Annotated in this window: 51 protein-coding genes and 3 pseudogenes (1 of these 54 running past the window's edge); 15 read left to right on the top strand and 39 right to left on the bottom strand. The window is 28.4% G+C overall.

Annotation, left to right across the window (positions count from 1 at the left end; genetic code table 11):
* From fdhD to QM495_RS07415, 21 genes and pseudogenes are all read right to left on the bottom strand, one after another.
* On the bottom strand, positions 1-184 hold the start of the coding sequence (gene fdhD / locus QM495_RS07515; protein WP_408671495.1) for a formate dehydrogenase accessory sulfurtransferase FdhD. The gene continues 596 nt to the left of window position 1, outside the view; only the first 184 of its 780 coding nucleotides appear in the window; the start codon lies at positions 182-184; the stop codon falls past the left edge of the window.
* 3 nt (positions 185-187) lie between these two features.
* A complete protein-coding gene (fdhF, locus tag QM495_RS07510) occupies positions 188-2,902 on the bottom strand; it encodes a formate dehydrogenase subunit alpha (RefSeq protein WP_408671494.1) in 2,715 nt (904 codons plus the stop codon).
* A 6-nt stretch (positions 2,903-2,908) separates the two neighbouring features.
* Complete coding sequence (locus tag QM495_RS07505) at positions 2,909-4,552, bottom strand: NADH-ubiquinone oxidoreductase-F iron-sulfur binding region domain-containing protein (RefSeq protein ID WP_408671493.1); 1,644 nt, start codon at positions 4,550-4,552, stop codon at positions 2,909-2,911.
* Positions 4,553-4,611: 59 nt separating this feature from the next.
* Positions 4,612-5,787, bottom strand: coding sequence for a THUMP-like domain-containing protein (locus QM495_RS07500; protein ID WP_408671492.1), 1,176 nt, complete (start codon positions 5,785-5,787; stop codon positions 4,612-4,614).
* Complete coding sequence (locus QM495_RS07495; RefSeq protein ID WP_408671491.1) at positions 5,777-6,334, bottom strand: DUF1697 domain-containing protein; 558 nt, start codon at positions 6,332-6,334, stop codon at positions 5,777-5,779. The genes QM495_RS07500 and QM495_RS07495 overlap by 11 nt, the downstream gene beginning before the upstream one ends.
* 12 nt (positions 6,335-6,346) lie before the next feature.
* Positions 6,347-6,862, bottom strand: a complete 516-nt coding sequence (locus tag QM495_RS07490; RefSeq protein WP_408671490.1) for an ORF6N domain-containing protein — start codon at positions 6,860-6,862, stop codon at positions 6,347-6,349.
* Positions 6,863-6,874: 12 nt separating this feature from the next.
* Positions 6,875-7,957, bottom strand: a complete 1,083-nt coding sequence (locus tag QM495_RS07485) for an AI-2E family transporter (RefSeq protein ID WP_408671489.1) — start codon at positions 7,955-7,957, stop codon at positions 6,875-6,877.
* Positions 7,958-7,990: 33 nt separating this feature from the next.
* Entirely contained in the window at positions 7,991-9,694 is a 1,704-nt protein-coding gene (gene ggt / locus QM495_RS07480) for a gamma-glutamyltransferase (protein WP_408671488.1), read from the bottom strand.
* On the bottom strand, positions 9,691-10,284 hold the full coding sequence (locus tag QM495_RS07475) for an ACP phosphodiesterase (RefSeq protein WP_408671487.1): 594 nt from the start codon (positions 10,282-10,284) through the stop codon (positions 9,691-9,693). The genes ggt and QM495_RS07475 overlap by 4 nt, the downstream gene beginning before the upstream one ends.
* A gap of 71 nt (positions 10,285-10,355) precedes the next feature.
* Positions 10,356-10,520 (bottom strand): annotated as a pseudogene (locus tag QM495_RS07470) (DNA polymerase III subunit beta); the annotation flags it as partial.
* A 64-nt stretch (positions 10,521-10,584) separates the two neighbouring features.
* Entirely contained in the window at positions 10,585-10,983 is a 399-nt protein-coding gene (locus QM495_RS07465; protein ID WP_408671486.1) for a nucleoside 2-deoxyribosyltransferase, read from the bottom strand.
* A gap of 36 nt (positions 10,984-11,019) precedes the next feature.
* Complete coding sequence (locus QM495_RS07460) at positions 11,020-12,873, bottom strand: hypothetical protein (RefSeq protein WP_408671485.1); 1,854 nt, start codon at positions 12,871-12,873, stop codon at positions 11,020-11,022.
* 238 nt (positions 12,874-13,111) lie between these two features.
* Positions 13,112-13,480: a hypothetical protein gene (locus QM495_RS07455; protein ID WP_408671484.1), complete on the bottom strand. Its 369-nt coding sequence runs from the start codon at positions 13,478-13,480 to the stop codon at positions 13,112-13,114.
* 449 nt (positions 13,481-13,929) lie between these two features.
* A pseudogene (locus QM495_RS07450) lies at positions 13,930-14,094 on the bottom strand (DNA polymerase III subunit beta); the annotation flags it as partial.
* Between the two features lie 101 nt (positions 14,095-14,195).
* Positions 14,196-14,531 (bottom strand): hypothetical protein, encoded by a 336-nt coding sequence (locus tag QM495_RS07445; protein ID WP_408671483.1) that lies wholly within the window; start codon positions 14,529-14,531, stop codon positions 14,196-14,198.
* A 224-nt stretch (positions 14,532-14,755) separates the two neighbouring features.
* A complete protein-coding gene (gene dnaN / locus QM495_RS07440; protein WP_408671482.1) occupies positions 14,756-15,871 on the bottom strand; it encodes a DNA polymerase III subunit beta in 1,116 nt (371 codons plus the stop codon).
* 264 nt (positions 15,872-16,135) lie between these two features.
* Positions 16,136-16,978 (bottom strand): DUF2911 domain-containing protein, encoded by an 843-nt coding sequence (locus QM495_RS07435; protein WP_408671481.1) that lies wholly within the window; start codon positions 16,976-16,978, stop codon positions 16,136-16,138.
* A 102-nt stretch (positions 16,979-17,080) separates the two neighbouring features.
* Positions 17,081-18,721 carry a gliding motility-associated ABC transporter substrate-binding protein GldG gene (gene gldG, locus QM495_RS07430; RefSeq protein WP_408671480.1) on the bottom strand — a complete coding sequence of 547 codons (1,641 nt, stop codon included), beginning with the start codon at positions 18,719-18,721 and terminating at the stop codon, positions 17,081-17,083.
* Complete coding sequence (gene gldF / locus QM495_RS07425) at positions 18,711-19,439, bottom strand: gliding motility-associated ABC transporter permease subunit GldF (RefSeq protein ID WP_408671479.1); 729 nt, start codon at positions 19,437-19,439, stop codon at positions 18,711-18,713. Before gldF ends, gldG begins: the two co-directional genes overlap by 11 nt.
* 9 nt (positions 19,440-19,448) lie before the next feature.
* Positions 19,449-19,742, bottom strand: coding sequence for a putative quinol monooxygenase (locus QM495_RS07420; RefSeq protein ID WP_408671478.1), 294 nt, complete (start codon positions 19,740-19,742; stop codon positions 19,449-19,451).
* Between the two features lie 21 nt (positions 19,743-19,763).
* Positions 19,764-20,594, bottom strand: a complete 831-nt coding sequence (locus QM495_RS07415; RefSeq protein WP_408671477.1) for an S-adenosyl-l-methionine hydroxide adenosyltransferase family protein — start codon at positions 20,592-20,594, stop codon at positions 19,764-19,766.
* 181 nt (positions 20,595-20,775) lie between these two features.
* On the opposite strand from QM495_RS07415, the gene QM495_RS07410 reads away from it, so the two are divergent.
* Together QM495_RS07410 and QM495_RS07405 are read left to right on the top strand one after the other, a co-directional pair.
* Complete coding sequence (locus tag QM495_RS07410; RefSeq protein WP_408671476.1) at positions 20,776-21,729, top strand: PhoH family protein; 954 nt, start codon at positions 20,776-20,778, stop codon at positions 21,727-21,729.
* Positions 21,722-22,672 (top strand): phosphoribosylaminoimidazolesuccinocarboxamide synthase, encoded by a 951-nt coding sequence (locus QM495_RS07405; protein ID WP_408671475.1) that lies wholly within the window; start codon positions 21,722-21,724, stop codon positions 22,670-22,672. The genes QM495_RS07410 and QM495_RS07405 overlap by 8 nt, the downstream gene beginning before the upstream one ends.
* A 1-nt stretch (position 22,673) precedes the next feature.
* On the opposite strand, the gene QM495_RS07400 is transcribed toward QM495_RS07405, so the two are convergent.
* From QM495_RS07400 to QM495_RS07365, 8 genes are all read right to left on the bottom strand, one after another.
* A complete protein-coding gene (locus tag QM495_RS07400; RefSeq protein ID WP_408671474.1) occupies positions 22,674-24,104 on the bottom strand; it encodes a bifunctional metallophosphatase/5'-nucleotidase in 1,431 nt (476 codons plus the stop codon).
* Positions 24,105-24,137: 33 nt separating this feature from the next.
* Positions 24,138-24,587 (bottom strand): hypothetical protein, encoded by a 450-nt coding sequence (locus QM495_RS07395; protein ID WP_408671473.1) that lies wholly within the window; start codon positions 24,585-24,587, stop codon positions 24,138-24,140.
* Between the two features lie 137 nt (positions 24,588-24,724).
* The gene (locus QM495_RS07390) at positions 24,725-25,132 is read right to left on the bottom strand and encodes a hypothetical protein (protein WP_408671472.1); all 408 of its coding nucleotides are present in this window, start codon (positions 25,130-25,132) and stop codon (positions 24,725-24,727) included.
* 139 nt (positions 25,133-25,271) lie between these two features.
* On the bottom strand, positions 25,272-27,149 hold the full coding sequence (yidC, locus tag QM495_RS07385) for a membrane protein insertase YidC (protein WP_408671471.1): 1,878 nt from the start codon (positions 27,147-27,149) through the stop codon (positions 25,272-25,274).
* Positions 27,150-27,259: 110 nt separating this feature from the next.
* Positions 27,260-28,873: a CTP synthase gene (locus QM495_RS07380; RefSeq protein WP_408671470.1), complete on the bottom strand. Its 1,614-nt coding sequence runs from the start codon at positions 28,871-28,873 to the stop codon at positions 27,260-27,262.
* Positions 28,874-29,107: 234 nt separating this feature from the next.
* On the bottom strand, positions 29,108-31,276 hold the full coding sequence (locus QM495_RS07375) for a DUF5916 domain-containing protein (RefSeq protein WP_408671469.1): 2,169 nt from the start codon (positions 31,274-31,276) through the stop codon (positions 29,108-29,110).
* A gap of 22 nt (positions 31,277-31,298) precedes the next feature.
* The gene (locus QM495_RS07370) at positions 31,299-31,808 is read right to left on the bottom strand and encodes a hypothetical protein (protein WP_408671468.1); all 510 of its coding nucleotides are present in this window, start codon (positions 31,806-31,808) and stop codon (positions 31,299-31,301) included.
* Between the two features lie 109 nt (positions 31,809-31,917).
* Positions 31,918-32,796, bottom strand: a complete 879-nt coding sequence (locus QM495_RS07365; protein WP_408671467.1) for an SDR family oxidoreductase — start codon at positions 32,794-32,796, stop codon at positions 31,918-31,920.
* 182 nt (positions 32,797-32,978) lie between these two features.
* Here QM495_RS07365 and rpmH point away from each other — a divergent pair, with 182 nt between their 5' ends.
* Together rpmH and carB are read left to right on the top strand one after the other, a co-directional pair.
* Positions 32,979-33,140, top strand: coding sequence for a 50S ribosomal protein L34 (rpmH, locus tag QM495_RS07360; RefSeq protein WP_408671466.1), 162 nt, complete (start codon positions 32,979-32,981; stop codon positions 33,138-33,140).
* 143 nt (positions 33,141-33,283) lie between these two features.
* A complete protein-coding gene (gene carB / locus QM495_RS07355) occupies positions 33,284-36,133 on the top strand; it encodes a carbamoyl-phosphate synthase large subunit (RefSeq protein WP_408671465.1) in 2,850 nt (949 codons plus the stop codon).
* A 1-nt stretch (position 36,134) separates the two neighbouring features.
* On the opposite strand, the gene QM495_RS07350 is transcribed toward carB, so the two are convergent.
* Positions 36,135-36,674, bottom strand: a complete 540-nt coding sequence (locus QM495_RS07350) for a YceI family protein (RefSeq protein WP_408671464.1) — start codon at positions 36,672-36,674, stop codon at positions 36,135-36,137.
* A 10-nt stretch (positions 36,675-36,684) separates the two neighbouring features.
* The gene (locus QM495_RS07345) at positions 36,685-37,038 is read right to left on the bottom strand and encodes a c-type cytochrome (RefSeq protein ID WP_408671463.1); all 354 of its coding nucleotides are present in this window, start codon (positions 37,036-37,038) and stop codon (positions 36,685-36,687) included.
* A gap of 143 nt (positions 37,039-37,181) precedes the next feature.
* On the opposite strand from QM495_RS07345, the gene QM495_RS07340 reads away from it, so the two are divergent.
* The 6 genes from QM495_RS07340 to QM495_RS07315 all read left to right on the top strand — a co-directional run bounded on the left by QM495_RS07340 (position 37,182) and on the right by QM495_RS07315 (position 44,387).
* Entirely contained in the window at positions 37,182-37,574 is a 393-nt protein-coding gene (locus tag QM495_RS07340; protein WP_408671462.1) for an OB-fold protein, read from the top strand.
* 119 nt (positions 37,575-37,693) lie between these two features.
* A complete protein-coding gene (locus QM495_RS07335; protein WP_408671461.1) occupies positions 37,694-37,978 on the top strand; it encodes a T9SS type A sorting domain-containing protein in 285 nt (94 codons plus the stop codon).
* 48 nt (positions 37,979-38,026) lie between these two features.
* Complete coding sequence (locus tag QM495_RS07330; RefSeq protein WP_408671460.1) at positions 38,027-38,881, top strand: DUF5777 family beta-barrel protein; 855 nt, start codon at positions 38,027-38,029, stop codon at positions 38,879-38,881.
* Positions 38,882-39,106: 225 nt separating this feature from the next.
* Entirely contained in the window at positions 39,107-42,637 is a 3,531-nt protein-coding gene (gene nifJ / locus QM495_RS07325; RefSeq protein ID WP_408671459.1) for a pyruvate:ferredoxin (flavodoxin) oxidoreductase, read from the top strand.
* A gap of 135 nt (positions 42,638-42,772) precedes the next feature.
* Positions 42,773-43,147: a hypothetical protein gene (locus QM495_RS07320; RefSeq protein WP_408671458.1), complete on the top strand. Its 375-nt coding sequence runs from the start codon at positions 42,773-42,775 to the stop codon at positions 43,145-43,147.
* 64 nt (positions 43,148-43,211) lie between these two features.
* On the top strand, positions 43,212-44,387 hold the full coding sequence (locus tag QM495_RS07315; protein ID WP_408671457.1) for a GlmU family protein: 1,176 nt from the start codon (positions 43,212-43,214) through the stop codon (positions 44,385-44,387).
* A gap of 52 nt (positions 44,388-44,439) precedes the next feature.
* On the opposite strand, the gene QM495_RS07310 is transcribed toward QM495_RS07315, so the two are convergent.
* Genes QM495_RS07310 through QM495_RS07295 form a run of 4 tightly spaced genes read right to left on the bottom strand, consistent with a single transcriptional unit; the run spans position 44,440 to position 47,307 of the window.
* Positions 44,440-45,162 (bottom strand): head GIN domain-containing protein, encoded by a 723-nt coding sequence (locus tag QM495_RS07310; RefSeq protein ID WP_408671456.1) that lies wholly within the window; start codon positions 45,160-45,162, stop codon positions 44,440-44,442.
* Between the two features lie 10 nt (positions 45,163-45,172).
* Positions 45,173-46,249, bottom strand: a complete 1,077-nt coding sequence (locus QM495_RS07305) for a hypothetical protein (RefSeq protein WP_408671455.1) — start codon at positions 46,247-46,249, stop codon at positions 45,173-45,175.
* Positions 46,233-46,769: a hypothetical protein gene (locus QM495_RS07300; RefSeq protein ID WP_408671454.1), complete on the bottom strand. Its 537-nt coding sequence runs from the start codon at positions 46,767-46,769 to the stop codon at positions 46,233-46,235. Before QM495_RS07300 ends, QM495_RS07305 begins: the two co-directional genes overlap by 17 nt.
* Before the next feature lies 1 nt (position 46,770).
* Positions 46,771-47,307, bottom strand: coding sequence for an RNA polymerase sigma factor (locus QM495_RS07295; RefSeq protein WP_408671453.1), 537 nt, complete (start codon positions 47,305-47,307; stop codon positions 46,771-46,773).
* Positions 47,308-47,575: 268 nt separating this feature from the next.
* On the opposite strand from QM495_RS07295, the gene lon reads away from it, so the two are divergent.
* A complete protein-coding gene (lon, locus tag QM495_RS07290) occupies positions 47,576-49,996 on the top strand; it encodes an endopeptidase La (protein ID WP_408671452.1) in 2,421 nt (806 codons plus the stop codon).
* Between the two features lie 92 nt (positions 49,997-50,088).
* Positions 50,089-50,448, top strand: a complete 360-nt coding sequence (locus QM495_RS07285) for a cupin domain-containing protein (protein WP_408671451.1) — start codon at positions 50,089-50,091, stop codon at positions 50,446-50,448.
* Positions 50,449-50,723: 275 nt separating this feature from the next.
* On the opposite strand, the gene QM495_RS07280 is transcribed toward QM495_RS07285, so the two are convergent.
* The 3 genes from QM495_RS07280 to ffh all read right to left on the bottom strand — a co-directional run bounded on the left by QM495_RS07280 (position 50,724) and on the right by ffh (position 53,864).
* On the bottom strand, positions 50,724-51,392 hold the full coding sequence (locus tag QM495_RS07280; protein ID WP_408671450.1) for a TIGR02206 family membrane protein: 669 nt from the start codon (positions 51,390-51,392) through the stop codon (positions 50,724-50,726).
* Between the two features lie 82 nt (positions 51,393-51,474).
* Entirely contained in the window at positions 51,475-52,347 is an 873-nt protein-coding gene (locus QM495_RS07275) for a bifunctional 5,10-methylenetetrahydrofolate dehydrogenase/5,10-methenyltetrahydrofolate cyclohydrolase (RefSeq protein ID WP_408671449.1), read from the bottom strand.
* Positions 52,348-52,532: 185 nt separating this feature from the next.
* The gene (gene ffh, locus QM495_RS07270) at positions 52,533-53,864 is read right to left on the bottom strand and encodes a signal recognition particle protein (RefSeq protein ID WP_408671448.1); all 1,332 of its coding nucleotides are present in this window, start codon (positions 53,862-53,864) and stop codon (positions 52,533-52,535) included.
* A 213-nt stretch (positions 53,865-54,077) separates the two neighbouring features.
* Between ffh and QM495_RS07265 the strand changes: the two genes are divergently transcribed.
* Positions 54,078-55,772 (top strand): FAD-dependent oxidoreductase, encoded by a 1,695-nt coding sequence (locus QM495_RS07265; protein ID WP_408671447.1) that lies wholly within the window; start codon positions 54,078-54,080, stop codon positions 55,770-55,772.
* Between the two features lie 299 nt (positions 55,773-56,071).
* Positions 56,072-56,818, top strand: coding sequence for a hypothetical protein (locus QM495_RS07260; RefSeq protein WP_408671446.1), 747 nt, complete (start codon positions 56,072-56,074; stop codon positions 56,816-56,818).
* Positions 56,819-56,875: 57 nt separating this feature from the next.
* On the opposite strand, the gene QM495_RS07255 is transcribed toward QM495_RS07260, so the two are convergent.
* Positions 56,876-57,067: a YdeI/OmpD-associated family protein gene (locus QM495_RS07255; RefSeq protein WP_408671498.1), complete on the bottom strand. Its 192-nt coding sequence runs from the start codon at positions 57,065-57,067 to the stop codon at positions 56,876-56,878.
* Positions 57,068-57,171: 104 nt separating this feature from the next.
* Between QM495_RS07255 and QM495_RS07250 the strand changes: the two are divergent.
* A pseudogene (locus tag QM495_RS07250) lies at positions 57,172-57,671 on the top strand (AraC family transcriptional regulator); the annotation flags it as partial.

Here is a 57,671-nt window from a genome sequence, read left to right as displayed (position 1 = left end):
AAATATCTTCAGCAAATAGCAAGCCTCTAATTAATTCATAATCATCACCAGGAGTTCTCATAACTACTGTATAAGGTTCTGAATTAATATTTATTTGTAAAGCAGCTTCAACAACTAATGCATCATTTACTTTTTGTGGATTGCCATTTGTTATTTGTAAACCTTCGTAGTTTATAGTTTGCATTAGTTATATTTTTTCAAAATCAACGGCTACAACTTTGTATTCTGGAGTTAAAGTTTCCTTATCTCCAACACTTCCTGTGATTATATTGATAAATACTTCAGGTTGATGAAAAGTAGTTCTTAAAACGCCTCTTTTTACGTTTTTAGAGTATTTTATTGGGATATGAACACTTCCTCTATCGGAAAATATACGTACTATTTCATTGTCTTCAATTCCTTTGGATTTTGCATCTCTTGGATGAACTTCTAATATATCTTTTGATAAAATAATTTGATTATCAGTTCTGCGTGTCATAGTTCCAGAATTATAGTGTTCTAATTCCCTTCCAGTAGTTAAAATAAATGGATATTTTTTTCCGTGTGAAATAATTTCAGGTGTTTCCTCAAAATTAAAATGATGAAAAGTACCAATGCCTTTCTTAAATTCACCATCAATATGAAGCATTTTTGTATCTGAGCCATCTTTTTTAATAGGCCATTGTAATCCATTTTTACCCAATCGTTCCCAGCTTAACCCTTTCATAAATGGGATTACATCTGCAATTTCTTCAATTACTTTTGCGGCATCATAAGTTACACCTGTAGGTTGATTGTATCCTAATTTACGCATTACATCTATAATAATTTGTCCATCAGGTTTTGTATTTCCAATAGGCTCAATTACTTTATTTACGCGCTGAACTCTTCGTTCTCCATTTGTGAATGTTCCATTTTTTTCAAAATATGAAGAAGCAGGCAAAATTACATCGGCCATTTTAGTAGTAGCCGTCATAAATAATTCCTGAACCACTATTAATTCTAATTGTTCAAAAGCTTTTATACTGTGATTTGTATTTGGATCAGTCATTATAGTATCTTCTCCCATGATGTACAATGCCTTCAATTTTCCTTTAATTGCTGCATTTAACATTTCAGGAATTTTCAAACCTTCTTGTTCTGGCATTTTTTCAACACCATATTTTTCAGCATAATATTTTTGAACTTTTGAATCATTTATGTCTAAATAACCAGCTCCCTGATGTGGTTGTACGCCCATATCTGCTGCTCCTTGCACATTATTTTGCCCACGTAAAGGATTCAATCCAACACCATTTCTACCTATATTTCCCGTCATCATTGCCAAATTTGAAAGTAACATTACAGTTTTACTTCCTTGAAAATGCTCTGTAACTCCTAATCCGTGAAATTCCATAGCATTGTTTGATGAAGCATAAGCTATAGCTGCTTTTCTAACTAAATTTTTAGAAACTCCCGTAAGTGTTTCTAATTCATTCATATCAAGATCAATCACATGATTTTTAAATTCCTCATATTTTTCGGTATAAGATTCAATAAAAGATTTATTTATTAAACCTTCTTTAATGATGTAATGTGCCATCATATTTAAAATAGCCACATTTGTTCCTGGTCTAATTTGTAAATGATATTGCGCAATTTCAGCAAGTTTAGTTTTTATTGGGTCTACAACAATTGATGTAACTCCTTTCATAAATGCTTGCTTAATTTTAGCTCCAGTAACTGGATGCCCTTTTACAGGGTTTGCACCAAATAGGAAAATAGCATCGGTTTGTTTTAAATCTTCTATTGAATTTGTTGCAGCACCAGTACCAAAAGATTGTTGCATTCCATAAGCAGTAGGAGCGTGGCAAACACGTGCACAACCATCGATATTATTAGTCCCAACGGCAACGCGAATCATTTTTTGCATTAAATAATTCTCTTCATTGGTTGCTCTTGAAGATGAAATTCCACCAATAGAATTTGCTCCATATTTATTTTTTATATCAATTAATTTAGTTGCAATAAAATCATAAGCTTCATTCCAAGTAACTTCTTCAAATTTTCCATTCTTTTTAATCATTGGTTCACGTAACCTGTCTGGATGGTTGTAAAATTGGAAGGCAAATCTTCCTTTTAAACACGTGTGACCTTCGTTTACTTCAGCATCTTCAGGAGCTTGAATTCCTTTAATTTTACCATCAATTACTGAAACATCTAATTGACAACCAACACCACAATACGTACAAGTTGTTCTTACAGTTTTATCTGCAATTAAGGTTTTTGTTTCAAATTTATCGGTTAAAGCTTCAGTAGGGCATGTTTGTACACAAGCACCACAAGAAACACAAGCAGATTCGTTAAAAGTAGTATCAAAACCTTTAATAATATTGGTTGCAAAACCACGGCCGCTCATTCCTAAAATCATTTCGCCTTGAATTTCTTCACAAGCTCTAACACATCGAAAACAATTAATACATTGTGATAAATCGGATTTTATATATGGATGTGATCTGTCTGGTTGAATATTTAAATGAGTAGAACCTTCGGGGTAACGAACGTTTGGGATTCCAATTTGCGCAATTGTTTCTTGAAAAGGTGTTGCTTTTTTTCCTTCAGAAGGAAATATTTTATCAGCAGGGTAATCGCTTAAAACTAATTCAACTATATTTTTCCGAAGCCTTTTTATGCTTTCGGTATTATGATAAATATACAAACCTTCTGAAATTGGAGTATGACACGAAGCCATTGTTTTTGTAGGTCCATCTTTTTCACGAGCAACTTCAACTGAACAAACTCTACATGAACCAAAATTCTCCAATCTATCATCTTGGCACATTGTTGGAATGGCGTTTTTATCCTTTTCAATTCTTCTAACAAAATCTAAGATGGTTTCACCTTCATTAAATTCGTACCCAATATTATTTATAGATGCTTTCATAGTGTTCTAGTTTGAAGTAAAATATTGTTTCAATTCATCATCAAAATACTGTAAGGCATTTTTTATAGGAAGTGGAACACCACCACCTAATGCACATAATGAACCTATTTCTAAGGTTTCCAATAAATCATCAAATAGTTGACGATCAATTTTATAGTTGTTGTTTTGAGCTTTTTTAAGTAGTTCCATTCCTCTAAATGAGCCAATTCTACAAGGATAACATTTTCCGCAAGATTCATCAGCTGTGAATTCCATTAAATGCTCTAGGAATTTTATCATTGGAAAATTTATGGGAATTGAAACAAAACTAGCGTGACCTAATAAAAAACCATTATTATTTAGCGATTCAAAATCTAAAGTTAAATCGGGAATTTTGTGCATTGGAACAATTCCACCAAGCGGACCACCAATTTGGAATGCTTTAATTTCTTCTTTAAAACCGTTTCCGTATTCATAAAAAATAGTATGTAAATCAGTTCCCATTTCTATTTCATACATTCCAGGTTTATTAAAAAAGCTGTCTAATGAAACTAATTTTGTGCCAGTTGATTGTTTTGTTCCTAAATTAGCATAAGCATTTCCGCCATTTTCTAAAATCCAATGAATATTTGCAAAAGTTTCAACATTACTTAATACCGTTGGCTTTCCAAATAAACCGTATTGTGTAGGGTATGGTGGACGAACACGTACTTCGGGTCTTAAACCTTCAATAGAGTTTAATAATGCGGTTTCCTCACCACAAACGTACGAACCTTGCCCACGAATTATTTTAAATCTAAAATCACCAATTAAATTTTTGGTTTTAAGTTCTTCTATAGCTTTTTTAACTTCTCTAATTGAATCTGGGTATTCGCCTCTAATATAAAGTACTCCAGTATTTGCCCCAACAGTTAAGCCAGTCATGTACATTCCGAAAAGCACTTTATGTGCTTGATTTTCCATTAAATACATATCTGAATATGCTCCAGGATCACCTTCATCAGCATTGCAAACTACATATTTTTGTATGTTATCCTGAGCGGAGTCGAAGGGTTCTTTTATTACAGCATCTAACTTAAACCAAAATGGAAATCCTGCACCACCACGACCTCGTAAATTTGAAGTTTTTATTTCTTGAATTACGTGTTGTGATTTGTTACTAAATTTTTCAGATAGTTTAAAAAATGTTGAGATATTTTTAATTTTTGAAGTTAAAATTGGTGTAGTGTTACAAGCAATATCATAACTATTTTCTTGTTGTTTTTTTTCTGAAATTATTGCAGTTAATTCTTTTTCGTTCGAAGCGGAATACGTTTTTCCATCAAGCATAAAAGCATTATTTGTGTGGCAACGGCCAACACAAGCAGCATGGCCAATTTCTTCTTTAGAAAAATGTTTTACTATATTTTTATGAAGGTTGCTTTGAGTTTTGGCCGTCATACAGGCTGTTCCACTGCAAATATGAATTTTTTTAGTTCTGTTTTCTTCTCTTGTGAAATCGTAAAATGAAGCTGATCCAGCAATTACGGAATCATCGATTAAAAATCGTTTTGCTAATTTTTGAAAATCATCTTTTGAAGCATTTTTTTTAGATAAATCTGCTATATTTTCAAATAAATTATCATCTAATTCTTTTCTTGATGAAAGTGTGCGTATATTTTTATTTGCCATTTTACATTGAATATAATTCGGTTAAAAATACTAAAATTATTTGTTATGAAGTTCTTATTTTAAACCTTTTCACAAATCAAAACAATGTGTCTATTGTTTAAATTAGTTGTGAAAAACAGGTATAGATTACCTCCATCTTTAAAATTAATTTTTTTGCGAATTTGAGCTACAGTTTCCGGGAAATTACGTGTTGTAATATTTGCTTTTTTTAAAGGAATAAATTTTGTTAATTCCTTTTTATTATATGAGGAAATCTGTTTAATTTTAAAGGTTCTTCCAGGGAAGTCTATTAAATTATTGGAAGTATATAAATGTGAATGTTGATGCAATTTATCAAGTTTATAATGCGTTGAAATTTGTTGAAAAGCACCTGATTTTAAGATTGCTACATTTGGTTCATAAATATATTTTTTAGGCTTGGAATAATTAGCTAAAGCAATTGAGTTAAAATTAAAATTAAAAGTTTGTATACTTTTTTTAGTAATATTAATTGTTTTATAATCAATCTGTTGAATGTAATTTTTTTCTAGTACTAGTAATAATTCTTTTACTTCATTTTCAACAGCAACTACATGAACTTCTTTTACAAATTTTAATTCATGAATAGCACTTTTAATATCTAAAATTGGTGAAATTTTCAGTAAAATATTACCTGTGTATTTAAATAAAAACTCTAAATTTTTAGGAATGTTAGGAAGACAATCTTCTAGCAAAAAAACTTTTCCTTTTGCGTCATTTCTTCTTGATGGATCTGCATAAATCCAATCAAATTTTGTATTGTTTTTTTCTAAGTATTCAAAACCATCTCCAACATAAGTTGAAATATTTTTTGAATTTAAAATCCCTAAATTGTATGTCACAATACCTGACAATTCTTTATCTATTTCACAATGTGTTATATTTTTAACCTTTTTTGAGAAATAATACGAATCTACTCCAAATCCACCTGTTAAATCAATTAAAGTATTTCCAAATACTAAATTTGCCTTATATTTTGCTGTAATTTCAGAGGAAGTTTGCTCAATATTTAACTTTTTAGGAAAGTAAATATTTTTTAAAGAAAACCAAGTTGGTAATTTTTTTTCGCATTTATTTTTGGCTTCAATTTGTGCTGCAATTTCTTGAATTGAAACAGCTTCAAACGAACTTCCTTTTAAAATAAGTTTTGTAATATCAGATTTTAAATTGGAGTTTATAAAATCTTGAATTTCTATATGTAATATTTTAGTATTCAATAGTTTGAGAGCTTAATTCAACAAGTTTTGTAACTGTTTTCCAGTTTCTTGTGGTAGCATCTATTTTTAATTTTCGTTCAAATAAATTGTTAGTCAATTTAGTTTTGGCAGCGCCAGTTGGCAAGTACAAATAAATGGATTTTTCTATTAGTTTGAAGTCGTCTTTAGTATTTAAAACAAGCTCTTCAATTTGAGGAATATTTTCTAAATTTGGAATTTTTTTTAGAAAAGTTACACTTAATTTAGTTATTTCAATAGTACTTGTTTCTAGAAAAGGGTTTGACTTGAAAATTATTCCTAATTCATTTTTTGTGATTACTATTACTTTTACATCGTAACCAAATTTTATTTTAACTGCTTCAATAATACTATTTTCAATTTTCGAAATATTATTTTTTGTTGATGTAAAGATTACATTTCCACTTTGAATATAGGTACTTACGTTTTTAAAGTTTAAACCATTAAAAAGCTGTCTCAATTCAATCATTTTAATTTTATGATGGCCTGAAACATTGATACCTCTTAAAAGCGCGATATAGGTTTTCATTTGAGTTCTTAATTAATCTTTCTTATCTCCTATTTTTGTTCTCTTTGTTTCTTTAGGATTTTCTAATAATTTTTGGAGTACTTCATAAATTTCACCAAATTGATTGTTGTATTGTAATTCAATTTGTTGAATTTTAGTTAGAAGTTCTTCATAATTAGTAGCCAATTTTCTTAGTTGCACAAAAGTATCTATTATTTGCAAACTCATTTTAATAGCATTATCACTATTTAAAATACTAGAAAGCATCAGTATTCCGTGCTCAGTAAATACAAAAGGAGGGTATTTTGAATGTCTTCCTTGTTTTAAGGACGCATATTGCGACCTTAAAGAAGCATATTCTTCAGTCGTAAGTTCAAACATGAAAGAGTTTGGGAAACGATTTATATTCCGTCTGACTTGTTCTTTTAACCTTTTCGTTTCTACTCCATAAAGTAGTGCTAAATCTCTATCTAGTATTACTTTTTGATTTCTAATAAAATAAATTTTATTTGTAATTACTTCATTTGTGATTGCAATTTCTTTTTTCATAGCTTATTATTTTCATAAATCTTTAGTCAATGATTTTACAATTTTATTATCTGATAAAAATGCTTTTAAAATTACTTTTATTGCTGTGTAGGTTGGTACAGCTACAATCATTCCAGTAACGCCAAATAATATACCACCAATCATAATTACTAAAAATATTTCTAATGGATGCGATTTTACACTGTTTGAAAAAATTAATGGCTGACTTAAAAAATTATCTATTAGTTGTGCAATAACATACCCAATCATAACATAAATAGTTGTTGGTAAAATTTCTGTTTGAAAATCTTGCCCTAAATTACTGCTCATACTTAAAAATAACATAATAAAACCGCCAATTAAAGGGCCTACATAAGGAATTAAATTTAACAGCGCACATAAAAATGCAATAACAATAGCATTTTCAATTCCAAAAATAACAAGGGTTAAAGTATAAATTACAAACAATATAGTGATTTGAAAAACGAGTCCAATAAAATACCTCGACAATAAATTATTGATGGTTGATAAGGATTTTTTTAGTTTATTTTCACTTTTATCACTTACCATTACATAAATGGAATTTTCCATAATATGGGTATCTTTCATAAAAAAGAAGGTGATAAAAATAACCGAAAATAAGCCAATACTGATATTACCAACTGTACCAATAACCGAGTTTAGTAGGTTAGGAATTGCAGTAATATTTTTAAATAAATCGGCGTGTTTTAATTCGTTTAAAATATCAATATCACGTGCTAAAAAGTAATCATTTATTTGATTTAATAAATTTTGAATATTAGATTGAAGTTGATCAATATTTAGTAGTGATAAGTTTTCACCTTGTTTCACAATTAAAGGTATAAACATGCTTATTAAACCGCTTAAAATTCCCAAAAAGAAAAACATTGTTGTAATTACAGCTAACGTATTTGGAAATTTTAATTTCATTTTTAAAAAATGAATAATTGGGCTTCCAATTAAAGAAATTACTGCAGCTATTGCTATATAAACAAGAATTGATTGAATACTATATAAAAAATAAAATAGTATAAAAACACCTATAATAATAGCTAAAGCTTTTAATATTCCATTTGTGATAGCGTTTGATTTCATTAGTATAAGTTTCTTATAAAGATATAAATATAATTAAAATCCGGCAGCCTTGTCATCACCTCTGTAATCTGCACCACCTTCTAATTTTCCGTTTGGTAATACTAAAATAGCATCTACTTTTCCAAGAATTCTTGAATTTTCTTGATGTACGATATAACCTTTTTCTTGTAATTTCTCAACGAGTGGTTTCTCAAACCCTTTTGGTTCAAAAGTAACAACATCTGGTAACCATTGATGATGAAATCTTGGAGCATCTACAGCTTCTTGCATTCCTAAATTAAATTCATACACATTTAGAATTGTTTGCATTACAGAAGTAATAATTGTTGAACCTCCTGGAGAGCCAACAGCCATATAGAGTTTATTGTTTTTTTCTACAATTGTTGGTGTCATTGAACTTAGCATACGTTTTTCTGGTTGAATTGAATTTGCTTCTGCACCTATTAAACCAAACATATTTGGTACTCCTGGTTTAGAGCTAAAATCATCCATTTCATTATTTAATAAAAATCCGCCTTCAGAGACTAACACTTTAGAACCATAAGCCCCATTTAAGGTGGTGGTTACCGAAATGGCATTTCCAAATTTATCGATAATTGAGTAATGTGTTGTTTCATCACTCTCATATCCAATAATATTTCCATGTTTTACTTTTGATGATAGTGTTGCTTTATCCCAAGAAAAGTCGGCCATTCTTTTTTGAACATATTTACTTGAAATTAAGGTATCTATAGGGATCTTTACAAAATCAGAATCACCTAAGAAGAAAGAACGATCTGCAAAAGCTCTTCGTTCAGCTTCAGTTATTAATTGAATTGTTTTCGCGGAATTATGTCCGTATAATTTTATGTTATATGGCTCAATAGCTTTAAAAATTTGAGCATCACAAATTCCCCCACTTGATGGAGGTGACATAGAAATGATTTTTAAATCTTTATATGAAAATTCAATAGGGTTTCGCCAAACAGATTGGTAATTTTCTAAATCTTGCTGCGTAATAATTCCACCTAGTTTTTTAACATAATCGACTAACAAATCTGCAGTTTTCCCTTTGTAGAACCCATCTCTACCATTATCTCTAATTCGCTCTAGTGTTTGTGCTAATTTTGGGTATTTTATAGTATCGCCTTCTTTCCAATCCTTATCTAAAAACACCAATTCTGGATTTACTTCAGAAAAATAATGACGATATTTTGCAAAGCTTTTAGCTTGTTTTTTGGTTACAATTACCCCTTTTTTTGCTAAATCTATGGCTGGTTGAATTAATTCTGAAAAAGGTAATGTTCCAAATTTTTTATAAACGTTAGCCATGCCATCAACGCTTCCAGGAATTCCAATAGCCATAGCACCTAAAGTGCTTTTCCCTTTAATTATATTTCCTTTTTTATCCAAATACATATTTTTGGAAGCTCCTTTTGGGGCTTTTTCTCTAAAATCTAAGGCTCCAGTTTCTCCATTGTTTTTGCGATACACCATAAACCCACCACCACCAATGTTACCAGCAAAAGGGTAAGCAACTGCTAAAGCATAATGTGTAGCAATCATGGCATCAAAAGCATTTCCTCCATTTTTCATTATTAAAGTGCCAATTTCACTAGCTTCAACTCTTGCAGAAACTACCATGGCACTATCTGTAACAAACCCAGTAATTTTTGGATTTTCTATTTTTTCTGAGGTATTATCTTTACATTGAATAATTAAAAATGCAATTGTAATAAGTAGGATAATTTTTTTCATGTTGCGAGTAATATAGTTGTTTTTTCTTCAGTGAATTTTTCTAATTCTTTAAAAAAATGTGTAAAATCATTTTCAAATTCTGTATATAATAATTTTAAATCTTCAATGGCTAAATCCATTTTAGAAATACCTTTTGTGCGCTTATTCATGCCTTGTAAAATACGTTCAATACCATTTAATGAAGCATAAGCAACCAACCAGTTGTATTCAATCATATAAGGTAATATATGCTGAATTTTTGCTGGGAAAGTTTCTTTATTTTCTTCAAGAAAAGAATAAACACTATCTGCATATTTTGCTAATGAAATCTTTGAGTAGTTATTCCAGTTTTTTGCCAAAAAATGATCGTATAATATATCAATAATTACACCATCATAATGGTTATAACGTTCGTGTAATCGTCTTTTGCTTTTCCTTACAATTGGATGATTATCAGTGTAGTTATCTATTTCTCTGTGTAGTAAAATTCCAGCTTGAATTTCTTTGGGATAGTCTGCATGTCTTTTCCCTTTTACGGCATCAGCAATAAAATTTCCAATAAGAATATTTTTATTTTTTTTTGAAAGATATAAGTGTGCCAAAAAATTCATGAAATAAATTTAAACAATGATACAAAAAAATCCGCTAAAAGCGGATTTTAATTATTATATTTTATGCTGTTTTAACTGTTTAGTGTCACTAATATTACAAGCATTATAATATATTCACCTTCTTCTACACCATCAATAGGAGTTAAAATTCTAGCTAGGTTTGGTAAAGACATTTCAATAAGAATTTCATTAGAATTTAAATTACCTAACATTTTTGAGGAAAAAGGAGAGTTGAAATATTTGTAGGTTTGTATTCGTTGAAATTTAAGAATAAATTTGATGAGGTGGTGTAGGTAGTTTTTATTCTAATCGTTTTAATAAGGTTTTCATCAATTCCATTAAATCAGTTTTATTTTTATACTCAATATTGTAAGTTGAACTTCCTGAAGCTGTTGTTGAATATTCTGATTTTTTTTTACGTAAATATATAATAGGCTTTCCTTTTGCACGAGCATATCCAATTTCTATTCCTACGCCAATTGATTTAGTTGTCAGTTCTGCTATTAGAAAATCAGATTTGTCAATCTCAAGAAATGCTGTTTCCATCATTTCCTTTTCCTCATTTTCTTTAAAATTATATTTATCTACAAATGAAAGTAATTCAATATTATTCATTTTACATAATTCGATTAAGCTTTGAACTTCTTTATCAAATAATTTTCGGTTAGAATAACTTATTGCTAAATATGCTTTTTTCATTTTTCAGGACGGGTCAGATTTGTTACCAACTGGGCATTACTTACTAATAGCCTTAATTATTCTTTCTGGATTAATCAAAACATCTCTCATTAACAGTTTATATGGAAATTCTTTATATTTAGAAGATTTCTTGAAACTTCCTAGTATTTTTATTAATGACGAAGCAGTTAGCAATGATAAATCCAATTGACTATCAAGTTCACAATCTTCTATAAAATCATCACTAAATTCAGGTGCAACTAAAAGCAATTTTCTAACTTCAAATTCATTTTTATTTGCTAAATCATAGTAAGCTTTCAGTTGTCTTGAAACAGAAGAAAATTTGTTATATCCACTTTCTTTTACTGTTTTACATTCTATTATCAATAAATTATTATTGTCTAAATTGATAAGAATATCCATTTTATCTTTTTTCGTATTTATCTTTTTTCTTAATTTTTCATCAACATTAAATCCTAGTTGAGTAAAAATACTTTTAGTCAATTCCTCAAATTTAATTCCTAGTTCACTTTCTTTTATAGCAATTCCATTTTCTTTTAAAGCATTAAGGTTTCTGAAACCGATATTTTCATAATTTTCTAAAAATAAATTTTCTGAATCTTTATAATTTTCTAAAGTATTTAAAACTTCATCTCCTCTCGAACTTATATTATTTTCTTTACAAAATAGAATTAAATCCTTTTGAGGAATTAAATCTAAAATATCTCTGGGTTTTATGTTATAATCTAATAAAAATTCACTTTTTAAAACAAATTCTTCGTCCAATTCAAAAGCAGCTTTTATTTGTGTATTTAATTTTGGTAATGTATTATTAAGGTCAAGCAACATTTTCTCAAAACCGTTTATTGAAATTCCTACTTTTTCATCTTTTTCACGATTTTCAAAATATAATATTAGATTTTCAATTTTATCTTCAAGAGTTGTTCCTTTTAAAATTGTATTTGTATTTGAAATTTTTTCCCAAAGTTTATTGAGGTAATTCTTTTTATCATTTAAAAAAGTATCTTCTTTATAAATATCTGATGATAAAATAGTAGATAATTTTATTCCATTTTTAATAATTTCATTTATTTTTTCTTCTGTACTTAATGACCTTTCAATATTATGTTTTTTTGCAATTAAATTAATTTCAGGACCTCTTAAAATTCTTAAAATTCTTCTCAAATATTTATCTGCAACATCTTTACCTCTTATTTTTCTTAAAATTCTAACAATTTCATCGGCTACGTAAACTTTTCCTTGTTTTTTGGAATAAAAGACAACTCCAATATTTTTCAAATTATTAATAATGTCACCAATGTCCATTCTTTTTGGAGGAATAACAATGTAGTTTATAAGTTTTGTTTCTACTTGTGATAATTCTAATTCTCTCGATAAAGTTAATAGAATTGAAAGTTCATCTTCAGTTATTTTAGCGTCTCTATTATTTGAAATATCATTTGTGAAAGCAATATTTACACAGGATTTATAAATTCTATAATCTCTTTTTCTATTACTTGACAATTCAGATTTTTCATCTTGAATTGATTTTTCAAGTTCTTTGATTTTTTTCTTTAGAGATTTTAATTCGTTCTCATATAGTTTGGAAAACCAAACTTGTTTCATAATATTATTTCCATCTTTCGTAATAATATCAATTAAAATATCTAATTGTGATGAAGTTTCTACAAATTCTTCTCTAATTGTTTTCTCAAATTCATCTTCTATTAATGAAAATATTTTAGATATATTCTGGCTGTCAACTGATTTAAGTCCTTTGTCTGAAGAACTTAAAATTTTATCTATTTCCTTAAAGTTTTTTGGTTTCTTTGAAATTATATTATCAATTATTTTAATAAATGAATTTTTTTCAAGTGAGCCTAAATTATCTAAAATCTTTTCAAGTTTCATTTTTTAATATTTGTTTAATTATTGTTGTGGTCGCCTTGTTGGTAACGAGTTTTTCTATGATTTGTGCGCCTAAAAATCGAAGATTTTTCGGTGGTAGCAAATCGTTAGTTGAATGTTTGTCGTTTATATTAGTTCAAATTTAAGCATAAATTATATGAGGTGTTGTAATTTGTAGTTTTCAGTTCAATTTTTGTTTTTAGTCAAATAATTTGATTGAAATACAATGTTTAATCAATAATTAGTAAGGCAATGTAGTTGCGATATCTAATGTAACTTTCTCATCACTCAATTTGCCATAAATTTTGCCAGTTTTAATTGTTTTTCCATCATAAATTATTTTGGCATCTATATTTGAATTTAAATTATTAGACTTAATCGATAAGGAGACAGAATCTCCTTTTTTACCATTAAAAGATTTTTTCCAATTATTACTAGTAATTGTTTCTTGCATTTTATTTCCACTTTCATCTAAATATGAAACTTCAAAATTTTCATTGCTAGTTGTTACTTCATAAACTACAACGGGATTATCAGCTTTCTTGACACATGAAATATTCAATAAACCAATAAATAGAAATGAGATAGATAATAAATAAACTTTTTTCATTTTCGGGTAAATTATTTTTTCCGTTTTTTAAAATGGTCTCTGGGCTCCATTTATTTTTGTTTATGCGTTTCAATAATCACTTTCAATTTGTAAAAAAAAATCTGAACTTTCTTTGTTGAAATCTTAAATTGTAAAAATTCTCTTTCTGTTTAGGTTTTCCGTTTTAATTTTCAAAATCCGCAATTTTTGTTTTTTTGTTTAAAATTCAGATAGCTTCTAGTTTAAAAAAATGTTTTTCTACTATAAATTACACCAAGTTATATAATTATATTTAATGATGTGATTCCATCATATTTACGCAATAACATCAATAATTATTGCTTTTATGGGTGTACTAATTTACTAAAAATAAACCTTTTAAAAGAGTAATATAATCTCTATTTTTTAACTAAAAAAAACCACAACTAAAAAAGCTGTGGTTTTTAAATTAATTTTTTTTATTTCTAATGTTAACTGTTTAACATCACTGGCATTACAAGCATTGTAATATATTCACCTTCTTCTACACCATCAATAGGAGTTAAAATTCCAGCTCTGTTTGGTAAAGACATTTCAATAAGAATTTCATTAGAACTTAAATTACCTAACATTTTTGATAAAAAAGGAGAGTTGAAATATTTGTAGGTTTGTATTTAGTTTAATTGTAAGCATAAATTTTATGAGGTGTTGTGTGCTGGCTTTTTTTAATTCGGACGTTTATATTCCAAGTCAAATGTTATTCGGATTTTGCTGATATGATATAAATCACATTATATCCTGGACCTAACGTCGTACAAAGTAAAAATTCATTATCTTTTGGCTCTCTGAAATCTACTTTTATTTCTTTTCCTTCCTCTTTAAATTCATTCGGTAAATTTATCTCATAGAAAGTATTGTCGATTGTATTTGGTAATCTTGTAATATTTTCATTAAATTTTATTAGAAATGAATCTCCACAGTCCAATCCTTTTCCAATTACAACAGCATTAAATAATTCATTGTTATCGTCATCATTATTACAAGAAATTAATAAAAATGTAAATCCAATTAATATTAAACTAATTTTTTTCATAATTTAAATTTTTTGCTTGCACACACCAAGTTATATAATTATATTTAATGATGTGATTCCATCATATTTACGCAATAACATCAATAATTATTGCTTTTATGGGTGTACTAATCTACTAAAAATAAACCTTTTAAAAGAGTAATATAATCTCTATTTTTTAACTAAAAAAAACCACAACTAAAAAAGCTGTAGTTTTAAATTAAATTTTTTATTTATTTCTAATGTTAGCTGTTTAACATTACAGGCATTACAAGCATTGTAATATATTCACCTTCTTCTACACCATCAATAGGAGTTAAAATTCCAGCTCGGTTTGGTAAAGACATTTCAATAAGAATTTCATTAGAACTTAAATTACCTAACATTTCAGATAAAAAACGTGAATTAAACCCTATTTGTAAATCGTCTCCTTGATATTCACAAACTAAACGTTCTTCTGCTTTGTTTGAATAATCAAGATCTTCAGCGGAAATATTTAATTCCGTTCCAGCCATTTTTAATCTAATTTGGTGTGTGGTTTTGCTAGAGAAAATTGAAACACGTTTTACCGAGTTTAAAAATGTTCCTCTATCTACAGTTAATTTATTTGGATTTTCTTTTGGAATTACAGCTTCATAATTAGGGTATTTACCATCAATTAATCTACAAACTAATACTACATTATCAAATGTAAATTTTGCATTTGCATCATTATATTCAATAGTTACATCACTGTCTGAACCAACTAAAATACCTTTTAATAAGTTTAAAGGTTTTTTGGGCATAATAAATTCAGCTGCTTCACTTGCAACAACATCAGTTCTAGCATATTTCACCAATTTATGAGCGTCAGTGGCTACAAAAGTTAAGCTATCAGTAGAGAATTGAAAGAAAACACCGCTCATTACAGGTCTTAAATCATCGTTACCGGCAGCAAATATTGTTTTTGAAATTGCTGTTGCCAAAATTGAACCAGGAATAATTGTACTACTAGGAGATTCTATAGAAACTGCTTTTGGAAATTCGTTACCATCAAAATAAGCCATATCGTATTTTCCTTGACTAGAGCTAATTTCAATATTATTTTCTTCAGTTTTAAAAGTTAAAGGCTGGTTAGGAAATGTTTTTAACGTGTCTAATAATAAACGTGCTGAAATTGCTACAGAACCTTCAGTATCAGACTCAACATCAATAGTTGTACTCATAGTTGTTTCTAAATCCGAAGCAGATATTTTTAGTTGATTTTTATTTAATTCGAATAAAAAATTGTCTAAAATTGGAAGTGTATTACTGTTATTAATTACGCCACCTAAAACCTGAAGTTGCTTTAATAATTGACTACTTGATACTATAAATTTCATGTACGATTATTTTAATAGAATGATTTACAAATATATTCTAAATATATTGTTATAAAAAAGATTTTTATTAACAGTTTATTACTATTTCAAATGTAGTTTAATTATTGATATTAAAACAGTAAAACTTAATTTTTTAAAAGTTATAATTATGTTAATTAAGTAGCTTAAAAATAAGAAGTAACAATAATAATTTTATGGTTGTTTTACTACAAAAAAACACCTCAAAATTGAGGTGTTTTTTTAAAAATCAATCTAAAAAATAGTTTATTGCTGCCATTCAGCAATTGATTCATTATTCATTTTAACATAATCAGAATTTCCAGCTTTTTCAGCACCGGCTAATGATTGTTTGGCAGTTTTAATAGCACCAATTTTGTCGCCTAAATCAGCCTGAATTAAGCTCATTCTACGTAAATACCAAAATTCCGGGTTGTCACCTTCTGTTGCTTTTTTCATCCAAGCTAAAGCTTGCTTTAAATCTTTTCCTTCAGTGTGGTAATAAGTTGCTGCTTGATAATAATCATTGCTTGTAGGTCCATTCATAATAACTTCTATACTTTTAGAGGTTATTTTATCTGTTGGTACTTCAAATTTAACACCAACATAAATATTTTCCCAGAGTAATCCTAAAACGGCAGAGCCAGAAGTTAAATCATCAAATGACATCGTAAATGAATCAACATTCATTTCCATTGGTACAACTTGTACGGTAGTTTTTGCAGCTACTTTACTTTCATCCCATGTTTTTGGCTTTCCCCAATTATTTGCATCACTATAAAATAGTATATCCCAACTAGTTTTATTTGGTATTGTGTAGATTGCATAGGTACCTTTTACTAATTTTTGTCCATCAATCATCACATTATCACCAAAAGTAATTTTAGTATTTGCATTAGCCCCAGTTCTCCAAATTTTTCCATAAGGAACTAATCCTCCAAAAATTATTCTTCCTCGCATAGCGGGCCTAGAATATTCTAAAGATACATCAGTTAATCCAACAACTTGTTCAATTTTTGAAAAAGGACTAGATTGAGGTGTTTTAATTTGAGCATTTACGGATGAAGTGATTCCAATTATTAGTAAAAAGATAAATATTTTTTTTAGCATCATAAATGAATTTAAGTTGTGTAACAAATATAGCACATATAAAAAACTATATGTTTATAGATTTATAAATTTAACAATTTTTTATGATGAAAAAAAGAAATTTCACTGGTATTTTTTGTGTCTATAATAATTAAATAATATTCCAAAAATTGCAAGTAATAGTAGAGGAAAAAATATGTTGATTAATTGCCATTTAAGAGTTTCTTTAAATGCTTTTTCTTTATTTAAAAAATCTATTTTTACAGTTTTAGATCGAATATTAATTAATCCAATATCGTCTAATAAATAATTTACAGTATTTAATAAAAATTCTTTATTTCCAAATCGTTGGTTTGTCCATTTATTAACTCCAAGTTCTAAAGGCTTTCCTTTTGAAATTTCATTAGCAATGATATCCCCATCAGAAATTAGCACCATTTTAGTTTCATTGCCTAAATTTCTATTTTTTTTAATATTAAAAGGCTTTACACGCCCGTTATATGCGGATTTAAATTTACCTTCTAATAATACTGCAATAGGTTTATTTCCATTGTTATATTCTGAAGAATTCTGTTTTTGAGCAATTGTTTTTAGAGATATAATTGAAGGAGTTCCTACAGTTTTTGAAAGCGGGGAACTTTGTAATAAAATTGTTTTTGAAATGTTATTTTTAAGCGTATCAATACTATTTGGAAATTTAGTATTTACAGCTTCAATATTGCTGTTTATTGGGTGGTTGTTTTCTGAATTTAATAATGGAAAATAGTTCCATTTAAATTGACTAAACTGAGTTTTATTTCCAATATTTCCAGTTGCTAAAGGAATTTCAGAACTGCTAAAATCAACAATTAAATCGCTATTGATTCTAACGCCATAGTTAAAAAATAAATCGGTTAAATTTAAATCTCTAGGATATGCTAAACTTTCACCAGTTTGCATTAAACTGTCTAATTCAGCCTGAACATTATCAATTAACCAAAGTGTTTTGCCACCATTCATTACATATTGGTCTAAAGTAAATTTTTCTTTTTCAGTAAATTTTATAGTTGGTTTGGCAATAATTGCTAAATCGAATTCAGAAATTTCTTGTAAAGTTTTCAGAGGTTGGTTTGCAACTGAATCAAGAGTAAAAGGAGCTAAAAAGTAATACTCATTTAATTTGTGTAAAAAGTCAGCAATATAAATGTCTTTTAACTCTCCATTTCCTTTTATAATTGCAATTTTTTTGGATTTTTTGTTTGTTATTTTATGTATTGCATTTGCAAAAGCAAATTCTAAATTTTGGATTGAACTTTCTAACTGCTCATCTTGAGAATTAGAGAAGATATCTTTTAAAAGCGATACATTTTCTGTGTTGTTTTTTAAAGAAACAATTGCCCATGGGAAAATTACAATTTCTGAGAGTTTTCCATTTTCTTCAACTTGTAACCGGCTAGGCTCTAAACCTTTGTTTATAAGCTCTTGTCCAATTTTAGAAGGGTTTATAAATAGAAATCTAATGTTTTTATTAATAGCTTTTAATTCTTCTAAATGTTGTTTTGTTTCGGTTTGAAGTCGTTTAAATTCCGCAGGAAAATCACCTTTTAAATACACTTTAATAGTTATAAGATCTTCAATATTATTTATAATAGATATTGTTGAATTTGATAAAGTATAACGGTTGTCTTCAGTTAAATCAAAACGTTTATAAACCTTTGAACTTATATAGTTAATTAGGAAAATTCCAATTAAAATAAACACTATTTTAGAATATTTATTTTTCATGTTGTATTCTGTAATTTGTGAGTATTAAAAAGAAAAAAGTAGTTGAAATAAAATAAATTAAATCTCGTGTATCAAGTATCCCTTTACTAATACTTTCAAAATGTGAAAACATTCCAAAAGTTTGAACAGTATATTCTAAATTTTCGAAGATATTAGAACTTGCTAAAGCCTCAAATCCATAAAATAAAAAGAAAGAAATGAAGACTCCAATAATGAATGAAACAATTTGGTTTTTTGAAATTGTTGAAGCGAAAACACCAACCGCTGAATAGGTACTTGCAAGAAAAAATAATCCAATAAATGATCCAAAAGTTGTTCCAAACTCAATATTTCCAATTGGGTTTCCTAATTGATAAATACTGTAAATATAAATAAGTGTTGGAAGTATAGTAACCAGAACTAAAATTAGAGAACTAAAGTATTTTGCTAAAATTATTTGCCAATTTGTAATTGGTTTTGTTTTTAAAAGTTCAATAGTTCCAGTGTTTATTTCATCTGAAAAACTTCGCATGGTTATTGCTGGAATTAAAAAAATAAAAATCCATGGAGCTATAAAAAAGTAGCTATTTAAATCAGCAAAACCTGCATGTAAAATATTAAAATCACCTTCAAATACCCACAAAAACAATCCATTTATTACTAAATACATAGCAATCACCAAATATGCAGTTGGTGAAGTGAAAAATGAATTTAATTCTTTTATTAAAATAGGTTTCATTAGGTATAATTATAAACTTTCAACAGTATCAACGCTCCAAGCTTCAGGTTTGTTGTTGAATAGTATTTTTGTTTTTCCCCAAACAGATTTAAACAGTTCGGAATTTCTATAGGTTTCTAAATGAGCTTCAGATTGCCAATAGCTATAAGTAAAAAATATAGTTGTATTATTTTTATCTCTAAGCAATTTTAATAACGTACACCCTTCAAAATTTCTTATTTTTTCCTTGTTTGAATTGAAATTTTTAAGAAATAAATCAATTTTATCATCTTCAAAACTCATTTTCACAATTCTTATAAACATAGTCTAGATTTTGAGAAAAAATTAAATAAATTTTATGGTTAATACATCTCTGTAATTTAATCCTAAAAGGGTATTTGCGCTTCCAACTGTTTTAGAGTTACTTCGGTAAATAGCAATTTCTAAATAATTTGAAGTATTAAAAATAGCCATTTTATTGCCATCTTTTTGTCGTTGTTCATTTGGTAAAGAGAAATCAACAATATCACTATATTTTGTATAGATTTTTTTAAATGTATGGCGTTTTGCAATTACTTCAAAATTTCTTCCTTTTCCAATTTCATGAAATAGCTTTGTATTAATATTACTTATTGCATTTCCATAATTATCAACATAAATTATATTGCCTGTAATTGTATTTTTATCTGAAGAAATAGCTGGTTGTAGTTCAACTAATTGTTTAAATTCAGGAATAATTTTACCAATAATTTCTAACGTACCACCACGCGCAATATGGCAAGCAACTTTTACAAAAACATCTAAAACAGGAAAGCTTGTTGCAACTCTATCGTGTATATTTATTTCAACAATTTTTTCAGGTTTTATGGCAGATGCTAAAAGTGATATTACACCATTATCTGGACAAATAAAATAATGATTGTCTAATTTTAACGCAATGTGTTTATTTTCAGTATTTAGTTCTGAGTCAACACCAATAATATGAATGCTACCTTCAGGGAAACTTTTATAGGCATTTTTAAGTATATATGCCGTTTCTGTAATATTAAAGGGAGATATTTCATGTGATATATCAACAATTCTAGCATTTGGAAGTTCACTATAAATAGTTCCTTTTATTGCACCAACAAAGTGGTCTTTAGTCCCAAAATCAGTAGTTAAAGTAATTATTGACATAAAAATAGTTGCAAATTTTTTTGATACAAACAATTAAATAACCTTAATAAAATGTTTAAAACTTATTATTGTAGATTAGGAATTTGTTCTTTGATATTCATTACATTTGTTATGCAAATCTAATGAAATATTCGGTTATTTACCATACAAAATATTTAATATAACTTAACACCTTAATCATTTGAACGAACGTATTATTGAACTGACAGAGATTAATCCAAACGATTTGTTTGGTACTCAAAATACGAATGTAGAAATTTTGAGAAAATACTTTCCTAAACTAAAAATTGTTGCGCGTGGAAATGAATTAAAAGCTTATGGAGAATCAGAAATTTTAGACGAATTTGAGAAGCGGTTAGGTATGCTCATTACCTATTTTAATCGTTATAATAAGTTAGATGAAAATAGTATTGAACGCATTTTAACCTCAAATGGTAACGAACATAAAAGTTCAAAATTAGCCGATGGTGTTTTAGTACACGGCGTAGGAGGAAGGTTAATTAAGGCTCAAACAGCTAATCAACGTAAAATGGTTGAGTTAATGGGGAAAAACGATATGCTTTTTGCTATCGGTCCTGCAGGTACAGGAAAAACATATACAGCTGTTGCGTTAGCTGTTAAAGCTCTGAAAGAAAAAGAAGTAAAGAAAATCATATTAACGCGTCCGGCAGTTGAATCTGGTGAAAATTTAGGGTTTTTACCTGGAGATATAAAAGAAAAATTAGATCCTTACATGCAGCCTTTATATGATGCTTTACGTGATATGATACCGTTTGAGCGTTTAGATTCTTACCTTGAAAAAGGTATTATTCAAATTGCCCCATTGGCATTTATGCGTGGTAGAACTTTAGATAATGCATTTGTAATTTTAGATGAAGCTCAAAATACTACTCATAATCAAATGAAAATGTTTTTAACTCGTATGGGTAAAAACGCAAAATTTGTTGTTAATGGAGATCCAGGACAAATAGATTTACCAAGACGACAAGTTTCTGGTTTAAAAGAAGCAATGTTAACACTAAAAGAAGTGAAAGGAATTGCTTTTGTGTATTTAGATGAGAAAGATGTAGTAAGACATAGATTAGTTAAGCAAATAATTTCAGCGTATAAAAGTTTAGAAGTAGGAAATGAATAATACAATTAACAATACAGCATTTAATTTCCCAAAACAAAAATCTGCTTACAAAGGAAAGGTAAGGGAAGTTTATAATATAAACGATGAAATTTTGGTAATGGTTGCTTCGGATAGGCTTTCTGCATTTGATTATGTGATGCCAAAACAAATTCCTTTTAAGGGGCAAATATTAAATCAAATTGCTTCCAAAATGATGGAAGCAACAAAAGATATTGTTCCAAACTGGATTATTGCAATCCCTGATCCAAATGTGGCAATAGGCTATTTATGTACACCTTTTAAAGTTGAAATGGTAATTCGTGGTTATTTATCTGGTCATGCAGCTCGTGAATATAAATTAGGAAAAAGAATAATTTGTGGAGTTGCAATGCCTGATGGAATGAAAGAAAATGATAAATTTCCAATTCCAATTATTACACCAGCAACTAAAGCTGAAGATGGAGATCACGATGAAGATATTTCAAAGGAAGATATTATTGCTGGAGAAATTATGTCAAAAGAAGATTATGAAGTATTGGAAAAATATACCAAGGCTTTATTTCAACGAGGAACTGAAATTGCTGCGGAACGTAATTTAATTTTAGTAGATACCAAATATGAATTTGGTAAAACTAAAGATGGGAACATTGTATTAATTGATGAAATTCATACACCAGATTCTTCTCGTTATTTTTATGCTAAAGGCTATGAGGAAAGACAACAAAAAGGTGCAGCTCAAAAACAACTATCTAAAGAGTTTGTGCGCCAGTGGTTAATTTTAAATGGTTTTCAGGGTTTAGAAGGACAAATAATTCCTGAAATGACCGATGAAAAAGTAAATGAAATATCAGATAGATATATTGAGTTATATGAAAATATTACGGGTGAAACTTTTGTAAAGTCAGATGTGAGTGATATTTTAAATAGAATAGAACAAAATGTGCTATCTTTTTTAGATAAGTAACTTAATTATACTTAAAATAATTATTATAATTAGTATAATTTATTGAACCTGAGTTATTCTCTAAATAATTAATAATGGCTTCAGCAGTTGTGTATGGTTTATATGTTGGTGTTTGAGTAAAATAAGTGTCGTAAACGGCAGGGATATAATCGTTCAGCCCAATTGTTAAACTAGTGTTATCACTTAATATATTGTTGTTGTCGTTTTTAATAATAATTTCATTGTTATTTTGTTCAATTGAACCACCAGAATAATAAAAGCCAGCACCACTATTTTTTAAGAAATTTTTAATTTCACCCACTGTCATTGTGTAAGTAACACTTCCGTTGTTGAAGGGGTCAATAGTATAAATTTCACGTTTTAAAATATCTCCAGCATTTAAACTGGCTCTTATTCCACCAGTATTTTGTAATGTTAAATCTACATTCATTTCATTCTTTAGTGCATCAGTATAAAAATAGCCAACCTGTGAATTAGAATGATATGCTTCTGAAAAACCAATTATTGCATCTAAATTGGCATCTTCATTATAAGTGTCTATAATTTCTTTAATACCAGTATCTACATCTGTATAATTTGATAAATTAATTAAATTGTAGGTTAAATTTTCAATTTCACCATTTTTTATAATTAATTGAATTTTTCCTAAATTTTCTAGATTTGAACCTGCTTGAAATATTGGAATATTATTTACAACAGTATTTATTTTTGAATGTGAATGACCCCCAATAATTAAGTCGAAAAAAGGATAATTCTCTGCAATATTTCTATCGGTTGATACACCTAAATGTGTAAGTGCAATATATAAATCAGATCCTTCAGATTGCTTAATTTGTGAGTAATTATTAATTACTGAAGTGTATTTTTGAAAAGTTAAATTTTGAACTCTCCACGGATGTGTTGAAGGAATTATAGCATCTTCTTTTCCATTGGTTTCAACCAAACCTAAAAAAGTAACTTTTACATTATTTTTAATAATAGATTTATATTCATAAGGTTCAGGAATTCCGGTTGTATTCATATCAACATTAGCACAAACCCAATCAAATTTAGCCTGAAGAATTCTATCTTTTAAAATAAGTTCACCATAATCAAATTCGTGATTACCTATTGTTGCAATATCAAACCCAACTTTATTCATTAAATCAATCATAGGAAACCCTTTTTCTTCATAATTGTCAACTACTGGATTTCCAGAAAATATATCTCCTCCACAAACCACAATAACATTGGTAGTTTCTTTTTCTAGGTCAATGATGTGTTTTATTTTTGAAAAATTATCAATTCTTCCATGTTGGTCATTGATATGAAAAATAGTTAATTCTTTCGTTTCATTTTGAGGAATTGGAATTGGAGTATTTTCATCATTTGAACAAGCAAATGCTAATAATGAAAATGAAATTAAGACTAAAAATTGTTTTACTAATTTCATGAAGTAACTATTTATATTCAAAAATAAATAAAATTAAGCAATCATTTCTTTTTTTAACTGATTTATTGTTTGTGAAACTTGATTGAATGAAATAGTTTTTTTACCTATAAAATTATATGCACTTTGTAATGTTGAAAATATTTCTACACTTTGTAAAGGCTGCAATTGTTCCTTAGCTATTTTAAATAAGGTTGAATAAACAACCTGATTTGGTGTATTTGTAATTAATGCAATTTTTTTTATACCATATATTTTAGAATTGCTTTCTAAATGTTGAACATATTTATTTACATCTTCTAGAGTTAGTTCAAACTTTATATCATTTAAATCTACAATATGATCTAGTTTAGGAGAGAATAAAGGATCAGAATTAAGTGCTTTAATAAAACTAAACAGAGATTTTAGGTTTAAAACACCAATTTCAACAATAGTAATTAAATTGTTTTCACTTGAAATTTTATAATTAAATTTAAATTGAGGCATGTTTTGTAAAAATAGAAAGCAAAATTAATTTATTTTAATAAATTAATTTATGACTTTTGGCAGTTTTATAAAATTTTAAAAGTAGTTAATGAGTGGCTATAAATTTCACTTAAAGTATTAAGTAATTATAGTTAATGTTATAAAAGGTTACTTAATAATTTTTCATCAATTCCAAGCCATTTCACTGCAGATTTTGTTGTTGAAAAAATTTCAACATTTTGTGCCATTCTTTTATCTAGTAATTTAAGTAAGGTAGAAATAACTACTTGGTTTGGGGTTTTTGTAATTATGGCAATATTCCTATTTTTGGGCTTTTTAAAGTTTAATTCTGAAAATTCTGCATAGATGTTTAAATCTTCAAATGAGGCTTTAATTTCGGCCTCTTTTATAATTATAATATGATTATAATTTTGAGAATATAAAGGATCTGAAACAATTTTTTTAGCAAAATCTATATAAGCCTTTAAACTTAAAATACCTTTATGGTTTTGAATAACTAAATTGTATTCAGTTAAAATTTTATAAGTACTTACTAGGCTAGGCATTTATTGTAATTTTATTATTTTTAAACTATTAAAATTTAATGTTGTAAAGTACAATCCTAAAGGTAACATTTATTACTTAAATAAAAAAGTCCTAAATAATTTTTATTTAGGACTTTGAAATGTGAGTATATTTTTAAGTTTATTTCTTCTTTTTTTGTTGTTCTTGTGCTTGTTTCATAGCTTCATTTAAACGTTGACGAAATTTACCTTCTTTTTTAGGCTTCTTCTTATTTTCTTGAATCTTCGCATGAATTTTATCCTCATCAATAATGTAATTTTTAATAATAAGCATTATTGAAACAGTTAATAAATTGGAAACAAAGTAATACAAACTCAAACTACTTGCATACTTATTAAAGAAAACAAGCATCATTACAGGTGAGAAGTACATCATCATTTTCATCATTTTTTGCATATCTGGCATTCCTTCTTGTGTAGGTGCCTGCATATTCATTTGCTGACTTTGACTCATTCTCATATAAAAGAAAATTGCAATTGATGCCAAAATTGGAAATAAACTGATGTGAGAACCATATAAAGGAATTTTAAATGGTAGCTCATAAACAGAATCATAGGCTGATAAATCAGTTGCCCATAAAAATGCCTTTTGTCGTAAATCTATATTTGAAGGGAAAAACCGGAACAATGCAAAAAAGACGGGCATTTGAAGTACTGCAGGAATACAACCAGCCAACGGGCTAACACCTGCTTTACTTTGTAAGGCCATGGTTTCTTGTTGGCGTTTCATAGCATTTTCTTTACCAGGTAATCGTTTGTTAACTTCCTCCATCTCAGGTTTTAACACTTTCATTTTTGCACTTGATAAATAGGATTTGTAAACGAGCGGTGACATGAAAATTCTAACTACAATAGTTAATAAAATAATTATTAAACCATAGTTACCTATAAAACCTTGCAAAAAGTTAAACACAGGAATAAATACATATCTATTTATAAATCCAAAGATTCCCCAACCAAGGTTAACAACTTCTTTGATATTGCGATCATATTTTTTTAAAATTTGATAATCATTTGGACCAATATACCAATTCATATCATAATTTAATTCTCCATTATTTAGTACTAAAGGAGCTTTTAAATGAAAAGATTTAGTAAATGTTGTGTCAATAGCTTCATCTTTCACTAAATTATTTGAGGCTAAATTAGCATCATTGAAGCCTTCTTTAGAAATTAAAATGGAAGAGAAAAATTGTTGTTTAAAAGCAATCCAATTTACATCTTTTTCAATAGCATCATCATCTTTACCCATAGATAAATAATCTATTTTCTCATCCTCTTTTTCATAATATAATTCGGTATGTTGATTTTCATAACTAACACTTTTTTCAGTTTTAAATGTTTTTAAATTCCAATCTAAATTTATTTGTTGTGAAGTGTTAAATGAAGAATTTAAACCTTGAGAATGGATGTTAAAATCAACCATATATTCGTCTGGTTTCATTTCATATCTATATTCTAAAAATTTATCATCAGCAACTTTCAATTTCATAGAAAGTACTTGGTTTTCACCGTTACTTGTTAAAGTAGGTTCAAAAAATAGATCTTTTGTATTTAGTGTTCTATTATCTTTTGTGCCAAAATTAATATTAAATGAAGCATTATTATTTTTTACAATATATAATGGTAAAGAGTCGTAGGTAACATAATTTTTTAATAAAGCCTCTTTTATTTGTCCACCTTTATTTGAAATGACCAATTTAAGTACCTCATTTTCTAAAATAGTTTCAGCATCTGAAACTGTAGCAGAGTGTGAAAATTCACCTAATTGACTTTGAGCATTAACTAAAGAAAGAGAATCTGTTACTTTTACTATTTTTTCTGAAGTATTTGAAGAAACGTTGTTTGAAGGAATAATTTCTTCTTGAACTTGTTCTGTTTCAGCTTTAGCTTTTAATTCCTCAGGTGTTGGTTGGTTGCTGTACATCCACCACAGCATAATTGCTCCTAATAAAACAAAACCTATGAGTGAATTTAAATCGAATTTTTTTTCTTCCATGTGTATAATTAAAATGTCAGTTTGTCACTTACTTATTAAAAAAGCTCTAAAAAGTCGGACAAATGTACTAAATGTAACGTTATAATTGAGTTTTTATTAATGAATCTATGCTAGTTCAAAGAGTGTTCCAAAGAAGCTTTTACAAAACCTACAAATAAAGGATGTGGATTTAGGACTGTACTTTTATATTCGGGATGGTATTGAACTCCTATAAACCAAGGGTGAGATGGGATTTCAATAACTTCAACTAAATTAGTTTTAGGGTTTTTTCCAGTAGCAACCATTCCAGATTTTTCAATTTGAGTTAAATAATTGTTGTTAAATTCATATCTATGTCTGTGACGTTCACTTATTAATTCTTTATTGTAAATGCTTTTAATTTTAGTGTTTTCTTTCAATTTACAATCCCAAGCGCCTAATCTCATAGTCCCTCCATAATTGGTGATATTTTTTTGTTCTTCCATTATATCAATAACGGGATGTAGGGTGTCTTTATCCATTTCAGATGAATTTGCATCTTTTAATCCTAGAACATTTCTAGAAAACTCAATAACTGCCATTTGCATTCCTAAACAAATTCCTAAAAATGGTATGTTGTTTTCACGGGCGTATTTTACAGCTTCAATTTTACCTTCAATACCACGTTCTCCAAAACCTGGAGCTACTAAAATTCCGTTTAAATGTTTTAATTTGCTAGGTGCATTTTCAATAGTTAATTCTTCTGAATGAATCCAGTTAATAATCACTTTTACTTCGTTTTTTGCACCTGCATGAATAAAGGCTTCAGAAATTGATTTATATGCGTCATGTAATTCAACATATTTTCCAATTAATCCAATTTCAATAGTATTTTTTGGGTTTTTAAATCCTTTTAAGAAATTATTCCATTCAGTAAGTTTAGGTTGTTGGTCGTGTGGTAAATGTAATTTTTTAAGAACAACACTATCTAATCCTTCTTCAAGCATTAAATTAGGAACATCATAGATAGTTTCAGCATCAATAGATTCAATAACATCTTCTTTTTTAACATTACAAAATAATGCTAATTTCTCTTTAATTGATTCAGATATTTCATGTTCAGTTCTACACACTAAAATATCGGGGCTTACACCACTTTGCATTAACATTTTTACTGAATGTTGTGTAGGTTTCGTTTTTAACTCACCTGCAGCAGCTAAATAAGGAATTAATGTTAAATGAATTACAATAGCATTTTCATGACCTAATTTCCATAATAATTGACGAACAGATTCTATATAAGGTAACGATTCAATATCACCAACTGTTCCGCCAATTTCAGTTATTACAATGTCAAATTCACCTGTTTTTCCTAATAGTTGAATTCTGCGTTTAATTTCATCAGTAATATGTGGAATAACTTGAACGGTTTTCCCTAAAAATTCACCTTTACGCTCTTTATTAATTACAGATTGATAAATTCTACCAGTAGTAACATTATTAGCTTGTGATGTAGGAATGTTTAAAAAACGTTCGTAATGTCCTAAATCTAAATCAGTTTCAGCACCATCATTGGTGACATAACATTCTCCATGTTCATAAGGGTTTAAAGTCCCTGGGTCAATATTTATATAAGGATCTAGTTTTTGAATGGTAACAGAGTAGCCTCTTTCTTGCAATAATTTAGCTAAAGAAGCGGCTATAATTCCTTTTCCAAGCGAAGAAGTAACTCCGCCAGTTACAAAAACATATTTGGTGTTTTTCATTGTGTTTAGGTTTGGGCAAAAGTACTAACTCTTATTTAGTTGGCAAAAAAATGATTCTTAATTATTATTAAAATATTTATTGGATGTTCATAAAGGCTCATAAATTTATAATATCCATCATTCTGAATGTATTTCGGAATTTTATAATGATTGTAAATCAATATAATAAGATGATTGAAATAAATTTAGGGTGACGTGTTAACCATATAGCTAAAAATAGAGATATATAAATATTTAAAAAGTAAATCTCCAAATAAGTTTGGCAGCACCATTATTTATAGTTGGTTTTAAATAATCAGCTTGTTTAATGGGTGCGTAACCATTATTCCAAACAAAATAAAAATCGCTACCAATTTTTGGTATCCAGTGTATTCTAAAATTGGTTAATAATTGATCCTCTTCTGAATTGTATTGACCTAAAAGGGAAATATCAAACTTAGTGTTAAAGGCATAACTTAAGGTTGAAATAAGTTGTTGAATATTTTCAGTTACAGCATTTATTTTAAGCTGATTATTTTCATATTGTACGGTTGTATTTAAGTGTTTATTAATATTTAAGCCTAATAAAATAGCTATTTTCTGTATTTCCCCATCATAAAAAGTTCCATTTCTATAAAGTAATTCGGTAAAAATTTTTCTTCCTTGAAAAGAATTTAATTGAAATTCATAGGCGTGCATATGATATTTTCCTTCAGTTATGGAAATAGCATCGGACAAATTAAAAGGCTTATCAATTCTATCATAAGATTGTTGTAAATTAAATTCAAAAGCATCCCCAGAATTTAAAATGAATCCAAATGGTCTAGATTCATTAGAATACGATTCTAATTCGTGCGTAGTTTGTGTACGGTATACGGTGTATTCCCAAGGTTTAAAAACCATTTTTCGAATACCTAATTTAGGAAACCATCTGGGTGTAAATCGTAAATTCCAAGTAAAAGATTCAAAATTTTCACGAGATAGAAAACCAAGCTCTGGTGAAAAGTTTTTTTGAACCGAAGAAATACTTATAAAATTATCAATTAAATCGTTTGGATAATCTACATACAATCTGTAAGCAAGAGAATTATTTATTTTTTGTCCATCGGATAAACTGGATGAAATTAAAGCGCCAATTATTAAATTTTTATTTTTCAAAAAATTTGAGATGGCATATTTTCCATCTATTCCAATTACTAAATTTTGATAATTATCATTTAACTTTGAAGTTATAATTCCGCCAATATAGGATTGTAATCCAATATCATATTTGTAACGAAATACGCTGTTATTAATAGTTGGTACATTTTTGGTTGCAGCTGTTTGTAAGGATAAAAACCCAATAGAACTTTTTCCTATTTTTCCAAAAAGACGAGCTCCACCTAAAACATTTACTGTTTGTGAATTTTCTATTCCAATATTTCTAGAATAAAAAACACTATTGCCATTGCCAATATAAAAGTTAAAATTACCAGCACCTTCTAAAAAAAATTCTCTTTTTTCAGGATAATATAAATTAAAACGAGTTAAATTTACCTGAAAAACATCAGATTCTACTTGGGCAAAATCTGTATTTACTGTTAAATTTAATTTTAGAGTGGGCGTAATATTATAATTTAAATCTGCACCAATTTTTCCAAGACTGGCATAAGATTTTTGATTATCTTTTAAATTCCAACCTCCTAAAATATAGGGTTTTAATTCAAATTTTTTAGAGTAAGAAATATTTTTTAATCCTATTAGTGTACCTGCAGAAGTAAAGTTTTCTAAGCTAAAATCTCGTGACCAACCTTGCCATCGAACTGTTTCATTTTTAGCAGTAATGTTACGTTCAAAATTAATTCCCCAAATTTGTTGGTCACTGTTTTTAAATTTTAGAGTATTAAAAGGTATTTCAATTTCAACAAACCATCCTTTATTAGTAATTGTACTGGTGGCGTCCCAAACACCATTCCAGTCACTTGACGTATTCTCACTAGAAGTAATTAATAAATCTCTTCGCGCACCAAAAGGATTAACAATAAATTCATACCCAGTACGCTTGTCATTAAAAGGATTTATTACAATTTTGAAATTATCTTCACCATCTGAATTAAAATCGCGTTGTAATGATTTTGCTATAATTTTGGTGGTAGTTTTTTGATAACACCAAACGGCAATGTATAATGTAGATGAAGAATAGGAAATAGCGACCTGCGTTTTTTCAGATGCAGGTTTTCCAAAATTTGGTTCTCTTTGGGTGAAATTAGATATAATGGATGCTTGTTTCCAATCAAGTTCATTTATTTTTCCATCTAGTTTTATTTTTTTTGCTATTGGATTAACTGAAATTATGTTGGGAGAGCTTTTTTGCGCATATAAAAATGGAAAGTAAAATATATTTATAATAATTAGATATTTTCTAAAATTAATTTTGGTCAACATTTTTCAACGTTTATTTTAGTAGTTATTTTGAAGTTGTAGTCTTGCTATTTTTTAAATTAAAATCTTGATTTGAAAATGGAGAAACATCAGGTGTTTTAACAATATTATATTCAAAATTTGTTGATTTGTGGCAGCTATTACATGAGTTTGTTAAAAGTAAATAGCTATGTTTAAATAATTTAATATTTTCTTTATCAATGGCTTTGCTAACACTATCTAAAGCTGGATTAATCATTTCAATTAATTTACTTTCCGTCCGTTCTTTTTGATATTTTTTAATAGAAACAATAATTTCTTTTAGTTCTTTCACTTCAAAATCAGCAAGTTTCCAATTTTGATTTTTTCCTGCAAACCAAAGTTTAGAATGATGTGATTGAATATTCCCCATTAATTCTCCAAAACCAGGTTGGTAAATATTGTTAAGTTTAGTTTTTAAACTATCTATTTGGTTTTGTAAAATTTCAATTTTTTTTGGCGACTTGTTACAAGAAAAAAAACTAAGAATTAAAATTAAGAGGAGTAATTTTTTCATGCTATATATTTAAAAAAAATAATTTATTAAAATTAGATGTTTTGATGCAATCAAATTTAGTGATAAATTGTGTTTGGTTTGTGTAACAAATATTTTAGTACTAATTGACTCATTTTTTCTTTTTACTACGAATCATAACTTCTAACATATCCCACATTTCTTCTGAAATTTCTTCAAGCATATTAAATTCACCTGCACCTTTTAACCATTCACCACCATCAATAGTAATAACTTCACCATTTACGTAGGCTGAAAAATCACTCATTAAATAGGCTGCTAAATTTGCTAATTCCTGGTGCACACCAACTCTTCCAACAGGAACTTTCTTTTTCATATCAAACTTTTCTTTTAATTCTCCGGGGAGTAATCTATCCCAAGCTCCTTTTGTTGGAAATGGTCCAGGAGCAATTGCATTAGACCGAATACCATATTTTGCCCATTCAACGGCTAAAGAACGAGTCATAGCTAATACACCAGCTTTTGCTGTTGCTGAAGGCACAACATACGCAGAGCCTGTCCAAGCATAAGTAGTTACAATATTTAAAATAGTAGATTTTGGTTGTTTTGTTTTTATCCAATGTTTACCAAAAGCTAGCGTACAGTTTTTACTTCCTTTTAACACAATATCAATCACAGTATCAAAAGCATTTGCAGACAAACGCTCGGTTGGACTAATAAAATTTCCTGCGGCATTGTTTAAAAGCCCATCGACTTTACCAAAAGTTTTTAGTGTTTCGGCTAAAACGTGTTCAACTTCAGTATAATTTCGTACATCACATTGTACTGCTAAAACTTTCCCACCTGTTTTTTCTTCTAATTCTATTTTAACTTTTTTTAATTTCTCAATATTTCTTGAAGTTATTACTACACTTGCGCCAAGTTGTAAAAAATAAGTGGTCATAGCTTTTCCTAAGCCGCTTCCACCACCAGTAACAACAATAACATGCTTTTTTAAACTTCCATCTTTAAGCATAGGTTTTTGATACATATTTTTAAAGTTTTAATTTATATAAATGTATGTATTTTTTCTTTAAAATAATATTTTTTCTTTTTTTTTAAAATCTATTTGTCAAAAACAAAAGTAATTGTATATTTGCCCACGCTTTCAAGGAGTCTTCTTCTTAAAGCATATTAGGATTAAAAGAAACACGATTTTAAAATATATAAGTAATGCCAAAAAGAACATTTCAGCCATCAAAAAGAAAAAGAAGAAATAAGCACGGTTTTAGAGAACGTATGGCTAGCGTAACTGGGAGACAAGTATTGTCACGAAGAAGAGCTAAAGGTAGAAAAAACTTGAGTGTATCTTCTGCTCCTAGACCAAAGAAATAATGAAACTATAGTTTTATATATAAGGTGTTACTTTTTTAGTAACACCTTTTTTTTTGCCCTTTAATAAGTTTTGAAAACTATTTTTCTAATAAAAAATAATTTTATAGATATTTACAAAACCATATTTTATTACCAATTAACCAATGCCAAAAAATACCAACATAAAATCTATTTTAATAATTGGTTCAGGGCCAATTATTATTGGACAAGCATGTGAGTTTGATTATTCTGGTTCACAAGCAATTAGATCGTTAAAAGAAGAAGGAATTGAAGTAACACTAATCAATTCTAATCCGGCTACAATTATGACAGATCCGTCACTTGCGGATAACATTTATTTAAAACCATTAACGACTAAATCGATTATTGAAATTTTAAAAAAACACCCAAACATTGATGCGGTTTTACCTACAATGGGTGGGCAAACTGCATTAAATTTATGTATTGAAGCTGATGATAAAGGTATTTGGAAAGATTTTAATATTGAATTGATAGGTGTTGATATCGATGCAATTAATATAACTGAGGATAGAGAGCAGTTTAGAAAATTAATGATTGAAATTGGTATTGGGCAAGCACCATCAACAATAGCAAATTCATTTTTAAAAGGAAAAGAAATTGCACAAGAATATGGTTTTCCGTTAGTTATACGGCCTTCATTTACATTAGGAGGTTTTGGTGCTTCAATAGTGTATAAAAAAGAAGATTTTGATGATTTACTAAGTCGAGGTTTAGAAGCTTCACCAATTCATGAAGTAATTATAGATAAGGCATTACTAGGTTGGAAAGAATATGAATTAGAACTTTTAAGAGATAGCAATGATAACGTTGTTATTATTTGTACTATTGAAAATATGGATCCAATGGGAATTCATACAGGAGATTCAATTACGGTTGCTCCTGCAATGACTTTGAGTGATACAACTTTTCAAAAAATGCGTGATATGGCCATTCATATGATGCGTTCCATTGGTGATTTTGCTGGTGGTTGTAATGTGCAGTTTGCGGTAAGCCCAGATGAAAATGAAGACATTATTGCTATAGAAATTAATCCACGTGTGTCGCGCTCATCAGCATTAGCATCAAAAGCTACAGGATATCCAATAGCTAAAATTGCAGCAAAATTGGCTTTAGGATATCATTTAGATGAATTAAATAATCAAATTACGAAGACAACTTCAGCGTTATTTGAACCAACATTAGATTATGTAATTGTAAAAATACCACGTTGGAATTTTGATAAATTTGAAGGTTCTGATAGAACTTTAGGATTACAAATGAAATCGGTTGGAGAAGTAATGGGAATTGGACGTTCATTTCAAGAAGCACTGCACAAAGCAACACAATCGTTAGAAATAAGTCGTAATGGTCTTGGAGCTGACGGAAAAGGAGAGAAAGATTATGATAGAATTATTAAAAAATTAACCTTTGCTAGTTGGGATCGTGTTTTTGTAATTTATGATGCACTTAAAATGGGAATTCCATTAAGTAGAATTCACGAAATTACTAAAATTGACATGTGGTTTTTAAAGCAATATGAAGAATTATTAGCTTTAGAAAACGAAATTTCAACAAATAAATTAGATACATTATCCTACGAATTATTGTTAGAAGCAAAACAAAAAGGGTTTGCCGATCGACAAATTGGACATATGTTAGGATGTTGGGAAAGTGAAGTACACGCAAAAAGAACTGAATTAGGTATTAACAGAGTATATAAATTAGTAGATACCTGTGCTGCAGAATTTAATGCTCAAACACCCTATTATTATTCTACTTTCGAAAATAAGATGACTACTTCAGAAGGGAGTTATGCAGAAAATGAAAGTATTGTAACTGATAAAAAGAAAATTGTTGTACTTGGTTCTGGACCAAATAGAATAGGGCAGGGAATAGAATTTGATTATTGTTGTGTTCATGGAGTTTTAGCAGCAAAAGAAGCAGGTTATGAGACAATTATGATTAACTGTAATCCTGAAACGGTTTCAACAGACTTTGATATAGCCGATAAATTATATTTCGAACCTGTTTTTTGGGAACATATTTATGATATAATTAAACACGAAAAGCCTGAAGGAGTTATTGTTCAATTAGGTGGGCAAACTGCATTAAAGTTAGCTGAAAAATTAGAAAAATGGGGCATAAAAATTATAGGTACTAGTTTTGAAGCGTTAGATTTAGCAGAAGACAGAAAACGTTTTTCGGAGCTATTAGTTGATTTAGATATTCCTTTTCCTCAATATGGAACGGCCACTACTGCAGATGAAGCCTCAGAAGTAGCAGACAATTTAGATTTTCCAATTTTAGTTCGCCCTTCTTATGTGTTAGGAGGTCAAGGAATGAAAATTGTAATTAATAAAGAAGAATTAGAAAAGCACGTAGTAGATTTATGGCGTAAAATACCAAACAATGTTTTGTTGTTAGATCACTATTTAGATGGTGCAATTGAAGCTGAAGCAGATGCAATTTGTGACGGTGAAGATGTTTATATTATTGGTATTATGGAACATATTGAACCTTGCGGTGTGCATTCTGGCGATTCAAATGCTACATTACCACCATTTAATTTAGGTGAATTTGTAATGCAGCAAATTAAAGACCATACTAAAAAAATAGCAGTAGCTTTAAAAACTGTTGGATTAATTAATATTCAATTCGCTATTAAAGATGATATTGTGTATATTATTGAAGCCAACCCAAGAGCTTCACGTACAGTACCTTTTATTTCCAAAGCTTACCAAGAGCCTTATGTGAATTTTGCCACTAAAGTAATGCTAGGTGAAAATAAAGTAAAAGATTTTAATTTTAAACCAAGATTAGAAGGTTTTGCAATTAAACAACCAGTATTTTCATTTGATAAGTTTCCTAATGTTGATAAAAAATTAGGACCAGAAATGAAATCAACAGGGGAAAGTATTTTATTTATAGATAGTTTAAAAGATGATCAATTTTATGAGTTGTATTCTCGTAGAAAAATGTACTTAAATAAATAATTTAGTTTTTTGGTTCAAGAGTAAAGTTAATTTTTACCATTACTGTTTTAGCTACTTTTTTTCGAATAATTTTAGGTAGTTTAATGTTAAAATCTTCAGGATTAACGTTAAATTTACTTGTTAAATGAATAGTGTTATTATATTTTGAAATATAAACAATAGGTTTTATTAAAACGGATTTACCATGAAAATAAAGTATTCCATTAGCTTTAAAAGGTAAAGTATTTTTATTTAACATTGTTTTATCAAAGTTTTCAATTTTACCACTAAAAGTTGCTTTTGGAAATTTTTTTGAATGCGCATAACTTTCATTAAAATGCTCTTCCATTAAAGCTACTTTAAATCTAAAAGCTTTAACTAAAGCTAAAGAAGCTATTTCTCCAGTTGAAATATTAAAAATAGCAGAAACTGTTGTATTTTTTGCTTTTACTTCTTCAAATGAAGGTACTGAAGCTTCAAAATTTATTGTACCATTAACTGTAAAATATTTATTTTGAGCTTTAGTTTTACCAATAACTAATAATAAAACTAAAGCAATCAATTTTATTTTTTTATTGAATGAATCCACCTGTTTGCCAATCTTTTACGGTTTGTACTTGAGCAGAACTTAGCGGTGTACCATTTTTAGGCATTGCACCACTTTCAATTTTACCTATCAAACCTCTATTTTGAATAGCCTCTTTTACATTATCATAAGTTGTTAATGGCATTGGAGCGCCATTTTGAGGTGGATTTGTATGACAATTCAAACAATTATTATCTATTATAGATTTTACATTATTAGTGTAGGTGACATCATTATTGTTATTTGGTGGGGTAATTATTAAATCGTCATTACTGCTATTTGAACAGCTAAAAATAAATAATACTAAAAGCAACGTTAAAATTGAATAAATTTTTTTCATAATAAGATGTTTTAAAATTAGTAGTTATATTTTAATGTCGTAATTTATTATAATTAATTACAATAAAAATGTTAAAATATCTTATGTTATGTAAACTTATTGTTAATAAAACGACAAATAAGTTAATATAATTACTTTTTATTATGAATATCTTAAATAAAAAACACTTTATTTACCTAGCGGTAGTTGGTTTAATTGTAAGTTTAGGTTATTCATATATTTATAAAAATCATAGGAATATTCAAAATGAAGAAGCAATATTTATCATAACTACTGAACAGATTTTTAATGAATTTCAAACAAATATAATAGTAGCAAATAATAAATATTTAGATAAAGTGATAATTATTTCAGGAAATATAACAAGTATAGATTCAATAAAAATTGAATTGAATAATAAATTAATGAGTTATCTAATTGAAAATCACTCTAATTCTATAAAAGTTGGAGATGAAATTACTATTAAGGGAAGATGTATTGGTTATGATGAATTGTTGGAAATAGTAAAGATTGACCAATGTATAATTCTAAAATAAAAACAACTAAAATAAACTAAATATGAAAAATAAATTACTTGTTATGTCAATTATCTTTTTTATGATTAGCAATGTTATAATTGTAAATGCTTAAATTTTTGTGGGTATGATTGACGATTTTGAAGATACAATTGTTGCATCATACTTTTAGTGTTGAAGATGAATTTTTATCGTCGCTTAAAATTTATCCAAATCCTGTAAAAGATTTTTTAAAAATAGAATTACCTGTAAATTATTCAAATGCTAAAGTTGAGATATATGATATTTATGGCAGGTATTTATCAAATTCGAGCATTTCAACTAATGTTAATGAAATTGATGTAAGTAATTTGAATTCTGGAGTATATATGTTTAGAATTGTCTTAAAAAATAAATTTGGAATTCATAAGTTTATTAAAATGTAGTAAATCAAGTTTAAAATATAAATTTCAATTATTTAATAAATATTATATATGAAAAACTACCTATTTTTAGTGTTATTATTGTTAAGCAGTTTAAAAATAATTGCCCAAGAAGATTTATTGAAAGAATTAGATGACCAAGTAAAAGTGGATAGTTCAATAATTTCAGTGTTTAAAGGATTAAAAATTGTAAATCTGGAATCGACCAAATTGGTTGCGAAAAAAGATTTTTATTTTGTAATAGCACATCGATTTGGATCCGTTAAAGGAGGGATTAAACAATTATTTGGTTTAGATCAATCTTCAATTCGGTTTAGTTTTATTTTTGGTCTAACAGATAATCTTAATGTTGGGGTATCTAGAAGCTCATTTAATAAAACGTACGATTTTACAATTAAATATAAAATAATAAATCAACAAGAAAATAGCTTTCCATTTACAATTGTTGGTTTTAATGGCTTAGCAATAAATTCACAGATAGAAAGCAGTAATTACTTAAATTTTGAATTTAAACACAGGTTAGCTTATATTTCAGAGTTATTAATTTCAAGAAAAGTAAATGACTATTTTTCGATTCAGATTGTACCTATTATAATACATGAAAATTATGTAGAAAATATAATTCAAGATAATACTCAATATGCATTAGGAGGTGGTCTACGTTATAAAATTAGTAACTTTATAAGTTTAAGTTTAGATTATGTGAATCATCTAAACAGAGCAAAAAACAGCTTGTATAACAATCCATTATCTATTGGTGTTGATATTGAAACTGGAGGACATATTTTTCAATTAATTTTTTCAAATGCTCAAACTATGTATGATTCAGGTTTTATAACCAATGCATCGGGTGATTGGGGCGATGGAAATTTCTTTTTTGGGTTCAATCTATCTAGAGTTTTTTAAGTAATTTTTAAAACCTAACAATTATCATATTTCTATTAAAAAACTGTAGATCAGTACGTTACACTTATTATAAATAATAATTAGCAAAAAATTAGCTGATATATATCATTGTAATTCCTTATGGCTTACTCTACTTTTACAGAGCAAAAATTCATAATAAAACTATAATTTATTGAATTAAATTTAATACAATTTAAGTTCATATTTTATTAAAATAAGGAAAAAATGAAAGAAGAGAAATTAAAATTAATTTGTGATGCTAACGAAGCTGTAGCAATTATAGCTCACAAAACAAACGAAGTTTGTGCAATTTATCCAATTACGCCTGCCTCACCGATGGGAGAACACGCTGAAGTGTATAGTGCGAAAGGACTAAATAATATTTGGGGTAATGTACCTAGAATTATTGAAATGCAAAGTGAAGGTGGAGCTTCTGGTGCTGTTCATGGTTCTTTACAAGGTGGAGCAGTAACTACTACATTTACAGCTTCTCAAGGTTTGTTATTAATGATTCCAAATATGTATAAAATGGCGGGTGAATTATTACCGTCGGTTATTCACGTGGCAGCTCGTACTATAGCAACACACGCATTATCAATTTTTGGTGACCATTCAGATGTAATGGCAACAAGAGCAACTGGTTTTTCCATGTTATTTGGAGGAACTGGACAAGAAGCGCATGATTTTGCATTAATATCTCAAGTTGCAACTTTTAAAAGTAGAATACCATTTTTGAATATTTTTGATGGATTTAGAACCTCTCATGAAATTACTAAAATGGATGCAATTCCCGATGAAGTAATAAAAGCTATGATGCCGGAAAAAGAAGTTTTAGAACATAGAAAACGCTCCTTAGATCCAGATAATCCAGTGCTTAGAGGTTCATCTCAAAACCCTGATGTATTTTTCCAAGCAAGTGAAGCATCTAATTTATATTATCAAAAAGTTCCTGAAATAGTTCAAGAAACTATGGATGAATTTTATAAATTAACTGGAAGAAAATACGACTTATTTAATTATGTTGGTCACCCAGAAGCTGAACGTGTTATTATTATTATGGGTTCAGGTGAAGGTGCTGTTGGTGAAGCAGTGGAAACCATGGTTGCTAATGGTGAAAAAGTAGGAGCATTATATGTTCGTTTATACCGTCCATTCTCAATTGATCATTTTATTAAAGAATTACCTAAAACCGTTAAAAAAGTAGCTGTTTTAGATAGAACAAAAGAACCAGGAAGTATTGGAGAACCATTATATTTAGATGTTGTAAATGCATTTGTTGAAATAGGTGATGCACTACCAACTATTATTGGTGGTCGTTATGGATTATCATCTAAAGAATTTACACCTGCAATGGTTAAAGGTATTTATGATGAATTAGATAAAAAATCACCTAAAAACCATTTTACAATTGGTATTAATGATGATGTAACACATACAAGTTTAACTTACGATCTTAATTTTAAAACTACTAAAAATACAGTGAATTGTATGTTTTATGGTTTAGGTTCTGATGGTACTGTTGGTGCAAATAAAAACTCTATTAAAATTATTGGAGAAACAACCGATAATTACGTACAAGGATATTTTGTATATGATTCTAAAAAAGCAGGAGCTCAAACCATTTCACATTTACGATTTGGACCAGATCCAATTACGGCTTCCTATTTAGTAGATAAAGCTAATTTTATAGCGGTTCATCAATTTAACTTTATACAAAAATATGATGTTTTAGAAAATATTAAAGAAGGAGGTACTTTCTTACTAAATTCACCTTATTCAAAATATAAAGTTTGGACAGAGCTTCCAAGTATTCTTCAACAAAGAATAATTGATAATAATATTGAATTTTATGTAGTTGATGCTTCAAAAGTTGCTCAAGATGTAAAATTAGGAAAACGTACAAATACCGTTTTACAAACTTGTTTCTTTGCAATTTCAGGAGTATTACCTAAAGATGAAGCTATCAAAAAAATTAAAGCTGCCATTGTTAAATCTTATTCTCACAAAGGAGAAAAAGTGGTTAATATGAACTTTAATGCAGTAGATAAATCTTTAGAAAACTTAGAGAAGGTTGAATATCCTCGTCACACTACAAATACAGATGGTTTACAACCAATGATGCGTGAAGGTGCAGATGAGTTTATTAAAGAAATTTTAGGAACTATTTTAGCAGGTAAAGGCGATACGTTAGCAGTTAGTGCATTTACTCCTGATGGAACTTTTCCAACGGGAAGTACAAAATTTGAAAAACGAGGAATAGCAGACTTTATTCCAACTTGGGATGATGCTAATTTATGTACTCAATGTAATAAATGTGTAAGTATTTGTCCACATGCTGCCATTAGAGCAAAAGTGGTGTCAAACGATTTATTGGCTGAAGCACCTGATGGATTAAAACATGTTCCAGCTAAAGGGAGACCATTTGATAGCAAAGTAGAAAGTTATGTGTTACAAGTTTCACCAGAAGATTGTACAGGATGTGATTTGTGTGTTGAAGTTTGTCCTGCTGAAAGTAAAGAAGTAGAAGGAGTATTTGCAATTAACATGTCTAAAAAAATAGACGTTGACAAAGTAGAAAATAAAAATTGGGATTACTTTATTGATTTACCTAATTATGATAGAACACAGTTAGCAATTAATAACGTTAAAGGATCACAATTTTTAGAACCATTATTTGAGTTTTCAGGAGCTTGTCCTGGTTGTGGAGAAACACCTTATATAAAATTAGTTACTCAATTGTATGGAGATAGCATGATGATTGCCAATGCAACAGGATGTTCTTCTATTTATGGGGGAAACTTACCAACAACACCATACACTAAAAACAGTGCAGGTCGTGGGCCAGCTTGGGCAAATTCATTATTTGAAGATAATGCCGAATTTGGTTTAGGTATGCGTTTGGCATTAACTAAAAAACAAGATATTGCTTTTGATTTATTAAAATCATTAAAAGATCAAATTGGAAGTGATTTAGTTAATGAAATTGTTGAAAATGTTGAAGAAAATGAAACTCAAAAAAAGTTGAAATTACAACAAATTGAAAAATTAAACGATATTTTAGATACTTTAGAAACTAAAGAAGCTAAAAACCTTAGAGACCTTTCTGAATACTTACGTAAAAAATCGGTTTGGATATTTGGTGGAGATGGTTGGGCTTATGATATAGGATTTGGAGGATTAGACCATGTATTGGCATCTGGTGAAAATGTAAATATTTTAGTGATGGATACTGAAATATATTCAAATACTGGAGGTCAAGCATCAAAAGCTACTCAAATGGGTGCAAGTGCTAAATTTTCAATTGGAGGTAAAATAACTCCAAAGAAAAGCTTAAGCTTACAAGCAGTATCATATGGTAATGTTTATGTAGCTCAAATTGCAATGGGAGCAAAGGATAATCAATCTTTAAAAGCAATTCAAGAAGCAGAAGCTTATCCAGGAACTTCAATAATTATTGCTTATTCACATTGTGGTGATCACGGGTACGATTTAAGATACGGAGCAGATCATCAAGCAAAAGCTGTTGAAACTGGTTACTGGCCATTATTTAGATTCAATCCGATGGAAGTAAAAGGAAAGAAATTTAAATTAGATTCTAAACAACCTTCTGCACCTTTAAGTGACTTTATGTATAGCGAATCTCGTTTTACAAGAGTTGTAAAAGATAATCCAGAAAAAGCAAAAGAGTTGTTAGATAAAGCCCAAGAAAATGTGGAAACACAATGGGAACGCTTAGAACTTTATAAAAATTTATAAATTATATTAATTTTTGAAGTGCCAAGTTTAGAATACTTGGCACTTTTTTTATACTTTTAAGTATCATTGTAAAGCAAAACATTATATAGCATTTACATTAAATGTAGTAAAAAATATAACTAAAAATTAAAGAAGATGTCATTAAGATCAGATGCTTTTTTAAATGAAGCAGAAAAAAAATTGAAACTAGCAAAAGAAGAGTTGTTTAAGCCTGCAGAGGATTTTGTAAGTTATTCAGTATGTAAAAATTCACAATTTGCTATAGAAAATTTTTTAAAAGGTTATTTAACCAAAAATGAAGTTAAAATAGATTCAAACGAAACTATTGCAAGTTTATATAATAAATGTGTTATAATTGATGCAAATTTTAAATCAATTGATATGGGAGCTATAGGATGTAAAGGAGAATCAATAGATTCACGCTATTGTTCAGAAATTAATTCGGTAAGTGCATGTTTTGATACGGCAGATAATATTGATACTTATTTAAGAAAAAAGAACTTACTATAAAACACCTTTTTAAAAGTTTGAGATAGAAAAAACTTGCTGTACATTTGCTTAAATTACTTTTGAAATGAATTATATTTTATTTGATGGTACAGTTAGAAATGCACTTTTACCATTAACTTATACAAAGCCTGTTGCCGATATAAGAATTGGAATTCTTACAATTCGTGAAAAATGGGAAAAATATTTAGGTTTTACTACAACAACTTTAACTGAAGAGTATTTAGAAGATAAATATCCAATGGTTGAAATGGAGCAGAATGTGATGATAAATGCATCATTCTTACCAACTAAAGCATTAATAGAAGAAGTAAAATGCTTAAAAGAAAATCAAGCTATTTTTAAAAATGATGAAGTAATTGCTTTTTTTACAAATGAAACTCAAGATGAGGTGAATTTTGATATTTATGAGCAAAAAGAATTTGTATATGATGTACTTCAAATTAAAAATACGTGGGATATATTTTCGTTAAATGATCAGGCAATTAGTGACGATTTTGAGTTAATAACTGAAGGAAGAAAATCACAGCCAATCCCTAAAGGAGTTCAATTTTTAAATAAAGAAAATATATTTATAGAAGAAGGTGCAGAGATTTTATTTTCAGTATTAAATGCTAGTACTGGGCCAATTTATATTGGTAGAGATACGTTAATAATGGAAGGGAGTTTAATTCGTGGACCATTTGCTATGGGACAGCACTCAGTAGTGAAAATGGGTACAAAAGTGTATGGAGCTACAAGCTTAGGTCCAAAATGTAAAATTGGAGGAGAAGTAAATAATGTTATTTTATTTGGTAATTCTAGTAAAGGGCATGAAGGTTATTTAGGAAATGCAGTGATAGGAGAATGGTGTAATATTGGCGCAGATACAAATAACTCAAATTTAAAGAATAATTATGCTCAGGTAAGATTATGGAATTATGAGAAAGAAGGTTTTGATAAAACAGGTCTGCAATTTTGTGGGTTAATAATGGGAGATCATTCTAAAACTGCAATAAACACCATGTTTAATACGGGAACGGTTATAGGTGTAAGTTCAAATATTTACGGAAGTAATTTTCCACGAAATTTTATTCCATCTTTTAGTTGGGGAGGAGCTGCAGGATTTACTACTTACCAAATAAATAAAGCAAAAGAGACAGCAAACCTTGTAATGAAACGAAAAAATGAGGTTTTTGATGAAAAAGAACAACGCATATTAGAACACGTTTTTGAAATAACTAAAAAATATAGACATTTCTAAATAAAAAAATCCCATTAATTATAATGGGATTTTTTTATAATTGTAGTTTCATCTAATTTTTATTTTTGATTGCTCCAGATCCAATAGATTTTGCTTTTTCAATTTTAGGATTTCCTTTATAATAGATATTTCCCGAACCGGTTGTTATAGCACCTATTTCATTGATTGCATTTACTTTAGCGTTACCTGAACCAGTAATGCTTACTTTTATCACATTGGCTTTTAATTCGTAAGCATTAATATTTCCAGAACCAGCTATACTTGCTTTAAAAATGTTCGTTTTTCCAGTTAATGTAATATTTCCAGAACCAGCAATACTTGTTTTTAAACTAGTTGATGAAACTTTTAAATTTAAATTTCCTGAACCTGCCAAACTTAATTTTAAATTATCAGAGTTTATATTTTCTTCTGAAAAAACAGTGCCAGAGCCAGCTATTGACACTGCGTCAATTGAGCTAAATGAAACTGTGATCTTAATTGTTTTAGAAGCTTTTATTTGAAACCCTTTTTTTGTTTTAATTTTTAACTTATTACCATCAACTTCAGTAACAATGTATTCCAATAAATTTTTATCGGCTTTAATTACAATTTCACCTTCATTTCCTTTAATAAGTTGTACATCAAAGGAGCCAGCTACACTAATTTTATCAAAATTTGAAACAGTTCTTGATTCAATTTTAAAATCTCCATTTCCTTTAATTTTTTTTGTAAATACTTGTGCATTTAGAGTAGCAGTTATTATTAAGAATACTAAAATACTTGTAACTGTTTTCATAATTTTTTAATTAATTGTTCGTAAATGAAACGTTTCCGTAGCTAGATTTTATAGTAATATTATTAGCTGAATTAGCTGAATTAAAATAACCTTCATAGTACTTTGAAGTTGTTTTTTTAATTTCTTTATTGAATGTAAATCCATCTTTAGCTTTAAAACCACTATAGTTTAAAGAAGCAGTTAGGTTAAAAGATATGTTTGAATTTATGCCTAATTTTATTTGAGTATAAGATGATTTTATATCTAATGTTTTAAAATTGGCACCTAATTCGTTAATTTTTATTGAACCATAATCTGATCCAATATTTCCAGCACCTTTTAACTTATTAATTGAAGTTTGCATATAGTCACTATTTCCACTTAAATTTCCACATGCTTCAATTTTTAAATCTCCGTAATCACAGTTGTAATCTAAACTTTCTAAAACTCCAAAAGAGATATGAGAATAATCGGCATTTAATTTCGTTTTTCCAGCTTTTTCTATATTTAAAGTAGAGTAATCAGCATTAATGTGGCCACCTTTCATAAAATCAATGGTAGATTTATTGGTATAGTCAATATTAATAGTATTGTTAGTATTTAATAATTCTCCAATATTTATTTTTCCATAGTCGCAATTAATTTTAGAACTTCCTTCCAGTTTATCTAAACTTATAGCTCCATAATCATTACTTAAATTGACATTATTTGTAACGGGCATTTTTATTTGATAATGAATTTCTATTCTAACATTATTTTTTTTCCCCCACAAACTCCAAGAATTCAAATTTCTTTCAATAATTGTTTTTGCAGAAACGTTACTTAAATTAGCATCAAATTCAACATCAATTTGTTCTAAGCGTTTTTGTACTTTGTCTTCATCATCACCGTTGGTAGTTATACTTACTACAATGTTAATTTTAGCCTTATTCCAAGTAATGATATCAATATTTCCATATTTATTAGAAACCAATAGTGTAGCATCTTTGTGTACAGAAAACTCTTTTTTAATAACTTTGTTTTTGGTATATTTTCCATCCTTATTATTAGCGTTTATAGCTAATGGAATAAGTAAAAGTGCGAGTAAAATTTTATACATATTTTTCATTGTTTTGTATTTTTAATTGTTTTATTGAATCAATTTGAAATAATAAATTTTGAAGTACATCAATTCGTTGTTGAAAATTGGAAATCATTGCGTAAATGATTCGTTTATCCTTAGTACTTTCTTTGAGCTCTAAAGTAAGTGTAACATATTGTGTTTCAAGTTTTTTTAATTGGTTTAATGCATCATTAATTAGTTGTTTTGTATCGCTATTTCTTTCACTTTCAATAGATTCAAGTTCATATTCAATAGTTGTTAAAAAATAATTTTGTGTTTCTTCCATTTCAGAAGAAATACCAGCTAATTCCATTCCTTGATTTGAAAAAGAATTTCCAATCCAAACTCCAAAAAGCAATACAATTGAAGCTGCAATAGAGATATAAGTAATTAAGTTAGATTGTTTTCGATTTGGTTTGGCCCTATTCAATTTTGCTTCAAACCTATTAAAATGGCCAATGGTTGGTTCTTCTAAATCAAACTGATTTTCTAACGCTTTAAATTTATGTTCTAAATTATCTTTCATTTTATGTAGATAAAAGTTGTCTTAATTTATTTTTGGCTCTAGATACTGTTGTTCTGCTATTTTCATAACTAATATCCATTATTTGAGCAATTTCTTCATAATCATAGCCTTCAATTAAATTAAGTGTTAGTGCTACTTTATAATTATTTTTAAGCTGCGATACTTTCTTCAAAATGTCACTTACTTTTAAAAAGCTATAATCTTGTTTATCTTCAATAATATTTCTAATATCTGCCTTTTCAAGAGGAACAGTATTAAATTTATTATTCTTTTTTAAAGCAGTTAAACTGTTATTAATAACTATTCTTTTTAGCCAAGCACCAAAAGTTACATCACCACTAAACGAATTTAATTTTGTAAAAGCAGCTAAAAATGATTCTTGCATAATATCTTCAGCTTCAAAACGATCGTTCACAATTCTAAAAGCGGTGTTAAACATGGCTTTATAGTACTGTTTGTAAATTGTAAACTGAGCAGTTTTATCTCCACTTTTACAATGCTCTACAAGTTGGTTATTATGCTGACTTTCTGTTTTCAAAAACTAATTTCTATTAAAAAGACATGACTATTTATAAACTGTTACAGTTTTATTTAAAATTAGTAAAAAAATAGTGTTATGTAATCACTTATTTGGCATAACAATTGAAATTTATTAGGTAATAGTATATTTATTATACTTATAAAATATTGATAATCAGAAAAATAAATTAATTTTGTAAATATAATTTCTTTTAGGTAGAAATTATTAATGACAAAATGTCCCTATACAGACTATGAGCAATTCAAAATTTTTAAATTTAGACAATATGTCATTGCAGAACATTTTAGATGAAGATGCTGATTTGATTCCTTTAATGACTCCTGAAGATGAAGAAGAAATTAATAAAGAAGACGTTCCAGAGGTTTTACCAATATTACCTTTGAGAAATACCGTATTATTTCCAGGTGTTGTAATTCCAATAACAGCTGGTCGTGATAAATCAATCCAATTAATTAAAGAAGCAAATAAAGGAAACAAAATAATTGGTGTTGTAGCCCAAAAGAATGAAGCTATAGAAGATCCAACGGTAAATGATATACATAAAGTTGGTACTGTTGCACGAATTTTACGAATGTTAAAAATGCCCGATGGTAATATTACTGTAATTATACAAGGTAAAAAAAGATTTGAAGTAGATAGTTTTGTGCAGGAAAAACCTTATATTCAGGCTACTACAAAGCCTAGAGCTGAGGATAGATCGGAAGAAAATGAGCCAGAATTTGAAGCTATTATAGATTCAATTAAGGAAATGGCTGTTCGCATTATTAAGGAAAATCCAAACCTACCAACGGAAGCTTCTTTTGCTATTAAAAATATTGAAAGTAAACCATTTTTAATCAATTTTGTTTCTTCAAATATGAATTTAAAAGTAGAAGAAAAACAAGAATTACTGGAAACAGAAAATTTAAAAGAGAGAGCATTATTAACGTTAAAAAAGATGGATGTTGAATTACAGCGTTTAGAATTACGTAGTGATATTCAATCCAAAACACGTTCTGATATGGATCAGCAACAACGTGAATATTATTTACATCAGCAATTAAAAACCATTCAAGAAGAATTAGGTGGAGTTTCGTATGATGAGGAATTGGAAGAAATGCGTGAAAAATCTAAGTCTAAAAAGTGGAATAAAGATATTCAAGAGACATTTGATAAAGAATTAGGTCGTTTACAAAGAATGAATCCACAAGTTGCAGAATATTCTGTACAACGTAATTATTTAGATTTGTTGTTGGAATTACCTTGGAACGAATATTCAGAAGATCAATTTGATTTAAAACGCGCTCAAAAAATATTAGACAGAGATCACTTCGGATTAGAAAAAGTAAAAGAACGCATTATTGAACATTTGGCTGTATTAAAATTGAAAGGTGATATGAAATCGCCAATCATTTGCTTGTATGGTCCTCCAGGTGTTGGTAAAACTTCATTAGGAAAATCTATTGCTGAAGCATTGGGAAGAAAATATGTGCGTATGTCTTTAGGTGGTATTCGTGATGAAGCTGAAATACGTGGACATAGAAAAACATATATTGGTGCAATGCCAGGTAGAATTATTAAAGACATTAAAAAAGCAGGAACTTCAAATCCGGTTTTTGTATTAGATGAAATTGATAAGTTAGCGTCATCAAGTCATAATGGAGATCCTTCTTCAGCAATGTTGGAAGTTCTTGATCCTGAGCAAAATACAGCTTTTTATGATAATTATTTAGAAAAAGATTACGACCTTTCTAAGGTGCTGTTTATAGCTACAGCAAATAGTTTATCAACTATTCCTTGGGCATTGAGAGATAGAATGGAAATTATAAATGTTTCAGGTTATACCGTTGAAGAAAAAGTTGAAATAGCTAAACGTCACCTGTTACCAAAACAATTAAAAGAGCACGGTTTAACTAATGAGCATCTTCAAATAGGGAAAAAACAATTAGAAAAAATTGTAGTTGCTTATACGCGTGAATCTGGAGTTAGAGGTTTAGAAAAGCAAATTGCAAAAATGGTTCGTTATGGAGCAAAATCAATTGCTATGGAAGAAGAATATGAAACTAAAATTTCTATTGAAACTATTGAAAAAGTATTAGGGCCATCACATTTGGAACGCGATAAATATGAAAGTAATGATGTTGCTGGTGTGGTTACAGGCTTAGCTTGGACAAGTGTTGGAGGTGATATTTTATTTATTGAATCTATTATTTCAAAAGGAAAAGGACTTACAATTACTGGTAATTTAGGAAAAGTAATGAAAGAATCTGCCACAATTGCTATGGAATATATTAGAGCTAATGCAAGTGATTTTGGAATTGATAGTAAATGGTTAGATGAATACAAAGTACATATTCATGTACCTGAAGGAGCAACACCAAAAGATGGTCCAAGCGCAGGTATTACAATGTTAACTTCTTTGGTTTCAGTATTTACACAACGTAAAGTGAAATCTAAATTAGCTATGACGGGTGAAATTACATTACGTGGTAAAGTATTGCCAGTTGGTGGAATTAAGGAAAAAATATTAGCAGCAAAACGAGCTAACATTAAAGAACTAATTCTTTCTGAAGAAAATAGAAAAGATATTGAAGAAATTAAGCAATCTTATTTAAAAGGTTTAAAATTTAATTATGTTTCAGAAATGAAGGAAGTAATTGCTTTAGCTTTAACAAAACAAAAAGTGAAAAACGCTAAAAAATTGTAAAATTCATTTGCCATTATTGTTTATATATTTATTAAATTTTGATTGAGTTTCATTCTAGTTGTAGATGAATTAATAATTTATAAATTTGAATTATGAAGAAATATAAAATACAGAAATCACCATTTGTAATTCCTACTACAGATGGTAAATTAATAGAAGAACATTTTGGACATACAACACAAAATGGAGAATTAAGCTTAGCGCATATGATTGCACCTTCAGGTTGGAGTGAACCTTTTCAAAATCCAGAATTTGATGAATATACATACGTAATTAGAGGGAAAAAACAACTAATTATAGATGGTGAAATTATTGTTTTGGAAGCTGGACAATCTATTAAAATAGATAAAGGAGCCAGAATTCAATATTCAAATCCGTTTGATGTTGAATGTGAATACTTAGCAGTTTGTTTACCTGCATTTTCAGTTGGTTTGGTAAATAGGGAGGAATAAGCACAATTCAATCATTTCACATAACCTTCCAGTTTATAATTTAATGGAATGCAGAAAGTTTTATAGTGATGTATTTAACTGTACAGAAGGTAGAAATAGGGAACATTGAATAGATTTTAATTTGTTTGGACATCATTAGTGATAAATTACACACAAATATGGTTGATGGTAAAAATATTCTTGTACCTCATTATGGTGTTGCGCTAGAGTGAAGTGCTTTTCAAAAATTTGCAAAGCATTCAAAGATATGAATCAATTATTTGTAAAATAGCGTATTAAACTTTTTTTCTTGTTAAGTAGAAGGGGAAATATATAATTAAAAAATAGGGTATTAAAATAAGTTCTATAGTTATAATATAATAAGGCCATTCACCCAAATAATCTAAGGCAGTTGTACCATTAGGTTTAGAATTAGTGTAAAAGTAATTTGAATTTATAAAGTTATTTAAAATAAACATTAGTAAGGCATATATTTGTAATGCTATAAATGATTGAATAACACTTTTTAAGCTAGGTTTTAATTTAAGTACAAGTGTAACATACAAAACAAAAATAATTAATCCGGCATGTACATACCAATATTTAAAGAAGATGAAATTTGGAAACCCATTTTTTAAATCAGGTGTTATTATTGAATGAGTTGTACCAGCTAAAATCCAAAAGAATAAGATATCAAAATAAATTTTCTTTTTGCTTAAAGTAAAAATAGGTAATAATAAAGCTACAAAATTACAGAGGTGTAAAGGTAAGTCTTCTTTTATATCAAACCCTCTAGTATAGATTTTTAAGAATGTCCAAACAATTACTGTTAAAGAAAGTGAAATGGCAAAAACGTTACTAACTATATATTGTTTTTCGTTTGTTAATTTTTTCGCCCATTTTATTAAAAAATAACCAAAAAAGATAAAAAAAAGTAAGGCAACCCAATGTTGATTGCCAAACATTATAAAATCTTGGTTACTTTTTAAGAATATAGATTCGGTCAAATGAAAAGTATTAAAATACTAATATACTATAAAAATATAATTATTTTCGTTCACAAGCTAACAATGTATTTTTTATTAACATTGCAATAGTCATTGGTCCTACGCCACCAGGGACAGGTGTTATAAATGCAGATTTGGGTGCTACACTTTCAAAGTGAACATCTCCAGCCAATCGATATCCTCTTTTTTTAGAGGCATCTTTAACTCTAGTAATTCCAACATCAATTATTGTAACTCCATCTTTTACCATATCTCCAGTTAAAAATTCAGGAATACCTAATGCGGCAATAATAATATCAGCTTGTAGGGTTAACTCTTTTATATTTTTAGTTCTACTATGCACTACAGTTACTGTTGCATTACCCGCTTTACGTTTCTGACTCATTAATATACTTATTGGGCGCCCAACAATATGACTTCTTCCAATAACAATAACGTGTTTTCCAGAAGTTACAACATTGTATCGTTCTAATAATTCTAAAATTCCGAAAGGTGTTGCAGGTAAAAAACAAGGCATATCTAAAGCCATTCTTCCAACATTTGTTGGATGAAACCCATCAACATCTTTATCAGGGTTTACAGCATTTAATACTTTTTGTTCATCAATATGTTTTGGTAATGGTAATTGAATTATAAATCCATCAATATCACTATTGTTATTTAATTTTTCAATTTCTTGCAATAATTTTTCTTCAGTGGTTTCTTCAGGAAGATCAATTAAAGTTGAATTAAATCCAACTAATTCACAAGCTTTTACTTTAGCATTAACATAAGTCATACTTGCGCCATCTGTTCCTACTAAAATAGCTGCTAAATGAGGTGTTTTTTTACCTTGTACTTTTAGTTGCTTTACTGATTCAGCAATTTCTATTTTTAAAGCTGTAGCTGTTTTTTTTCCGTCTAGTAGTATCATAATAAATTAGTTTCCAGTTTTGTCAGTTACAGTTTACAGTTTACAGTTTTTTTACTCCAAATTTTTAGGATTATTAATTATAAAATTAATTAATTTTCCAACTTCTTGAAACTCATAGTTTAATTTTTTTAAAATTATAATTTTTACAGATTGCCAACTGTAATTGAAAACTGTTAACTAATTAGTTATTTTCCCATTCCTTTCATCATTTGCATCATTTGGCGACCACCGCCACCTTGCATCATTTTCATCATTTTACTCATTTGAGTAAATTGTTTTAACAATTGATTTACTTCTTGTATACTTGTTCCACTTCCCTTTGCAATTCTCTTTTTTCTACTAGCATTTATAGTTTTTGGTTCTGTTCTTTCTAAAAGAGTCATAGAATGAATAATAGCTTCAATTCCTTTAAAGGCATCATCATCAACATCCACATCTTTCATCATTTTTCCAGCACCAGGAATCATTCCCATTAAATCTTTCATATTCCCCATTTTTTTGATTTGCTGAATTTGTTTCAAGAAATCATCAAAACCAAATTGATTTTTCGCAATTTTCTTCTGAATTTTACGAGCTTCTTCTTCATCGTATTGTTCTTGAGCACGTTCAACTAACGATACAACATCACCCATTCCTAAAATACGTTCAGCCATACGATCTGGATGGAAAACATCTATTGCTTCCATTTTTTCACCAGTACCAATAAATTTAATTGGTTTATCTACAACCGATTTAATTGATAGTGCTGCTCCACCACGCGTATCACCGTCTAACTTTGTAAGAACAACACCTTCAAAATTTAAAATATCATTAAATGCTTTGGCTGTATTTACTGCATCTTGCCCAGTCATTGCATCTACAACAAAGAGTGTTTCTTGTGGATTTACAGCTTTGTGAATATTAGAAATTTCGGTCATCATTTGCTCATCTACAGCTAAACGACCAGCGGTATCAATAATTACAACATTTTTACCGGTTGCGTTTGCATGTTTTATTGCGTTTTGTGAAATTTCAACGGGGTTTTGATTCCCAACTTCGGCATAAACTTCAACACCAATTTGTTCTCCAACAATTTGTAATTGATTTATTGCGGCCGGACGATATACATCACAACCAACTAATAAAACATGTTTTGCTTTTTTTGTTTTTAAGTAATTAGCAAGCTTACCAGAAAAAGTTGTTTTACCTGAACCTTGTAAACCAGACATTAATATAATAGTTGGTGTTCCTGAAAGATTTATTCCAACAGTTTCTCCTCCCATTAAACTTGTTAGTTCATCTTTTACAAGTTTTACCATTAATTGCCCAGGATTTAACGTAGTTAATACGTTTTGTCCTAATGCTTTTTCCTTAACAGTAGTAGTAAAGGTTTTTGCAATTTTAAAGTTAACATCGGCATCTAAAAGAGCTCTACGTACTTCTTTTAACGTTTCGGCTACATTTACTTCGGTAATTTTCCCGTGTCCTTTCAATACGTGAAAGGCTTTATCTAATTTGTCACTTAAATTATCAAACATAGAATTTTGCTTCGTTTTTTAGAAATGCAAATATACTAAAATGTACTGAATTGTTTTTAAATGAATAAAATCATTTTTAATAATAATTAAATTTTATAATATGAAATATTCATGGTTAAATTACGAAAGGATTTAAAAAAACGTTATAGTAATATTAATTACAGAGTATCTCATAAAATTATTGAAAATTTGCATGAAATTTAAGAAAACTAAATGAGAAGAATTATAATAATAGGAGGTTTATCTGCTGGTCCTTCAGCAGCTGCAAAAGCAAGAAGAGAAGATGAAAATGCTGAAATATTACTATTTGAAAAAGGAGCAAATATTAGTTATGCAACTTGTGGAATGCCTTATGCTTTTTCTGGGGTAATAGAAAATCGTAATGATTTAATTGTAGTTGATGAAGCGCTAATGAAAGACAGATTTAATATTGATGTTAAAATAAATGAAGAAATAATAAACATTAATACAGATAAAAAAATTGTGTATTCAAAGCACAGCGATTATAGTTATGATAAGTTGGTGTTTGCAACTGGAGCAACATCAATAGTACCTCCAATTAAAAATATAAATAGTGCTACAAATTGGTCAACGTGTAGATCAATGATAGATTTTGATAAAATTATGAAAGAAGGTTTAGCAACTTCTTCAAAATATATTACAATAATTGGTGCTGGGTTAATTGGTGTTGAAGTTGCTGAAAATTTACGTAAAGCAGGTAAAGAGGTAACCTTAATTGAAGGTGATAATCAAATTTTAACAATGTGGCAGCAAAAATTTAGCAACTTTGCTGAAACAATTTTAAAAAGTGAAGGAATTAAGGTGTTTACTTCAAGTTTTGTAAAAGAATTTGAATTAGATGAAATTGGCAAAATAACAGGCGTTAAAATTGAAGGAAAAGAAGTTCTTAAAACCGATTTTGTAATTGTAAGTGTCGGTATAAAACCAAATACAGATTTACTAATTCAAAATGGAGCGAAACACACCAAAAATGGTGCGCTGATTGTGAATGAACGTATGGAAACATCCTTAAAAGATGTGTATGCAGCTGGAGATAATGTTTCTATTAAAAATTTACAAACTAATGAGTATGATTACTTTCCATTAGGAACACATTCAAATAAAGCAGGAAGGGCTGCAGGAGCAAATGCAGTAGGAAAAGATATTGTTTTTAAGGGTGCTTATAAAACAGCAATTATAAAAGTGTTTAATTACACATTGGCAAGAACAGGTTTAAATACCAAGTACTTAAAAGAAAATAATATAACGTTTAAAACTGTATTAACAGTTGTTGGGTCAACACCAAGTTATTATCCTAATGCAAAAGATTTATTTACAGAATTGTATTTCAATCCTGAAACTAAAGAAATCTTAGGTGCAGAATTATTTGGTGAAGTAGGTGTAGATAAAAGAGTTGATGTTTTAAGCACAGCAATTTATGCAAAATTAAAAATTACCGATTTATCACAATTAGATTTAGCATATGCACCACCATTCTCACCAGCAAAGGACCCAGTTGTTGTTACTAGTTTTGTTGCTGAAAATATATTAGAGAACAATGTTAATCAAATTTCTGCAGAAGAATTAGAACTAATTGTTAACGGTGAAAACACCTCTGATTTTCTTTTAATTGATACAAGAACTGTTGAGGAATTTATGGAAGGTGCAGTACCAAATGCAATTAATATCCCTACGGATGAAATTAGAAATTATATAGATTTTATTAAGAATGAAAATAAACCAATTATTTTAATTTGCAGAAGAGGTGTTAGAGCATATATTGCACAATTAATTTTAAAACATAATAACATTACTAATGTTTTGAATTTAGCGGGAGGAATGAAAGTTTGGACTTTATTTAGCGATAAAGTTATTATTCCAGCACCAGTTTTTATCAACAAAAACTAAAAGACATTTGTTTGTTTTAAAAAGCAGTACTACTTAAATAATTTAAGTAGTACTGCTTTTTTTTTCTAATAATTTTATTTTAATTAAAGCGTATATTTTTAATTTTAATTAGAAATAATAATTATAAAATATTGTTAAGTGGTTAATATTTACTATATTAGCTGTATTACGTAACAAATGTTACATAAATATTTAAAAAACCTCAAAAATTTCTACCCCTAATTTTTACCCTCGTATTTATTTGATATCAAATAATTTGATATATATTTTAAACTATTAACTAACAAATTTTATTAATTATGAAAATAACAAAAAGTTTTATTGTAATGCTAGTATTTGCAATTTTGTTGACAACATCCGTTGTAACAGCACAAGATGAAAAAGAATTATATGATATGGTTGAAATCACCTATATGCTACCCAAAATAGGTATGGAAAAAGCATTTGAAAATTCAGTAAAAGCACATAATGAAAAATATCATAAAGAGGGTGTTTTTAAGGCATCATTAGATAATATTATAACTGGAAAAGAAACTGGTTGGTATGTTTGGATAATGGGACCTTGTACTTTTACAGATTTAGATAATCGTCCAAATGATGATGCTCATATGAGTGATTGGGATAAAAATATTTCTCCAAAAGTAGCTAAATATGGTAGAAATGAATTTTGGCGTTATAATAAAAAATTATCTTATCGTGGAGATACATCTGATTCTCCCAAGTACGAAAATATCTGGTTTGTTGATGTGAAAAAGGGACAGAATTATAAATTTAAAGAATTTTTAGAAAAAGTTAAGGCAGCTTATGAGAAAAAGGGAGAAGGTAATTTTAATATTTATAACAATCAATTTACAGAAGGTAATGGGAGAGATGTTGCAATAGTTTGGGCATTTGATACATGGTCTGAAATGGATGAAGACGATGGTGGTATAAAAAAATCTTTTGAGGAGATTTATGGAGAAGGTAGTTGGGACAATGCTTTAAAAGATTGGGAGGCTTCAACTGAAGTCATTAATTCGCAAGTTTGGAGAATAGGAGTGAATTAATTACTAAATTAACTGAATTATAAAAGCATAAACCTTTAAGGTTTATGCTTTTTTTGTTTAGCAATTATAGTGTTCGTGCATTTTTATATTTTGCTCTAAATTTGAAATTATTTTTTCAAGTCTTTTTAGTTTAGTAGTTTTCCTTTTAGCTTGTGAAATGTGTAAGGCATATTCTTTACGGTAGGTATATGCCATATCTTCAAAATTTTGTTTTGCAACGTTATTACTCCAGCACCAGTTTTCATTAATAAAAACTTAAAAGATATTTGTTTGTTTTTGTTCTAATAATTTTACTTTAATTAGATTGTGTGTTTTTAATTTTTTTCGATATTTGTAAAAATTAAATTTTATAGATGGAACAAATTATAAAAATAAATTCTATTGAACAGATACATGAGGTATTAAATTTAGATAAACCAGAGCACTCTCTAATTACGGTAATCAATGTTTTCGATTTAGAAATACCACAAGAAATGGTAGGTGTAAAAGTTGTAACAAACATGTATTGTATTGCTTTAAAAGATGAGTATTGTGGTTTGGAATATGGTTGGAGTAGTTACGATTTTGGAAATGGAACGTTACTTTTTACAGCACCACATCAAGCTTTTTCTGCTACAAAACCCCTGACTAAAAATGAAGAAGAAGGATGGATGCTTTTTTTTCATCCAGATTTTCTCAAAAAGTCATTTTTGGCAAAAAAGATAAGTCAGTACAATTTTTTTGAATACCAAGCCAATGAGGCGCTACATCTTTCTAAATCAGAAAGAAATATACTTACTAATATAATTTCAAACATTCGAGAAGAATATATTAAAAAGACTGATTCCCAAAGCCAAAGCATCATTATTTCAAA

Source organism: Lutibacter sp., assembly GCF_046055765.1.
GTDB lineage: Bacteria > Bacteroidota > Bacteroidia > Flavobacteriales > Flavobacteriaceae > Lutibacter.
The sequence above is the reverse complement of the archived record's forward strand: the minus strand, read 5'-3'. Positions and strand labels throughout refer to the sequence as shown.

Excerpts from the sequence above, each read along its gene's own strand:
- fdhF (WP_408671494.1), bottom strand. The coding sequence starts at position 2,902 with ATGAAAGCATCTATAAATAATATTGGGTACGAATTTAATGAAGGTGAA.
- QM495_RS07505 (WP_408671493.1), bottom strand. The coding sequence starts at position 4,552 with ATGGCAAATAAAAATATACGCACACTTTCATCAAGAAAAGAATTAGAT.
- QM495_RS07495 (WP_408671491.1), bottom strand. The coding sequence starts at position 6,334 with ATGAAAACCTATATCGCGCTTTTAAGAGGTATCAATGTTTCAGGCCAT.
- QM495_RS07490 (WP_408671490.1), bottom strand. The coding sequence starts at position 6,862 with ATGAAAAAAGAAATTGCAATCACAAATGAAGTAATTACAAATAAAATT.
- QM495_RS07485 (WP_408671489.1), bottom strand. The coding sequence starts at position 7,957 with ATGAAATCAAACGCTATCACAAATGGAATATTAAAAGCTTTAGCTATT.
- ggt (WP_408671488.1), bottom strand. The coding sequence starts at position 9,694 with ATGAAAAAAATTATCCTACTTATTACAATTGCATTTTTAATTATTCAA.
- QM495_RS07475 (WP_408671487.1), bottom strand. The coding sequence starts at position 10,284 with ATGAATTTTTTGGCACACTTATATCTTTCAAAAAAAAATAAAAATATT.
- QM495_RS07465 (WP_408671486.1), bottom strand. The coding sequence starts at position 10,983 with ATGAAAAAAGCATATTTAGCAATAAGTTATTCTAACCGAAAATTATTT.
- QM495_RS07460 (WP_408671485.1), bottom strand. The coding sequence starts at position 12,873 with ATGAAACTTGAAAAGATTTTAGATAATTTAGGCTCACTTGAAAAAAAT.
- QM495_RS07455 (WP_408671484.1), bottom strand. The coding sequence starts at position 13,480 with ATGAAAAAAGTTTATTTATTATCTATCTCATTTCTATTTATTGGTTTA.
- QM495_RS07445 (WP_408671483.1), bottom strand. The coding sequence starts at position 14,531 with ATGAAAAAAATTAGTTTAATATTAATTGGATTTACATTTTTATTAATT.
- dnaN (WP_408671482.1), bottom strand. The coding sequence starts at position 15,871 with ATGAAATTTATAGTATCAAGTAGTCAATTATTAAAGCAACTTCAGGTT.
- QM495_RS07435 (WP_408671481.1), bottom strand. The coding sequence starts at position 16,978 with ATGCTAAAAAAAATATTTATCTTTTTACTAATAATTGGAATCACTTCA.
- gldG (WP_408671480.1), bottom strand. The coding sequence starts at position 18,721 with ATGAAAAATAAATATTCTAAAATAGTGTTTATTTTAATTGGAATTTTC.
- gldF (WP_408671479.1), bottom strand. The coding sequence starts at position 19,439 with ATGAAACCTATTTTAATAAAAGAATTAAATTCATTTTTCACTTCACCA.
- QM495_RS07420 (WP_408671478.1), bottom strand. The coding sequence starts at position 19,742 with ATGTTTATAAGAATTGTGAAAATGAGTTTTGAAGATGATAAAATTGAT.
- QM495_RS07415 (WP_408671477.1), bottom strand. The coding sequence starts at position 20,594 with ATGTCAATAATTACTTTAACTACTGATTTTGGGACTAAAGACCACTTT.
- QM495_RS07405 (WP_408671475.1), top strand. The coding sequence starts at position 21,722 with ATGAATAATACAATTAACAATACAGCATTTAATTTCCCAAAACAAAAA.
- QM495_RS07400 (WP_408671474.1), bottom strand. The coding sequence starts at position 24,104 with ATGAAATTAGTAAAACAATTTTTAGTCTTAATTTCATTTTCATTATTA.
- QM495_RS07395 (WP_408671473.1), bottom strand. The coding sequence starts at position 24,587 with ATGCCTCAATTTAAATTTAATTATAAAATTTCAAGTGAAAACAATTTA.
- QM495_RS07390 (WP_408671472.1), bottom strand. The coding sequence starts at position 25,132 with ATGCCTAGCCTAGTAAGTACTTATAAAATTTTAACTGAATACAATTTA.
- yidC (WP_408671471.1), bottom strand. The coding sequence starts at position 27,149 with ATGGAAGAAAAAAAATTCGATTTAAATTCACTCATAGGTTTTGTTTTA.
- QM495_RS07380 (WP_408671470.1), bottom strand. The coding sequence starts at position 28,873 with ATGAAAAACACCAAATATGTTTTTGTAACTGGCGGAGTTACTTCTTCG.
- QM495_RS07375 (WP_408671469.1), bottom strand. The coding sequence starts at position 31,276 with ATGTTGACCAAAATTAATTTTAGAAAATATCTAATTATTATAAATATA.
- QM495_RS07370 (WP_408671468.1), bottom strand. The coding sequence starts at position 31,808 with ATGAAAAAATTACTCCTCTTAATTTTAATTCTTAGTTTTTTTTCTTGT.
- QM495_RS07365 (WP_408671467.1), bottom strand. The coding sequence starts at position 32,796 with ATGTATCAAAAACCTATGCTTAAAGATGGAAGTTTAAAAAAGCATGTT.
- rpmH (WP_408671466.1), top strand. The coding sequence starts at position 32,979 with ATGCCAAAAAGAACATTTCAGCCATCAAAAAGAAAAAGAAGAAATAAG.
- carB (WP_408671465.1), top strand. The coding sequence starts at position 33,284 with ATGCCAAAAAATACCAACATAAAATCTATTTTAATAATTGGTTCAGGG.
- QM495_RS07345 (WP_408671463.1), bottom strand. The coding sequence starts at position 37,038 with ATGAAAAAAATTTATTCAATTTTAACGTTGCTTTTAGTATTATTTATT.
- QM495_RS07340 (WP_408671462.1), top strand. The coding sequence starts at position 37,182 with ATGAATATCTTAAATAAAAAACACTTTATTTACCTAGCGGTAGTTGGT.
- QM495_RS07330 (WP_408671460.1), top strand. The coding sequence starts at position 38,027 with ATGAAAAACTACCTATTTTTAGTGTTATTATTGTTAAGCAGTTTAAAA.
- nifJ (WP_408671459.1), top strand. The coding sequence starts at position 39,107 with ATGAAAGAAGAGAAATTAAAATTAATTTGTGATGCTAACGAAGCTGTA.
- QM495_RS07320 (WP_408671458.1), top strand. The coding sequence starts at position 42,773 with ATGTCATTAAGATCAGATGCTTTTTTAAATGAAGCAGAAAAAAAATTG.
- QM495_RS07315 (WP_408671457.1), top strand. The coding sequence starts at position 43,212 with ATGAATTATATTTTATTTGATGGTACAGTTAGAAATGCACTTTTACCA.
- QM495_RS07310 (WP_408671456.1), bottom strand. The coding sequence starts at position 45,162 with ATGAAAACAGTTACAAGTATTTTAGTATTCTTAATAATAACTGCTACT.
- QM495_RS07305 (WP_408671455.1), bottom strand. The coding sequence starts at position 46,249 with ATGAAAAATATGTATAAAATTTTACTCGCACTTTTACTTATTCCATTA.
- QM495_RS07300 (WP_408671454.1), bottom strand. The coding sequence starts at position 46,769 with ATGAAAGATAATTTAGAACATAAATTTAAAGCGTTAGAAAATCAGTTT.
- lon (WP_408671452.1), top strand. The coding sequence starts at position 47,576 with ATGTCATTGCAGAACATTTTAGATGAAGATGCTGATTTGATTCCTTTA.
- QM495_RS07285 (WP_408671451.1), top strand. The coding sequence starts at position 50,089 with ATGAAGAAATATAAAATACAGAAATCACCATTTGTAATTCCTACTACA.
- QM495_RS07280 (WP_408671450.1), bottom strand. The coding sequence starts at position 51,392 with ATGTTTGGCAATCAACATTGGGTTGCCTTACTTTTTTTTATCTTTTTT.
- QM495_RS07275 (WP_408671449.1), bottom strand. The coding sequence starts at position 52,347 with ATGATACTACTAGACGGAAAAAAAACAGCTACAGCTTTAAAAATAGAA.
- ffh (WP_408671448.1), bottom strand. The coding sequence starts at position 53,864 with ATGTTTGATAATTTAAGTGACAAATTAGATAAAGCCTTTCACGTATTG.
- QM495_RS07265 (WP_408671447.1), top strand. The coding sequence starts at position 54,078 with ATGAGAAGAATTATAATAATAGGAGGTTTATCTGCTGGTCCTTCAGCA.
- QM495_RS07260 (WP_408671446.1), top strand. The coding sequence starts at position 56,072 with ATGAAAATAACAAAAAGTTTTATTGTAATGCTAGTATTTGCAATTTTG.